General features: G+C 43.5%; 53 protein-coding genes (1 of these 53 running past the window's edge). 23 read left to right on the forward strand and 30 right to left on the reverse strand.

The window, feature by feature from the left end; translation table 11 throughout:
- Positions 1 to 306: 306 nt before the first annotated feature.
- Entirely contained in the window at positions 307 to 840 is a 534-nt protein-coding gene (mog, locus tag IEY42_RS10905; RefSeq protein WP_188925257.1) for a molybdopterin adenylyltransferase, read from the forward strand.
- A gap of 131 nt (positions 841 to 971) precedes the next feature.
- On the opposite strand, the gene IEY42_RS10910 is transcribed toward mog, so the two are convergent.
- From IEY42_RS10910 to IEY42_RS10925, 4 genes are all read right to left on the reverse strand, one after another.
- Positions 972 to 1196, reverse strand: coding sequence for a hypothetical protein (locus IEY42_RS10910; RefSeq protein WP_188925258.1), 225 nt, complete (start codon positions 1194 to 1196; stop codon positions 972 to 974).
- A 109-nt stretch (positions 1197 to 1305) separates the two neighbouring features.
- The gene (locus tag IEY42_RS10915) at positions 1306 to 2439 is read right to left on the reverse strand and encodes an ABC transporter permease (RefSeq protein ID WP_188925259.1); all 1134 of its coding nucleotides are present in this window, start codon (positions 2437 to 2439) and stop codon (positions 1306 to 1308) included.
- Positions 2439 to 3173 (reverse strand): ABC transporter ATP-binding protein, encoded by a 735-nt coding sequence (locus IEY42_RS10920; protein WP_188925260.1) that lies wholly within the window; start codon positions 3171 to 3173, stop codon positions 2439 to 2441. Before IEY42_RS10920 ends, IEY42_RS10915 begins: the two co-directional genes overlap by 1 nt.
- Positions 3174 to 3175: 2 nt before the next feature.
- Complete coding sequence (locus tag IEY42_RS10925) at positions 3176 to 4780, reverse strand: alpha/beta hydrolase (RefSeq protein ID WP_188925261.1); 1605 nt, start codon at positions 4778 to 4780, stop codon at positions 3176 to 3178.
- A 94-nt stretch (positions 4781 to 4874) separates the two neighbouring features.
- On the opposite strand from IEY42_RS10925, the gene IEY42_RS10930 reads away from it, so the two are divergent.
- The 6 genes from IEY42_RS10930 to IEY42_RS10955 all read left to right on the forward strand — a co-directional run bounded on the left by IEY42_RS10930 (position 4875) and on the right by IEY42_RS10955 (position 10760).
- On the forward strand, positions 4875 to 5252 hold the full coding sequence (locus IEY42_RS10930) for a GntR family transcriptional regulator (protein WP_188918450.1): 378 nt from the start codon (positions 4875 to 4877) through the stop codon (positions 5250 to 5252).
- A 37-nt stretch (positions 5253 to 5289) separates the two neighbouring features.
- The gene (locus tag IEY42_RS10935; protein WP_188925262.1) at positions 5290 to 6159 is read left to right on the forward strand and encodes an ABC transporter ATP-binding protein; all 870 of its coding nucleotides are present in this window, start codon (positions 5290 to 5292) and stop codon (positions 6157 to 6159) included.
- A complete protein-coding gene (locus tag IEY42_RS10940) occupies positions 6156 to 7448 on the forward strand; it encodes an ABC transporter permease (protein WP_188925263.1) in 1293 nt (430 codons plus the stop codon). The genes IEY42_RS10935 and IEY42_RS10940 overlap by 4 nt, the downstream gene beginning before the upstream one ends.
- 140 nt (positions 7449 to 7588) lie before the next feature.
- Positions 7589 to 9382 carry an AMP-dependent synthetase/ligase gene (locus IEY42_RS10945; protein ID WP_188925264.1) on the forward strand — a complete coding sequence of 598 codons (1794 nt, stop codon included), beginning with the start codon at positions 7589 to 7591 and terminating at the stop codon, positions 9380 to 9382.
- A 118-nt stretch (positions 9383 to 9500) separates the two neighbouring features.
- Complete coding sequence (locus IEY42_RS10950; RefSeq protein ID WP_188925265.1) at positions 9501 to 10289, forward strand: lipase family protein; 789 nt, start codon at positions 9501 to 9503, stop codon at positions 10287 to 10289.
- Positions 10290 to 10367: 78 nt separating this feature from the next.
- Positions 10368 to 10760 carry an acyl-CoA thioesterase gene (locus tag IEY42_RS10955; RefSeq protein WP_275974543.1) on the forward strand — a complete coding sequence of 131 codons (393 nt, stop codon included), beginning with the start codon at positions 10368 to 10370 and terminating at the stop codon, positions 10758 to 10760.
- On the opposite strand, the gene IEY42_RS10960 is transcribed toward IEY42_RS10955, so the two are convergent.
- Entirely contained in the window at positions 10761 to 11015 is a 255-nt protein-coding gene (locus IEY42_RS10960) for a GNAT family N-acetyltransferase (RefSeq protein ID WP_188925267.1), read from the reverse strand.
- A 41-nt stretch (positions 11016 to 11056) separates the two neighbouring features.
- Positions 11057 to 11479 carry an acyl-CoA thioesterase gene (locus tag IEY42_RS10965; protein ID WP_188925268.1) on the reverse strand — a complete coding sequence of 141 codons (423 nt, stop codon included), beginning with the start codon at positions 11477 to 11479 and terminating at the stop codon, positions 11057 to 11059.
- Between the two features lie 118 nt (positions 11480 to 11597).
- Here IEY42_RS10965 and IEY42_RS10970 point away from each other — a divergent pair, with 118 nt between their 5' ends.
- Positions 11598 to 12626, forward strand: a complete 1029-nt coding sequence (locus tag IEY42_RS10970) for a hypothetical protein (RefSeq protein ID WP_188925269.1) — start codon at positions 11598 to 11600, stop codon at positions 12624 to 12626.
- 84 nt (positions 12627 to 12710) lie between these two features.
- Here the strand turns inward: IEY42_RS10970 and mtnC are convergent, their stop codons facing one another.
- Positions 12711 to 13391 carry an acireductone synthase gene (gene mtnC, locus IEY42_RS10975; RefSeq protein ID WP_188925270.1) on the reverse strand — a complete coding sequence of 227 codons (681 nt, stop codon included), beginning with the start codon at positions 13389 to 13391 and terminating at the stop codon, positions 12711 to 12713.
- Between the two features lie 203 nt (positions 13392 to 13594).
- Here mtnC and IEY42_RS10980 point away from each other — a divergent pair, with 203 nt between their 5' ends.
- Both IEY42_RS10980 and IEY42_RS10985 read left to right on the forward strand, forming a co-directional pair.
- On the forward strand, positions 13595 to 14815 hold the full coding sequence (locus tag IEY42_RS10980; RefSeq protein WP_229780017.1) for an alpha/beta hydrolase-fold protein: 1221 nt from the start codon (positions 13595 to 13597) through the stop codon (positions 14813 to 14815).
- Positions 14816 to 15236: 421 nt separating this feature from the next.
- Positions 15237 to 15476 carry an HP1242/YdcH family protein gene (locus IEY42_RS10985; protein WP_188925271.1) on the forward strand — a complete coding sequence of 80 codons (240 nt, stop codon included), beginning with the start codon at positions 15237 to 15239 and terminating at the stop codon, positions 15474 to 15476.
- A gap of 502 nt (positions 15477 to 15978) precedes the next feature.
- On the opposite strand, the gene IEY42_RS10990 is transcribed toward IEY42_RS10985, so the two are convergent.
- Complete coding sequence (locus tag IEY42_RS10990) at positions 15979 to 17643, reverse strand: amidohydrolase (protein ID WP_308424986.1); 1665 nt, start codon at positions 17641 to 17643, stop codon at positions 15979 to 15981.
- Between the two features lie 350 nt (positions 17644 to 17993).
- Between IEY42_RS10990 and IEY42_RS10995 the strand changes: the two genes are divergently transcribed.
- The gene (locus tag IEY42_RS10995; RefSeq protein WP_188925272.1) at positions 17994 to 18482 is read left to right on the forward strand and encodes a DUF2846 domain-containing protein; all 489 of its coding nucleotides are present in this window, start codon (positions 17994 to 17996) and stop codon (positions 18480 to 18482) included.
- Between the two features lie 71 nt (positions 18483 to 18553).
- On the opposite strand, the gene IEY42_RS11000 is transcribed toward IEY42_RS10995, so the two are convergent.
- Together IEY42_RS11000 and hutI are read right to left on the reverse strand one after the other, a co-directional pair.
- Positions 18554 to 19330: a haloacid dehalogenase type II gene (locus tag IEY42_RS11000; protein WP_188925273.1), complete on the reverse strand. Its 777-nt coding sequence runs from the start codon at positions 19328 to 19330 to the stop codon at positions 18554 to 18556.
- Between the two features lie 204 nt (positions 19331 to 19534).
- Positions 19535 to 20767 carry an imidazolonepropionase gene (gene hutI / locus IEY42_RS11005; protein ID WP_188925274.1) on the reverse strand — a complete coding sequence of 411 codons (1233 nt, stop codon included), beginning with the start codon at positions 20765 to 20767 and terminating at the stop codon, positions 19535 to 19537.
- 139 nt (positions 20768 to 20906) lie between these two features.
- On the opposite strand from hutI, the gene hutC reads away from it, so the two are divergent.
- From hutC to IEY42_RS11030, 5 genes are all read left to right on the forward strand, one after another.
- On the forward strand, positions 20907 to 21611 hold the full coding sequence (hutC, locus tag IEY42_RS11010) for a histidine utilization transcriptional repressor HutC (protein WP_188925275.1): 705 nt from the start codon (positions 20907 to 20909) through the stop codon (positions 21609 to 21611).
- Positions 21612 to 21739: 128 nt separating this feature from the next.
- Positions 21740 to 23410 carry a urocanate hydratase gene (hutU, locus tag IEY42_RS11015; RefSeq protein ID WP_188925276.1) on the forward strand — a complete coding sequence of 557 codons (1671 nt, stop codon included), beginning with the start codon at positions 21740 to 21742 and terminating at the stop codon, positions 23408 to 23410.
- Between the two features lie 3 nt (positions 23411 to 23413).
- Positions 23414 to 24952, forward strand: a complete 1539-nt coding sequence (gene hutH / locus IEY42_RS11020) for a histidine ammonia-lyase (protein ID WP_188925277.1) — start codon at positions 23414 to 23416, stop codon at positions 24950 to 24952.
- A 279-nt stretch (positions 24953 to 25231) separates the two neighbouring features.
- A complete protein-coding gene (locus IEY42_RS11025) occupies positions 25232 to 26500 on the forward strand; it encodes a mechanosensitive ion channel family protein (RefSeq protein WP_188925278.1) in 1269 nt (422 codons plus the stop codon).
- Between the two features lie 22 nt (positions 26501 to 26522).
- Complete coding sequence (locus tag IEY42_RS11030; protein ID WP_188925279.1) at positions 26523 to 28022, forward strand: alpha/beta fold hydrolase; 1500 nt, start codon at positions 26523 to 26525, stop codon at positions 28020 to 28022.
- A gap of 5 nt (positions 28023 to 28027) precedes the next feature.
- On the opposite strand, the gene IEY42_RS11035 is transcribed toward IEY42_RS11030, so the two are convergent.
- The 5 genes from IEY42_RS11035 to IEY42_RS11055 all read right to left on the reverse strand — a co-directional run bounded on the left by IEY42_RS11035 (position 28028) and on the right by IEY42_RS11055 (position 32117).
- Positions 28028 to 28600: a lysophospholipid acyltransferase family protein gene (locus tag IEY42_RS11035; protein ID WP_188925280.1), complete on the reverse strand. Its 573-nt coding sequence runs from the start codon at positions 28598 to 28600 to the stop codon at positions 28028 to 28030.
- Between the two features lie 178 nt (positions 28601 to 28778).
- Positions 28779 to 29246, reverse strand: a complete 468-nt coding sequence (locus tag IEY42_RS11040; protein WP_188925281.1) for a DUF2489 domain-containing protein — start codon at positions 29244 to 29246, stop codon at positions 28779 to 28781.
- A gap of 112 nt (positions 29247 to 29358) precedes the next feature.
- Positions 29359 to 29907 carry a Der GTPase-activating protein YihI gene (gene yihI, locus IEY42_RS11045; protein WP_188925282.1) on the reverse strand — a complete coding sequence of 183 codons (549 nt, stop codon included), beginning with the start codon at positions 29905 to 29907 and terminating at the stop codon, positions 29359 to 29361.
- A 55-nt stretch (positions 29908 to 29962) separates the two neighbouring features.
- Positions 29963 to 30625 (reverse strand): class I SAM-dependent methyltransferase, encoded by a 663-nt coding sequence (locus tag IEY42_RS11050; RefSeq protein WP_188925283.1) that lies wholly within the window; start codon positions 30623 to 30625, stop codon positions 29963 to 29965.
- An 868-nt stretch (positions 30626 to 31493) separates the two neighbouring features.
- Positions 31494 to 32117 carry a c-type cytochrome gene (locus tag IEY42_RS11055; protein ID WP_188925284.1) on the reverse strand — a complete coding sequence of 208 codons (624 nt, stop codon included), beginning with the start codon at positions 32115 to 32117 and terminating at the stop codon, positions 31494 to 31496.
- Between the two features lie 265 nt (positions 32118 to 32382).
- Between IEY42_RS11055 and yihA the strand changes: the two genes are divergently transcribed.
- Positions 32383 to 33048, forward strand: a complete 666-nt coding sequence (yihA, locus tag IEY42_RS11060; RefSeq protein ID WP_188925285.1) for a ribosome biogenesis GTP-binding protein YihA/YsxC — start codon at positions 32383 to 32385, stop codon at positions 33046 to 33048.
- A gap of 634 nt (positions 33049 to 33682) precedes the next feature.
- On the opposite strand, the gene polA is transcribed toward yihA, so the two are convergent.
- Positions 33683 to 36439 carry a DNA polymerase I gene (polA, locus tag IEY42_RS11065; RefSeq protein WP_188925286.1) on the reverse strand — a complete coding sequence of 919 codons (2757 nt, stop codon included), beginning with the start codon at positions 36437 to 36439 and terminating at the stop codon, positions 33683 to 33685.
- 544 nt (positions 36440 to 36983) lie between these two features.
- Between polA and elbB the strand changes: the two genes are divergently transcribed.
- Positions 36984 to 37640, forward strand: a complete 657-nt coding sequence (gene elbB / locus IEY42_RS11070) for an isoprenoid biosynthesis glyoxalase ElbB (RefSeq protein WP_188925287.1) — start codon at positions 36984 to 36986, stop codon at positions 37638 to 37640.
- Between the two features lie 53 nt (positions 37641 to 37693).
- Here the strand turns inward: elbB and glpG are convergent, their stop codons facing one another.
- The 5 genes from glpG to IEY42_RS11095 form a co-directional block, all read right to left on the reverse strand.
- Positions 37694 to 38542 carry a rhomboid family intramembrane serine protease GlpG gene (gene glpG / locus IEY42_RS11075; protein WP_188925288.1) on the reverse strand — a complete coding sequence of 283 codons (849 nt, stop codon included), beginning with the start codon at positions 38540 to 38542 and terminating at the stop codon, positions 37694 to 37696.
- Positions 38539 to 38847: a thiosulfate sulfurtransferase GlpE gene (glpE, locus tag IEY42_RS11080; protein WP_188925289.1), complete on the reverse strand. Its 309-nt coding sequence runs from the start codon at positions 38845 to 38847 to the stop codon at positions 38539 to 38541. The genes glpG and glpE overlap by 4 nt, the downstream gene beginning before the upstream one ends.
- Before the next feature lie 109 nt (positions 38848 to 38956).
- Positions 38957 to 39982, reverse strand: coding sequence for an L-threonine 3-dehydrogenase (tdh, locus tag IEY42_RS11085; protein WP_188925290.1), 1026 nt, complete (start codon positions 39980 to 39982; stop codon positions 38957 to 38959).
- Positions 39983 to 40023: 41 nt separating this feature from the next.
- Positions 40024 to 41217: a glycine C-acetyltransferase gene (locus tag IEY42_RS11090; protein ID WP_188925291.1), complete on the reverse strand. Its 1194-nt coding sequence runs from the start codon at positions 41215 to 41217 to the stop codon at positions 40024 to 40026.
- 331 nt (positions 41218 to 41548) lie between these two features.
- Entirely contained in the window at positions 41549 to 42205 is a 657-nt protein-coding gene (locus IEY42_RS11095; protein WP_188925292.1) for a TetR/AcrR family transcriptional regulator, read from the reverse strand.
- A gap of 129 nt (positions 42206 to 42334) precedes the next feature.
- Here IEY42_RS11095 and waaA point away from each other — a divergent pair, with 129 nt between their 5' ends.
- Positions 42335 to 43597 (forward strand): lipid IV(A) 3-deoxy-D-manno-octulosonic acid transferase, encoded by a 1263-nt coding sequence (waaA, locus tag IEY42_RS11100; protein ID WP_188925293.1) that lies wholly within the window; start codon positions 42335 to 42337, stop codon positions 43595 to 43597.
- Between the two features lie 205 nt (positions 43598 to 43802).
- Here the strand turns inward: waaA and IEY42_RS11105 are convergent, their stop codons facing one another.
- The gene (locus IEY42_RS11105; RefSeq protein WP_188925294.1) at positions 43803 to 44522 is read right to left on the reverse strand and encodes a 3-deoxy-D-manno-octulosonic acid kinase; all 720 of its coding nucleotides are present in this window, start codon (positions 44520 to 44522) and stop codon (positions 43803 to 43805) included.
- Between the two features lie 109 nt (positions 44523 to 44631).
- Here IEY42_RS11105 and IEY42_RS11110 point away from each other — a divergent pair, with 109 nt between their 5' ends.
- Positions 44632 to 45681 carry a glycosyltransferase family 9 protein gene (locus IEY42_RS11110; protein WP_188925295.1) on the forward strand — a complete coding sequence of 350 codons (1050 nt, stop codon included), beginning with the start codon at positions 44632 to 44634 and terminating at the stop codon, positions 45679 to 45681.
- Positions 45682 to 45757: 76 nt separating this feature from the next.
- Here IEY42_RS11110 and IEY42_RS22370 read toward each other — a convergent pair whose 3' ends face one another.
- Positions 45758 to 46627 carry an adenylyltransferase/cytidyltransferase family protein gene (locus IEY42_RS22370; RefSeq protein WP_229780019.1) on the reverse strand — a complete coding sequence of 290 codons (870 nt, stop codon included), beginning with the start codon at positions 46625 to 46627 and terminating at the stop codon, positions 45758 to 45760.
- Positions 46628 to 46854: 227 nt separating this feature from the next.
- Between IEY42_RS22370 and IEY42_RS11120 the strand changes: the two genes are divergently transcribed.
- Complete coding sequence (locus IEY42_RS11120) at positions 46855 to 47928, forward strand: CDP-glycerol glycerophosphotransferase family protein (protein ID WP_188925296.1); 1074 nt, start codon at positions 46855 to 46857, stop codon at positions 47926 to 47928.
- Positions 47929 to 48018: 90 nt separating this feature from the next.
- Here IEY42_RS11120 and IEY42_RS11125 read toward each other — a convergent pair whose 3' ends face one another.
- From IEY42_RS11125 to IEY42_RS11140, 4 genes are all read right to left on the reverse strand, one after another.
- Complete coding sequence (locus IEY42_RS11125; protein ID WP_188925297.1) at positions 48019 to 50208, reverse strand: YjbH domain-containing protein; 2190 nt, start codon at positions 50206 to 50208, stop codon at positions 48019 to 48021.
- Positions 50209 to 50210: 2 nt separating this feature from the next.
- Entirely contained in the window at positions 50211 to 50987 is a 777-nt protein-coding gene (locus tag IEY42_RS11130; RefSeq protein WP_188925298.1) for a capsule biosynthesis GfcC family protein, read from the reverse strand.
- On the reverse strand, positions 50984 to 51697 hold the full coding sequence (locus IEY42_RS11135; RefSeq protein ID WP_188925299.1) for a YjbF family lipoprotein: 714 nt from the start codon (positions 51695 to 51697) through the stop codon (positions 50984 to 50986). The genes IEY42_RS11130 and IEY42_RS11135 overlap by 4 nt, the downstream gene beginning before the upstream one ends.
- 91 nt (positions 51698 to 51788) lie before the next feature.
- On the reverse strand, positions 51789 to 52091 hold the full coding sequence (locus IEY42_RS11140; protein WP_188925300.1) for a hypothetical protein: 303 nt from the start codon (positions 52089 to 52091) through the stop codon (positions 51789 to 51791).
- A gap of 245 nt (positions 52092 to 52336) precedes the next feature.
- On the opposite strand from IEY42_RS11140, the gene coaD reads away from it, so the two are divergent.
- Positions 52337 to 52831, forward strand: coding sequence for a pantetheine-phosphate adenylyltransferase (coaD, locus tag IEY42_RS11145; protein ID WP_188925301.1), 495 nt, complete (start codon positions 52337 to 52339; stop codon positions 52829 to 52831).
- A gap of 8 nt (positions 52832 to 52839) precedes the next feature.
- Positions 52840 to 54321 (forward strand): capsule assembly Wzi family protein, encoded by a 1482-nt coding sequence (locus tag IEY42_RS11150; protein ID WP_188925302.1) that lies wholly within the window; start codon positions 52840 to 52842, stop codon positions 54319 to 54321.
- 53 nt (positions 54322 to 54374) lie between these two features.
- Here IEY42_RS11150 and mutM read toward each other — a convergent pair whose 3' ends face one another.
- From mutM to IEY42_RS11165, 3 genes are all read right to left on the reverse strand, one after another.
- Positions 54375 to 55190, reverse strand: a complete 816-nt coding sequence (gene mutM / locus IEY42_RS11155; RefSeq protein ID WP_188925303.1) for a bifunctional DNA-formamidopyrimidine glycosylase/DNA-(apurinic or apyrimidinic site) lyase — start codon at positions 55188 to 55190, stop codon at positions 54375 to 54377.
- 9 nt (positions 55191 to 55199) lie between these two features.
- Positions 55200 to 55658: a hypothetical protein gene (locus tag IEY42_RS11160; RefSeq protein ID WP_188925304.1), complete on the reverse strand. Its 459-nt coding sequence runs from the start codon at positions 55656 to 55658 to the stop codon at positions 55200 to 55202.
- A 225-nt stretch (positions 55659 to 55883) separates the two neighbouring features.
- Positions 55884 to 57671 carry the 3' portion of a bifunctional molybdopterin-guanine dinucleotide biosynthesis adaptor protein MobB/molybdopterin molybdotransferase MoeA gene (locus IEY42_RS11165; protein ID WP_188925323.1) on the reverse strand. The gene runs 27 nt beyond the window's last position, so the window shows 1788 of its 1815 coding nt (coding positions 28-1815); its start codon lies off the right edge, out of view — the gene reads right to left on this strand; it ends in the stop codon at positions 55884 to 55886.

Raw genomic sequence — 57671 nt, forward strand, 5'->3', positions numbered from 1 at the left:
AGAGCAACGCAGGAGCAGTTGCCGAGAACAACTATGCCTACAATTCTATTACTTGCCTAGAAGACACAGAACTCCCGCTGAATGACCAGATAATTAGTGGAATTGGTATCAATCCAATATCTGCTCGCTGCAGTTAGTATAATTAATACTTTTGCCAGTGTCATTGTTTGAGTCAGTTTGCATTTATCGGTGAGTTATTTTGTGATGCCGATGTTTTTTGGTAGATTAGCAAGCTATAACAGCATTACTGATTTAACCTCAACGCGAACCGAGGTTAATCACCCCCACAATTAGGGAAAGATTACCATGATCAAAGCTAAAATCGGCATCGTGACAGTAAGCGATCGTGCCAGCGCTGGCGTATATGAAGACTTGTCTGGCAAAGCCATTATTGATGTATTAAATGAGTATTTAACCTCTGAGTGGGAGCCTGTGTATAAGGTGATCCCAGATGAGCAAGATGTGATTGAAGCCACCTTGATTGATTTAGCTGACAATCAAGATTGCTGTTTAATTGTCACCACGGGTGGTACTGGCCCGGCTAAACGCGATGTGACCCCAGAAGCAACTGAAGCCGTGTGCGATAGAATGATGCCTGGCTTTGGTGAGCTAATGCGCACCGAGTCGTTAAAGTTTGTGCCAACGGCTATTTTGTCGCGTCAAACAGCAGGGTTACGTGATGATTCGTTAATTGTTAATTTACCGGGCAAGCCTAAGTCTATCCGCGAATGTTTAGACGCGGTATTCCCTGCAATTCCGTATTGTATCGACTTAATGGATGGTCCATTTTTAGAGTGTGATGAAGCGGTCATTAAGCCGTTTAGACCTAAAGCAAAGTAGTGCTAGCAGATATTGGCGATACACTAATAACCACTGCTTTATATCAAAAAGAATGCCGTCAAATATGACGGCATTTTTATGTCTGGCTATGCTTGTTGGCAAAGGTTGGTATGAGCGACCGAGCTGCAACACTACAAGCTTTTAAACTGTTGCTTGAGTTCAAAGTCGTTGTCGGTTACCAATCTTTCCAGCACTTGTATGCGCTCAATCAATGCCTGGTTTTGTGCTTTTAAGTCGGCCAGACCATCGACCTCTGTTTTTTGCTTATGCTTTAAATACTGTTTAAACATTTCGGATGCCGTAGTACCGACAATTACGATAAATACCAGTGCGATAATCGCCATATCTTCGTTCATAATCACTCCTTAATTTATGTTGTTTTTGTCAATGTTATCGTCTTAAAGTCCTCGCCTTAATTCATATAATTAAGGCGAGTAGATCTATTAACTATTTTATAACTATGGCTTACAGCCCAAAGACCACTTTTTCACTTTTTAGTGACTTTTCTAATCCGGCCGCTAGAGCTACAGCAATGATTAAGGTGGTCACTGATGACACGATTAACTGCATCATTGGGATTTCGCGACCTTTAATAAAGTCCATTAATGCTTGTTGCTGGCCTGATACCGGTAACCACTGCAATATCTCTGGGGCAATGTTGTAGCTGGCTGCCATTGACAGTGCCAGCGGCACAAATAACACCATGGTTAAGTATGACTGCGCTTCTTTAAAGGTTTTGGCCATAAACGACACATACAATTGCAAGGTAGCTGCCATGAGTGCGACAGGGATGCCGACCAGGAACATAAGTCCCATAAAGTCCTGGCTAATGTTGACGGTAAAGCCAATTTCTTGCCAAGGCACAAAGGGGTAGGCCACTTTTGACACCAGCAAGATTAAAATGAGTCCTAGCAGTGCAAAGCAGGTCACGGCAATAATTTTGCCCAACACTAATTGGCGGGTGCTCATTGGATGGCTAAGTAGCAATGCCAGTGAGTTACGTTCACGTTCGCCGGCACTGGTGTCGATGGCCAGGTTCATGCCAGAAATAAACACCGAGTACATCATGGTGAAAATAGCGATACCCAAAATCATTCCGCCTTTTGAATCTGCGGTGGCTTTGTCTTCAACATTGATTTTGATTGGTTGGGTAATGCCAGGGTTAATCCCGCGGGCAATTAAGCGTAAGCTGCCCATTTCTGCACTGTAAGCCTGCAGCTGTCGCTCAAGACGGCGGATAGACTTTTGGATCTTTTCATCTGAGTTATCAGCAACCAATAACACTTCTGCAGGCTTAGCTTTCGCCATGTTGGCGGCGTAATCATCACTAATGGTTAAGGTGATTTTATTCGCCTGTTCATCGTCTGCATGGTTAATGCCGTTATTGCTGAGGTAGCGCACTAAATCAGGTGCGTTATTGGCATTTTTAATGTTGATGTTAAGATCTTCTGGGCTAGACAGTTGACCAATTAACACCATAAATAGGCCACACATGATCAGTGGCGTACCCATGGCATAATATAAACCTGCCATGACAGAGCGTTTGTCTCGTGCGGCATCAATAAGTTCTTTGCGCACCATTGCGAGTATCATTTTCATTATGCTGCAATCCCTTCGTCAGTACCGATAAGTTCGATAAATGCATCTTCTAGTGAGTCTTTGCCCGTTTGCTGACACAGTTCGTCAGGGCTACCAATGGCGACCACTTTGCCGTTTGCCATAACAATGACGCGGTCACATAAGGCGGCAACCTCTTGCATTACGTGGCTTGAAAACAACACACAATGTCCTTGTGCTTTTAGTTGCAATAAAATGTCGCGCAGTAAGCGGGTGCTCATCACATCAAGTCCGCGGGTCGGCTCATCTAAAATGATGTTGCTTGGCTGATGCACTATGGCTTGCGCCAATGCCGTTTTCATCCGTTGACCTTGCGAGAAACCTTTGCAACGACGGTCGCTAATGTCTTCTAGCTTTAATTGGGCAATGACATTGGCGGTGGCTTCTTTGGCTTGCTTACGCGTCATACCGCTTAGCTCGGCAAAGAAACTAATGTATTCACGCGGCGTAAGGCGTTCGTACAATCCAAATGGGTCGGGGAATAACCCTAATTGCTTTTTTGCGCCTATTGGGTCAACCGCGACGTCTATATTGTCTACTGTGGCGGTGCCTGAGTCTGGTTTAAGTAAACCAAACAAGGTGCGTAAACAGGTGGTTTTACCGGCGCCATTTGGGCCAAGCAAACCAGTGATTTGGCCATTTTCAGCACTAAAACTTAAATCGTCTAACGCCTGCACATCGCCAATTTTTTTGGTTAAGTTTGCAACAGTAATCATGACTATTCCTTATCTTCAGCTGTATTTGCTGGCGCTGTTGTGTCGGTTTTAATATCTGTGTCGGTGCTGGCAATCGGTAATGCTTCTACTGTGTTGGCATTAAGATAAAAGCTGCGGCGCACATCTTTTTGTAAGCATTGGCCATCAATCTCTTTTAGTGAGCCTTGATCAACTAATTGCGCAATTAAATCGTTACCGCAACTTTGATAGGCCACACCGTGAGTCGCGTAAGGCGCAATAAAATGCTTCGACTTGGTGAGTTTTTCTTGTGCCAGAGCGCCCCAGTTTGGTGGTGTTGCTGGGTCGAGTTCGCCAGACAATAATAAAGTAGGAATGTCGCTGTCGATTGGGTTACTAAAGCTGTCATCTTCTTGCTTTGTTGGCCATGCCTCACAGGTTTTTTCTAACCCATCTAACATGCTGCCACTGATGTAAGATTCTTTAGCGTCTTTACGCATTTGTTCGGTAATACGGTGAATATCCTCACCACATACCACTGATGCATGCATACCCATTGCTATCCCTGTACTGTTGGCCGTTAAGGAGTAAATACCTAAAATGGGCTGGTAGTTGCCTTGCGCGGCTTGGTTTACTGCATGAGGGATAAGCGCACGGAGATTAGGCATATACATCGCCATGCGGATAGCCCCTGTGAACTTACTACGCGTGAGTAAAAAGTCGCTAGGCTCGTCAGTTTGTGGGTCGCGCACTTTTTGGCTAATCGGTGCATCGGCGAGTTGTTGATCGACTTTATTATACTCGTCGACTAAATCAGGAAACTGCTGCTGACATTCAGGATTGCTTTTACAATCGCGCCATAGCACGTTTAAACCACGCTCAATTGAACTACCAATGGCCACTACGCTTTGTTGCATTGGCACTACACCGTCTAATGTTACTGTGGCTAATGCTTCAGGATAATGGCGCATATACAACTGAGCCATGCGTGAACCATAAGAAATACCGTATAAGTGCAGCTTGGTATAACCTAAAAACTCGCGTACTGCCTCAAAGTCTTTTAATGCGATATTGCTGCCGTATTGAGTCACGTCGGCATCGATCCCCGCTAAACATTCTTCGGTTATTGCCAGCATGTCGAGGTCGTCTTCATTGATGTTGAGTGCATTTAAGTCACCGTCGTCGCAACTCAAAATATTCGATTGGCCAGTGCCACGCTGGTCGATAAGTAAAATATCGCGTTGTTGACGTACTTTGGTCAACATACGGTCAAATCCAGCGGCATTTTCGATAGCCGATTGGCCAGGACCACCGGCAATGGCGAGTAATGCCTCATCTGGGTGGGTGTTTTTAATTGCAGGTAAAATCGCAAAGTGAATGTCGATTTGCTTACCGTCAGGTTGCTTTGGGTTTTCAGGTACGCTGATTTTGCCACACTGAAACTGCTCATCTAAGCCATCTAAATAGCATGTGGTTGTTTTAGCTGGCGCTGCAACGAGTGTGTCTGCGGTATCTGCAACGCTGTGGTTAGCGAGCAAAATAGCCACTGCAACAGCCACCCAGCGGCTAGCACGAGTTGCCGATTGGCATAAACCTAAAGCGCGTAATCGCGATATTGAGGTTGTGTTGACAAACTTCCTGTTGATCATCGGAACGTTTCCTTTTTGCATTTCATGACGATTATGATACCTTAACATCTAGTGTATGAGTGTATCAATGTATTAATACAGTTGTTAAAGGCTAATGTTAGAATTACTGAATGTCAACCCCAGCAGTGGCGAACCCATTTATCGACAATTGCATGATCAAATCGTGCGCTTAATTGTTGGCGGTCAATTGCAGCCTGAAGATGTACTTCCTTCAGTGCGCCAATTGGCTGAACATTTGGCCGTAAACCCAATGACAGTGTCGCGTGCGATGCAACAACTTGTCGACCAGGGCTGGGTCGAGCGTCGTCGTGGCCAGCCGTCACGGGTGGCTGCGAGAACATCAGCAAATAACGCCTCAGGCAGCAGTTTATTAGCGCCGCAGATAAGCGCATTAGTTGAGCAAGCACAACAATTAGGTGTGGAATACGACGAGTTGCAACAGTTATTGAAGCAATTTTGGCAAAAAGAATAGCCGTCATTTAAGCTAAATTTTGGTAGGAAAGTCGAACATGGAAGCCGAAGATAAGCCCGTTTTACAGTTTACCTTAGTCAATAAAACCTATGCCGAGACAACTAAGTCTGCAACCGGGCATAAGGTGTTAGCCGATTTATCGATAACACTTTATCCTGGGATGGTCGTGGGATTATTAGGTCAAAATGGCGCGGGTAAATCGACATTAATGCGCTGCGCGTTAGGAATTGTTGATATCGATAACGGCAACATCAATACCCTAGGCGAATCGCCAGAAAACCTTTCCATTGAAGCAAAACAACATATCGGCTATGTGCCACAACAGCCTTTTGGCTACGAAGGCTTTACCATAGATAAAGCCTTAGAATTGCACCGCAGTTTTTACCCGCAGTGGGACATCGCCCTAGAACAAGATTGGTTAAATCGCTTTGATTTAGATGTTACTCAAGCCGTGCAAAAACTGTCTGTCGGTCAGCGTCAATCGTTAGCCTTGATTATGGCGATGGCGTATCGGCCGACCTTGTTGTTACTCGACGAACCTGTTGCTAGCCTCGACCCTATCGCCCGTCGCCAATTTATGGGTGACCTGTTCGATCTTGCCCTCGAATCAGGTTCGGCGGTATTGTTTTCATCGCACATCACCTCAGACTTAGAACGTGTCGCCAGCCATGTTGCGTTAATCAAAAAAGGCGACTTAGTGCTGTTTAAAGAAATTGATGCCCTGCGTGAAGAGGTTAAATTACTCACTATTAACGACGACACCGAACTACCTGCAAGCTACAGAATATTGAGCCAAACCGGCCAAACTGTGCTGGTGGACACCCAGGGTAACTCGGATGTTATTACTGGTGTGCAAAATGAAAAATCATTAAATTTAGAACAGTTATTTATGGAGCTGCACCGATGAGTGCGCAGCAACCTCAAAGCCCACTAGCCGCATGGCGTAAACCCTATCAGGGTATGTTGCGTTTGTGGTTATATGACTTAGGTAGCGTCAGTTTTTTAGGCACGAGCCTGCTTGGACTCATGCTTGGACTTGCGCTGTTAATTAGCGGAAAAACCGATGTGGTGAGTTTGGTTTTTGCTATGTCGACAGTCTCAGCGGCTGCCAGTATTGCCTGGCAGTTAAATCGCTTAGTGGCGACTGAGACCAGTCAATTAATCCCAGGTTATCAAGCCAATGTATTGCAACAGGCGCTGAGCATAGCGCTGGCGGTTATTGGGTTTCAGGTGTTAGCCTGTGTGATTTTTTCGGCATATGAAGTCATAGCGCAATTGTGGTTAGCCGTTGCGGTTGGGCTTGGCTTTGTATGGCTCTGCTTGTGGCGCAGTCATTATTTTCATTTATCGTTTGCGCTGTTTATTGCGGTGCCATTTTTAGATGAGCTCGCCTCTCGTTTGTCGCTGTGGGCCAGCTTAATCATTGTTGCCATGCTGTTTTATCGTGTGGTTGGCTTATGTCGGCAACTGCGCTGGAACAGCGATGCGCGGGTGGTCTACCTCAATGCAGTGCAAATGGGCTGGATGTGGTTACCGAGCATTAAAGGTGTTGCGTGGGTGGGTAAATTCGAGCGCCTGTTTCATCCAATGAATTTCTTTATTGGCCCTGTGTTAACCATGATGATGCTAACCCTGCCTGTTATCGCCATAGTCTTAATGCTGATTTCGTGGCTGTTCGATTTTAATCTACCAACTGTGTTTTTAATTGCTCAATTTTCAGTGATCAGCTGTGCGATTATTCATTGGAGCCGTATTCAACGTTGGCGTGCCACCGAAACCTTATTTTTATTGCCTTGTTACAGCGGATTAAGCGGGATGAAAGAGGCTTTTTACCGCAGTCAAAATCGTTTTATTGCGGTGATGGTGTTGATAGTGACCGCAATAGGGTTACTAAAATCCTTGTTTGAACCGCAACTCAGCCTGATGTTTTTAATTCACTTAAGTTTAAGCACCTTTTGGGGCTGTGCCATTATGCTCGGTACTGGGGCTGCAAGCCGAAATAGTCATCAAGCCACAGCGGCGATGTTGGTGGTGCTTTTGCACTCTATAGTGGTGTCTATGAGTTTTGCTGCGCTAAGAGATGGCGACAGTATAACTCCGTGGCTATTGCTGGATATTCCGCTAACCGTCGTCGGTGTGCTGGCATTGATGTGGGGTAAGCGACAGCTTTGGAAGCACGGTATTACCGCGCCTTAAAGTAGTATTTGTTGTTTATCAGTTTTGCTTGTGAACGTGAGATTAATCGCACAAATAGAGCAAAAGCTCTTATGATTTTTTTTAGCTTCAGGTAGAATGCAAAAAGCGGAACACTTGTAAGCTAAAAAGGTCACTGTTAAATGTCATTAAATCAATACCACGTCGTACGACTTCTGCAACAGCAAAGTCAGTCTTTAGGCAGTAACATTGCCCTAGAAGGCTTTGAGATGCCAGCGCCTTGGCACACTGTGACTTGGAATAAATTCAATACCTTAACGGACTCAGTTGCCCAATTACTGATTGAGTTTGGCTTACAGGTGCAAGACAAAGTGGTGATATTGTCGCAAAACTGCCCGCAATGGACTTGTGCCGATATTGGTGCACTTAAAGCGCGTAATGTGGTGGTACCTGTTTACCCAACCAGTACACTTGAACAAGCGGTGTTTATTGTTAACGATGCCCAAGCTAAATTAATTTTTGCCGGTGATCAGCAACAATATGACATGGCGTGTGACATTGCCGCGCAAGCCGACTGCGTGCAGCAGATTGTCGTATTTGATGCCAATGTAACTTTAACAGCCGACAATCACCTGTATTTTGATTCGCTATTAACCGCACAATTTAATCCAAGCGTAACTCAGGAGTTAACCAGCCGATTAGCCAATACTGATCTGGATGACTTACTGACGCTAATTTACACCTCTGGCACCACAGGTAACCCAAAAGGGGTGATGATCGATTACCGCAATTTTGCCTCGATGATCAGACAGCATGACCAAAAACTGCCTTTTACCGCCGGCGATGTGTCATTAGCCTTTTTGCCGCTAAGCCATGTATTTGAACGTGGCTGGAGCATGTATGTATTGTGCCGCGGCGGTCATAATGTTTACTTAAATGACACCAATAAAATTAAACAAGCTCTTGTTGCCGTTAAGCCACACACCTTATGTGTAGTGCCACGATTTTTAGAAAAAATTTACAGCGCCGTGCATGACAAAGTTGGTAAAGCGCCTAAAGCACGCCAAGCATTATTTGCATGGGCGATGAAAGTGGGTAAGCGTCAATTTGAAGTCAATCAAGGCCGCGCTAAGCCGAGTTTATGGCTAAGTGCCCAGTGGAAACTGGCTAACAAGCTGGTTTACAGCAAATTACAACAAGTACTCGGCGGTAGGCTTAAGTTTATGCCAGTGGGCGGTGCAGCATTAGATGTTAATGTTGGCAGTTTTTTTCACAGTATTAGCGTGCCTGTATTGTGTGGGTACGGCATGACCGAAACTTGCGCGACCGTTACCTGTAATACCCTAGATAATCGTGTGCCAGGCTCAAACGGTAAGCCGTTAGAAGCCATGCAAATTAAGCTGGGCAAAGACGATGAGATTTTAGTACGCGGCGACACTGTAATGCGCGGTTATTACAATCGCCCCGATGACACCGCCGAAGCGTTTGAAGACGGTTGGTTAAAAACCGGTGATGCAGGGCGTATTGATGAGCAAGGCAATTTGTACATTACTGACCGCATCAAAGAGTTAATGAAAACCTCTAACGGTAAATACATTGCACCACAGCGTGTTGAAGGTAAGGTTGCATGTTGCCCGTTTATTGAACAAGTGGCTATTGTTGCCGATGCACGCAATTACGTGTCAGCGCTTATTGTGCCAGCATTTGAAGCGTTAAATACCTGGGCCACTGCGCAGGGCATACATGTTGAAAATCCTATTGAGCTACTACGTCACTCGCAAGTGGTCGCGCATTTTGAGCAGCGTTTAATCGAGCTGCAGCATGAGTTAGCCGGCTTTGAAAAAATTAAGAAGTTCACTTTATTGCACGAAGCATTCTCGATGGAATCTGGACTAATTACTCCGACGTTAAAACTGCGTCGTAAGATGATTTACAGTAAATATCACAGTGAAATTAATGCCATGTATGGTAACTAATCATTGCGAAAACCTTTAACAATAGGGCGCCGTCGGGCGTCCTTTTTGTTATGTATTCACTGAACTGTCATCTGCTTGTCTTATGCTCAAGCTTGTCTTTTCTGGCAGGCTACAGGATGTGAAAAAGCTTAAGCGCTATCAATATGAACGTTACGCAGTGCTTTGTAAGGTAACGTATCAAACCGACTTTGATCCACAAAGTTTGGGGTTCTCTCCTGATAATTATGCCGAAATTGCCAATCGCTGGGGGCATATTTGCGCGCGGGTTTTGTGGCGCGATGATCACCCTGAAGTGCTGGTGGTGTTTAGGGGCTCGCAAACCGTACACGAATGGCTTATTAACATGTATTGTTTGCCCAAAGTGAAACGCTTTGCTGGTTGTCGTTATCATGTGCATGCTGGTTATGATTATTTACTTGAACAGCGAAGTAACCCTTGTGCGCCTGATTATCAAAGTGGCATTAGTATTTACCAGCAGTTACATGCCATTGTTAGCCCGCTGATTTTGTTGGGTAAAAGAGTCACGCTTACAGGGCATTCATCGGGTGGTGCGATGGCGATATTGGCAGCTGACAGGTTAGAACGCCAATACAATAAATCAATAAAGCGTGTGGTGACCTTTGGTCAGCCTGCGCCGGGTTTTGGCAGTTTTCAGCGCCAATATTTACTCCATCGGCGTACATATCGAATTTGTTGTGGTGTTGATGTGGTGACATTTTTACCCCCCCTACCGGGGATGTTTCATCATGTTGGGCGTATGTTGTGGCTGCACAACGAGCGTATATACGACAATATCTCGCCGATTAAACGCTTTTTATTAAGTTTTGTCAGTTGGTTGTTTTCGCCTTTTGTCTCGCATTACATGCACAAATATATTCGCGATAAAGATTTTTTTGATGACCTGTAGCAACAAGTGTCGTTAGAATGGTTGCCCACTATACATAAGAATAAGAAAGGATTTTTTGTGGCAGACACTCAATTTAGCATGACCCTTAAACCGCGTTTTTGTGAAACCGACGCATTAGGGCACATTAATAACACAGTGATCCCAATATGGTTTGAAGCGGCGCGTGAGCCAATTTTTGATATTGTGAATCCGGGGCAAGATTTAACTAAATGGAACATGATTATTGCCGGTTTTACCATCGCCTTTACCGCGCCAACCTACTACGGCACTGAAGTGACAGTCAAAACCCACATTAGCCGTTTGGGTAACAGCAGTTTTGATATTTTACAAAGCTGCTGGCAAAACGGTAAAAAAACCGCCGAAGCCACCACTACCATGGTGCATTACAACTACCAAACCGAAAAAAGCGAACCATTAGCCGACAATGTGCGTCAGCAATTAGCGGCGTTAACGGGGCAGACTAACGGTTAATTAATGTAAAAATTTAACCACATAACTGCAGCTGGTATTGATATTAAAACCTTCCGATTTTGCCCATGCCAGCCCAGTGCGCACGAGCTTTTCTGCAATCCCTTGGCCGCGTAATATCGGTGGAACAAAGGTGCGATGAAAATCAATATCTTGGTCCGCCAAATGGTATTCAAGCACTGCCTCAACGCCCTGTGTGTTGACCACAAAACGATGTTGTTCGGCCTGGTGCACGACGACCAAATCCTGATTGCTCATGCTGTTATCCTTTTATGGTATTAATTGCGTAAGAGTAAAACTTACTGATGCTGCGACAAGGCGGCAAGTAATTCTGGCGTGAGTTTGGCTTTTTGACCGGTTTTAAAGTTAAACATGACGACTTTTGCCCAACCGTGCGTGGTGACAGATTGTTGCGATTGACTGAATACGGTGTAATGCATCACGAAGCGGTCTTGTGTGATGTCGCTAATTTTGATGCCAACGATGATAGAGTCTGGAAACGTGATCGGACGCTTAAAGCGAGCATTCGTTTCACTGAGCACTGGTCCAACACCTGTGGTTTTTAAGTCGGCAAGTAGGTTAATTTGATTAAAGAAATCGAGACGCGCCGTTTCAAAATACTTAAAGTAAACTGAGTTATTAACGTGTTGCAGCGCATCCATTTCACCCCATGCAACTTGGATTTTGGTGCTGATAGAGTGTTGAGCTAAAAAGTCTTCCATGGGATACCTTGTACAAGATGAAATTAAACGCTTGTTTGAATTGGTCGTTAATTTACCAGTCACAATGCAGAACAACAAGGGCTATGGCCACTGGTCGACAATTTATAAGGATTTTATTTTGCCAAAACAGGGTTTACTTACCATATCTAGCGGATGGTTATCGTCTGGTTGGACGGTGTTTTCAGCGCGGTTTACCAGGTTGCAAACTCAACTGAGCCTCCCTCAAAAACTCTATTTAGTGGCGATTGTATTGTTGTTTGCTACTGATTCCGTGGTGTGGGTGGCAATTATTAGTGTCATCGCGATGTCGATTGAATTTTGGCACTTGTTTGAACGTATGTGGCACAGTTTGGCAGGTAAAGCCGTTTTATTATTGTTTTATGCCATTGTGGCTAACTTTGCATTAGCCAGCTCAAGTTCGGTGGTAAACGATGTGGTTGGCGTTGCCTCGAGCAGTTTTAATTACACCCACAACTTTGCCATTTTGCTTTATATTCCCGCCTGGAGCGTGATTATGAGCAGCATTGTGTTATTACTTTTACAGCTTATTTTTCCGCTAATGTTTAGCGTGTCATTTTTACTGCGTCCTTTTGGCGTGACTAATTTTAGGTTAATTAATCATCAACACTTTCATCGCACCACATTTTGGGTGCGAGTCGTGTTGGCGGCAGTAGTGCTGTATCACTTAGCCATGTTAATGGATCTTTATGGTCAAATAGAAAAAGCCCTAGATGACCCACAAGTTGTGCAACTCGTTGAGGCTCAGCCGGAAGAAGCCATTGTTGTCGAGAATGATTTGGCGTTAGTGGAGAGTGGTCTTGCGAAAGAGGTTAACCCTAAACCTGAGCCAAAAGTGAAAACGGCGTCAGAAATAGAGCGCGAAAAAGAGTTAGAGGCTATCGATGAAATCGCCAAGCAACCGTATAACCATTTACGCAGCCAATATTTTACCAGTGTACGTAAAGCGATTGCGCTATTTGCATTTCAGCTTGAGGCGAATGCCAAGTCACGTTGTAAAAAGTCTGCTAAGTCGCACGTTGTTGAGCTTAATGATTATGAAATTTTAGAGATCACTCCAGATACCGATGGCGAATATGGTTACCATTTTGAAGTAAAAAAATGTATCTCTCCGGCCTTTCCTGGTTAAGCAGAGTTTATGAGTTAGCTATTAGCGAAAACAAAAAACGACCATCAAGGTCGTTTTTTATTGGATAGCATTTACCGTGACAGGTTAGTCGAATTGCAATTCGTTAAAACTTGTCACGATTTTGCATTTTGCTTTAACTTGCTCAGGCAAACGCAGCATTTGGCACGTTGTCATGCCTGCAGCCTCGGCTGCTTTGAGCTCTTCTGCCACATCTGACACAAATAAAATTTGTTTTGGCTTTAAGCTAATGGTGTTGCAAATGTTGCAGTAGGCTTGCTTGTCTAATTTGTTACCGGTACGGGTATCAAAATGGCCGCTAAATGAAGGCGTTAAATCGCCAGAATCTGAGTGGCTAAACAGTAACTTTTGCGCATCCACCGAGCCTGACGAAAAGCTGTAAATACGGATACCTTTTTGGGTAATACGTTCAATCGACTCAATAAAATCCGGGTAGATATGACCGGTAAACTCAGCATTATTGTAGCCTTGCTTCCAAATCAAACCTTGTAAGGTTTTCAATGGGGTTATTTTGCGGTCTTCGTCAATCCACTGTTGTAAAATTTCGGTCACGCGCGCTAAAGATGCATCGGGTTCTAACGCTATGTCTTTAATGTCGCTAATGCAATAATCGACCAATACGTTATGTTGATTTTTTTCAAGAAACTCTGGCATTACTGTGCGTGAGTATGGAAATAACACATCCTGAATAAAGTTAAGATCGGTAGTGGTACCGGCGGTATCAACGATGATAGCTCTAATACTCATAAGATTTGTGACTCCCTAACAATAAATTAACTTAATGATGATCCTATGCTTTATTGGCCGTTAAGGCTAGTGCTATTAATCAGATTGTACCGAGGTTTGGCGACATTTAGTACAAGATGTGAACTAGATTTAGTTAATGCTAAATTGCCTTGTGTAAGTGGGTCTGTTAGGTTCAACAAGGTGTATAAAACAAGGACGAAAATATGGCTACAGTTATGAACCACTACACCGCTAAGGGATTGAATTTATGGGGACGATGCCTGCTTAGTGGCTGTCTGCTACTGAGTGTTGTCGTTGTAAATGCCTATGCTGTTAATGTGCCGCAAATAGATGCCTTTCCGCAACCGCAAACCGAGATCCTCAGTGTTAACTCAAGCTCATTTAACACTACGGCTGATTTTGTTGTGACGTTACCTAATGGCTATACCGATCATCCCGACAAACATTATGTGGTGTTATTGGATCTCCATCCACGTAGTCATTTGTATTTAAGCGGTATGCACGATTGGATGAGCCATAATGGTGGTTGGCCGTGGTTAGACACCATTATTATTACTGCGCCAAATGGCCATAAAGGGTTGGGGGAGTTAAAGTCTGCCTCGATTGAGAAACGAGGCGATCAAGGACTACTCGACTTTTTTGAACAGCATTTGCTGCCCGCCATCGACAAGCAATACCGCACTAATGGCTTTCGGGTTTTTAACGGCTTTACTGGTAATGCAGGCCTAGTACTGCATAGTTTACTCAATCGCCCACAGTTATTTAATGCTTATATTGCTGCCAGCCCTGTGCTGTCTGATGATTTTGCCTTTGTGCTAAACGATGCGCCTAAGTTGCTTAACACTCTTAAGGGCAAGCAAAGATTGTTATTTATGAGCACCAGCGACAGCGATTTTGAGCAAAGACAACTCGACTCGTTTGCCATGCTGGAAGATATGCTTGCAACCCACGCAAATGCGCAACTGAGTTATAAAATAAAACGCTTTGATGGCAGTTATTATATGACACAACCCATTTTGGCGACGGCCATGGGTATCGAGATGATATTTAACGATGTGCATACCGTATTGGCTGCAGATTCCGCGGTATCACAACAAGGTACGAGTGCAATCTTAGCCTACTATAAACGCTTGTCTGATGACGTGTATGGCTTTGATATACCGGCAATTGATTCGTTATTGGCTCTTGGCGCCAGTTTTGTTAACGATAATCCTGCACAAGCCATTGCGGTATATCAAGATACGCTGAATGCTTATCCTAAGGCACATACTGCGTATCATGCTTTAGCCATGGTTTATGCGGGCTCAGGCGAGTTAACTAAAGCGATTACGGCTGAAAAACAAGCCTTAGCGAGTACCGACCATCCGTTTTATCTGAACAAATACACTCAACAATTAGCTAAGTTTCAACAGCAACAACAGTAATAAACCCCCGTCAATGTAGAGTGTCACTGGGCCAGTGTTGTCCTGAGAAAGGGTTTATTTTGGCGCGTTAATTCGCTTATTTTACGCTTTCGCGGGCGACTCTAAGGCTATTTTTCATGGATGACTCTGTCGGTCTGGTTGGCTAATTAAGCTAGATTACCAGCGGTTGCATTGGTAGTTTTGTATGGTTCAGTAATCGATAACCAGTGATGATATTGAACTAGGCTTTTTGTCTAGGGTTATTCAGCCCCAAAGTGTTTAATTTGACGATGGTATCAGTTTTTAGAGTGGGGCCATGATTTTACCGAGAGCAGAAATATAGTCTAACCTTAGGGCTGTTTGGTACCCTTATTTAATCCTCTCTATTGGTACTGATTCATATAACTTCTTATTAATACAGTTAAATATAAAGGAGCGAGATATGTTAGGTGAAAGCCATGCGTTATTAGTCGATTTTCCTGAGTACACTGTGACCATTTTAACGTTAATTGATGGCGACAGTAAGTTTGCAGAAAATGCGCGTCGTTATGATGATTTAGACACTGAAATCCGCAAATTAGAGTTAAGAAATTCCCCAACGAGTGATGAGTTTATGCATCAAGCTAAACATGAACGATCTGTGCTTAAAGATAAGCTTTATTTTCAATTTACTAAAGCATAGAGGTTTTCGGCAGCGAGGTGTCGATAGTATTTTTCGTCTTCCCGGCAGTGTTTTTAAGCCGGGATCCAGGTGTTAGTTTTTGCGTGTTGTACTCATGCCCTGCGGGCACTAACGTCTTGGCGTTTCGCCCACACCAGACCAAGAGGAAACCAACGGCTGTTTCCTCTTTCTTTTTTTACAAAAGAACTGGCCCAGCCGCCACATCAATTTATCCCATTTGATTTATACGATAATGTCGCGACGTGGTTAAATCCTGCTTTTTACTGCGCTTGTAGCCAGCTTCAGCCTATCTTGTCATAAAGAGTGAAATGCTAACGCTTCAGATGGGTGTCTGATATGAATTCCTTCACATCAGACAAGTGGTTGAGCTACAGAGGGGGACAGGTGCGTGTCGGAGAGTGAATGCCATGATGAACTTATGAAATAAGTGCACAGTGATACATTCTTGGCTCTAAGTTTTTCAAGCTAATTCAAACTCGATCTAATACACAATTTATATCATTTACTCCCTCACAAACACCTGACGGCCGTTTACCCAGGTGGCGATGATTTTGTTTTGCCATATTTGTTGTGGGTTGATAGCAAAGTAATCGTTCTCAACCAAGATAAAGTCAGCTTTTTTGCCGGATTCTAGCGTACCTATTAACTGCTCTTGGTGGCCGGCATAGGCAGCGTCGATGGTGAAGCTTTTAAACGCTTCAATACGCGACAATTTCTCACCCGCTAACCAACCGTCTAAAGGCTTGTTAAGATGATCTTGACGGGTGACCGATGCATGCAATCCAAAGAATGGGTTCGGTGATTCGATAGGGAAATCGGAACCATTGGCGATGACGGCGTTGGCATTTAACAATTTACGCCATGCATACGCGCCGGCGAGGCGGGCTTTACCTAAACGGTTTTCGGCCATGTTTTTGTCGCTGGTGGCGTGGGTGGCTTGCACTGACGCGATAACGCCAAGCTGGGCAAAGCGGGGTACGTCAGCAAGGTCGAGTATTTGGGCATGTTCAACGCGGTGGCGTAATGCTTTTGAGTCGGTTGCCGCAATGGCAGTTTGGTATTTATTGAGAACCACTTGATTGGCATTGTCGCCAATGGCGTGGGTGTTAACCTGAAATCCGGCTTTCATCGCCTGTAAAATGAGTTTGCCTAATTGCTCGTCTGAATACAGCATTAAGCCTTTGTGGCCGGGTTGGTCTGAGTACTCTTTAATTAACGCAGCGCCGCGGCTACCTAATGCGCCGTCGGCAGATATTTTTACACTGTCGACTTTAAACATGTCGTCGCTAGTGTTGATATGACCTTGCTTTAATACCGTATCAAGCCGTGGGTCTTCAACCGACAGCATGCCATTAACGCGCACGCTCATGACATTGTTTGCAGCTAATTGCTGGTAGGCTTTAATGTTGTTAATGCTGATGCCCGCATCGTGCACGCTGGTTAAACCGTATGAAGCTAAGCTGTCCATTGCTAGGATTAACGTAGACTCAAGCTGTTGCTGATTAAGATCGGGGATGATGTTAAACACTAAGTTCATCGCATTATCGATAAGCACACCAGTAGGATTACCTTGCTCGTCCTTAACTATCTCGCCACCTTCTGGCGAGACGGTGCTGGCTGAAATACCGGCCAATGCTAGTGCCTTACTGTTAACCCAAATCGCATGACCATCAACCCGTCCAAATGACACCGGATTAGCATTAAATGCTTTATCTAGACTTTCTTTGCTGGGAAATTGTTTGCTAAACCATAATTCTTGGTTCCAACCACGACCCATTAACCAACCGTCGGTTGGGTTTTTCTTAATGAATGCTTGTGCGCGTGACACCGCGTCTTGTTCGCTATTGGTATTGGTTAAATCGGCGGTTAATAAGCTTAAGCCGTAACTGAGCACATGACCGTGGGCGTCGATTAATCCTGGCAGTAAGGTTTTACCTTTACCATCAATGGTGGTGATATCGTTAGCGGTAGGTAACGTTTGCTCTTTGGTGAAGAGTCGGTCGATTTTATCGTCGGTGAACTGAATCGCATTAAAGGTCTGTAATTTACCGTTAACTAAGGTGTAGCCGTTAACATCATGCACCAATGTGGTTTGCGCTAGGGTGTTTGCACTCAAGCTGCAAATGCCCAATGTTATCAACAGTGCTAAATAACCTTTTTTCATCATTTCATCCCTTTGTGCGATTAATTTATCAACACTTATTAAATGTTAATTAATGGTTAATGGCAAGAGGAGGCGAGTGGCAGGTTTAAAATCAATTTTATTCGTTTTCTTCGCAATTCTATGTTGGTCACAAAGTTTGTTATCAACATATCTGCAACTATTGTATGACAGAGAGGTTTGATTTAGATTATCAGATTAAGACTGCTCTATTTATCTCAAGGACAGAGCGGCAGAAAGTCAGGATGACTTATTTTGTCTAATTTCCTACCTTTTACCGTCTAATTACTTGAGTAAACGGTCCGGCTAATCGGGCTAGAACACCATGCTATAACAATTCAAATGAGTAAATTACGATGAAAAAAATCTATTTAGCGTTATCACTGATTGCGGTGACATTGTTCTCTGGTTGCGCCTCAGTACCTATGGCTTCTTCGGAGCAAGATAATGCTTTAAAACAATTCCAAAAACCACAAAATGGCAATGCAGGTTTATACATCTATCGAAATAGCTTTGTTGGACAAGCACTTAAGAAAAATGTGTATGTTGACGGGAAGTTGGTTGGTGAAACAGCAAATAAGGTTTATTTTTACAAAGAGTTAGCTCCAGGTAGTTACGCTCTAGCTACTGAGTCTGAGTTCAGTGAAAATAACATTGAATTACCAGTAGAAGCAGGGCAACTCTATTTTGTTGAGCAGTATATTAAAATGGGTGTTTTTGTTGGCGGTGCAGCGTTGAAAAAAGTAGATAACGAAATCGGTATGAAAAACATTAAAGAATGTAAGTTAGCCAAAGAGACGGATTTGGATATTTATTTACCAAAACAGGCCGTCGCTCAACAATAGAAAGCGTTAAATTGCCAGCTCAAAAATCGCCCAGCCAATGCTGGGCGATTTTGTTTTCAGAATTTTGTTGTCTAATTAAACTTAACCAAAGTTTTAGCTAAATCATTCACATCCAACACGTTGTAGTCAGGCTGTGCTGCCAGCGGGAACAAGACTTTACCCTGGCGACGAATAAACGCAGTTTGTAAACCTGCTTTTTCAGCACCTGCGATGTCCCAGCCGTGGGCTGCAACCATTAAGGCTTCGTTAGCGTTAACGCCTAAATCTTTAATGGCCCATTGGTAAGTGCTTAAATGCGGCTTAAATACACCAACAGACTCGATGCTTAAGTTGGCATCAAAATATTGGCTTAAGTTTACATTTTTAAGCTGTAATTGAACGCCTTTTAATGATGAATTTGTTAAGGTGACTAGCTTATAACCTTGAGCTTTTAATGCCGCTAAACCCTCAGCAACATCAGGATGCGCGGGTAAAGAGCGTAATGGCGTAACAATAGCGGTTTTAGCCTGTTCGTGAGTAATTGCAATGCCGTTAATCTCGGCCACCATTTCGAGTGATGCCACTCCAATATTACCAAACGATTGATACTCGCCAGTGGCTGAAACCACTAAAGAATGATGCAACATAGTTGAGAACCATAATGGCAATAAATCGTCACGACCATTTAACGCAATGCCGACAGACTTACGCATGTTTTCTAGATCTAACAGGGTTTCATTCACATCAAAAATAATCACTTTAGGCTTGGTGAGTTGTGCTGCTGATTCTGTTGAGTCATTAGCAAAAGCGTTACTGCTGTTAAGCAACAAAAATGCACTAGCAAGTGATAGTAGTGTGCGGATTTTCATAATACCTCTGTCAATATAGGTTAGGTTAAGGGTAAATGATTTGAGCGATCGTTCATAATGTGGCTAGCCTAAATGAAATAGAGCTTAAAATCACCCTTTAATTGATATTGGCTGTTGAATGAAATAGTAATCGTGCGTTTGAAATGAACTTTAAATACGCTAAAACCGGCGGCAGTCATAGCATACCAACGCCGGGAATATAGCTTAGCGAGGCAGGGCAACCACCTGGCCATTTTTGACCACATTTTGACAAGGATTAACCCCATAGGCATAGGCCAGTTGTGCTGGAGTACTGATATCCCATAAGCAAAAATCTGCCTGTTTACCTATGGTAATACTGCCAACGCGATGCTCGAGCCCCAATGCCTTGGCGGCATTAAGGGTTACGCCTTGCAAGGCTTCTTCTGGGGTTAGCCTAAACAAGGTACAGGCCATGTTAAGCATTAATAAAGTTGAACAAATCGGTGATGAACCGGGGTTAAAGTCGCTGGCTATCACCATCGGCACCTTGTATTGACGCAGTAAATCGATGGGCGGTAATTGGGTTTCGCGTAAAAAGTAAAAAGCCCCGGGTAATAAGGTCGCGCAGGTACCACTTTCGCTTATCGCTTTAACTCCCGCCTCGTCTAAAAACTCAATATGGTCAACCGACTTAGCACCCAAACTTGCGGCTAAGGCGCTACCTCCCATATTAGATAACTGCTCAGCGTGTAGTTTTATCTGCAACCCGGCTTGTTTAGCCGCAGTTAATACTCGCTCGGTTTGCTCAAGATTAAAGGCGATATTTTCGCAAAATACATCAACAGCATCCGCTAAACCTTCTGCAATAACTGCGGGCAGCATGTCATTAATCACCAAATCGACATAGCCGTCTACATCGTTCTGGTATTCTGGCGGAATGGCATGGGCGCCTAAAAATGTGGTGCTAACATCGATATGATGATGCTCGCCAAGCTCACGGGCGACTCGCAATAGTTTGAATTCGGTTGTGGTGTTTAAACCGTAACCCGATTTAATCTCAACGGTGGTAACACCTTCTCTGGCGAGGGTATTTAAGCGTTGGCGGCCAAGTTCAAATAACTCTGCTTCGTCGGCATCACGGCAGGCATTAACCGTTGAAATAATACCGCCACCTGTGCGGGAAATATCTTGATAACTGGCGCCTTGGAGCAGTTGTTCAAACTCGTTGGCGCGATTGCCAGCAAACACCAAGTGAGTGTGCGCGTCGATAAGTCCTGGGGTTATCCACCCCCCTTTACCTCTGTAAACCGGCGTTGCCAAAACATCAAACTCGGGCAGTTCACTGCGTGGGCCGACCCAAGCTATTTTACCGTCTTTTACGGCAATCGCAGCTTGAGGTATCGCCCCGTAAGCACCAGTAACACTGGGGTCCATGGTGGCGATATTGATATCTATCCATACTTGATCCCACACCATGTTATTCCTCTTTTTAATCGCAAAAATTTTGTCTTCTATCTATTGTTAAACAATACTTGTTTAACCTTGTATATACAAGGTAGGCTAAAACCAGAGATAAATAAATTATGGCAATTTTGTCAGTATTGGAAGTGAAGATATGGCTCAAGCAAAGTTTGCTCAAATTAAACAATTTATTTTGTCACGGATTGAAACCCGTGAATGGCAAGAAAACGATCGCGTGCCGTCTGAAAACCAATTAACGGACTTGTTTGCGTGTAGCCGCATGACCGCAAGGCGGGCGTTAACTGAACTGGTGGACTCAGGCGTGTTAGAGCGTACTCAAGGCGTGGGCACTTTTGTGGCGGGGTTAAAATCACAATCGTCACTGTTGGCCATTCGTAATATTGCCGACGAAATTAAAGACCGCGGTCATGGCTATAGTGTTAAGCCGCTTGAGTTAAAGCTGATTGATGCCAGTGTCGCCGAGGCTAATGCATTGGGACTTGAGGTTGGCAGCCCGGTATTTTATTCGGTATTGGTGCATTGCGAACAAGGTTTTCCTCTGCAAGTGGAGGAGCGCTTTGTTAACCCCAAACTAGTGCCAAAGTACCTAGAGCAAGACTTTACAATACAGACGCCTCACGAATATCTCTCTGCCGTAGCGCCGTTAACTGAAGCGCGCCATACCGTTGAAGCCATTATGGCCCATGAGCAGTTACAACAAAGGTTGGCGATAGAGGCCACTGAACCCTGTTTACAAATTTTACGCCGCACCTGGTCACGCCAAGGTGTAGTGAGTTTTGCACGGCTAGTGCATCCCGGTAGCAAGTTTAAATTAACCTCTGCGTTGGTGAATAAATAATGCCAATCAATGAATTTATCGCACCCAGTTAATAGCCATAAGATTAATACCTAAAACCTAAGACCTAAAATTTATCACAACAAGACTAATAAAAAACCAAACCGAATTAATCGGTTGAAGAGGACATTATGGATAAACGACACGACCCAAGCCGTCGCATTATTGCGCCACACGGTACTCAATTACAGTGTAAAAGTTGGCTAGCTGAAGCGGCAATGCGGATGTTAATGAACAACCTTCACCCTGATGTGGCTGAACGCCCAGAAGATTTAGTGGTATACGGCGGTATTGGCCGCGCCGCGCGAGACTGGCAAAGTTACGACAAAATTATTGAGGTATTGAAGCGCCTTGAAGACGATGAAACCTTATTGGTGCAGTCGGGTAAACCTGTTGGGGTGTTTACTACACATGCCAATGCACCTCGAGTGATTATTGCTAACTCAAACCTGGTGCCACATTGGGCTAACTGGGAGCACTTTAACGAGCTCGATAAAAAAGGCCTGGCGATGTACGGCCAAATGACCGCCGGTTCGTGGATTTATATTGGTTCGCAAGGCATTGTGCAAGGTACTTACGAAACCTTTGTTGCCATGGCAAAACAACACTTTAATGGCTCGTCAGCAGGTAAGTGGATTTTAACCGGCGGCTTAGGCGGCATGGGCGGCGCACAGCCGTTAGCAGGCACAATGGCGGGTTATTCGGTGCTCACCTGTGAAGTGGATGAAACCCGTATCGATTTTCGCATGCGCACAGGTTACGTCGACCAAAAAGCCACTTCATTAGACCAAGCCTTAGCGATGATTTACCAAGCAAACCAAAGCGCCAAGCCTGTTTCAGTTGGCTTATTAGCCAATGCTGCCGATGTGTTTACCGAGTTAGTGACCCGCGGTGTTACCCCTGATGTGGTGACTGACCAAACCTCGGCGCACGACCCGTTAAATGGTTATTTACCGCAAGGCTGGAGTTTAGAATACGCAGCTCAAATGCGTAAAGCTGACGAAGCCGCTGTGGTTAAAGCCGCTAAACAGTCGATGGCAGTACAAGTTCGTGCCATGTTGGCATTGCAAGCTGCAGGCGCGGCAACGACCGATTACGGCAATAATATTCGTCAAATGGCTTTTGATGAAGGTGTAACAAATGCCTTTGATTTCCCAGGATTTGTGCCTGCGTATGTGCGGCCGTTATTTTGTGAAGGTATTGGACCATTTCGTTGGGTTGCGCTGTCTGGCGATCCTGAGGATATCTACAAAACCGACGCTAAAGTTAAAGAGCTTATTCCTGATAATCCCCATTTACACAATTGGCTCGATATGGCCCGTGAGCGCATTGCGTTTCAAGGTTTGCCTGCACGTATTTGCTGGGTCGGTTTAAAAGATCGTGCCCGTTTAGCGTTAGCGTTTAATGACATGGTCAAAAACGGCGAGTTGTCGGCCCCAGTGGTCATTGGTCGAGATCATTTAGATTCAGGCTCGGTTGCCAGCCCTAATCGTGAAACCGAAGCCATGCTTGATGGCTCTGATGCGGTGTCAGATTGGCCATTGATGAATGCGTTATTAAATACCGCCAGTGGCGCCACCTGGGTGTCGTTGCATCATGGTGGCGGTGTTGGTATGGGCTTTAGTCAGCATTCTGGGGTGGTGATTGTGGCCGATGGTACCGATGAGGCGGCTGTTAGGCTAGGGCGCGTATTGTGGAATGACCCTGCAACTGGCGTAATGCGTCATGCCGATGCGGGTTACGACCTTGCAAAAAAATGTGCCAAAGAGCAAGGCTTAGACCTGCCAATGTTAGGAGCGTAACCCATGTCGACTTACTCATTTGAATTGCTGCCAGGTACCTTAACACTGGCACAAACCCGCGCCATTAGCCGCAATAGCGTCAAGATAACGCTTGCCAAAGATGCGATTAAAGACATTAATCAAAGTGCTGAAATTGTCCAGCAAGTGCTGCGTGAAGGTCGTACTGTATATGGTATTAACACTGGGTTTGGCTTGTTGGCCAACACCAAAATAGCGCCGCAAGATTTACAAGTTTTGCAGCGTTCAATTGTGTTGTCTCATGCCGCAGGTATTGGTCAATATATGCAAGATGCCACGGTGCGTTTAATGATGGTGTTAAAAATTAACTCATTAAGCCGTGGGTTTTCTGGTATTCGTTTAGAGGTGATTGAATTTTTAATTCAGTTAGTGAATGCTGGTGTGTATCCGTGCGTACCCGAAAAAGGCTCTGTAGGTGCATCGGGCGACTTAGCACCATTAGCACACATGTGTTTGCCATTATTAGGCGAAGGCGAAATGAGCTATAAGGGGCAAATTATATCGGCAAGCGAAGGGCTAGAAATTGCTGGATTAGTACCGATTGAGCTGGCCGCTAAAGAAGGTTTGGCATTATTAAATGGCACCCAAGCATCGACCGCATTAGCGTTAGAAGGCTTATTTAATGCAGAAGATTTGTTTGCCGCCAGCTCAGTGATTGGTGCCATGAGTGTTGAAGCGGCAATGGGCAGTCGAAGCCCATTTGATGCACGTATTCATGCGGCGCGTGGTCAAAAAGGTCAAATTGATTCGGCGGCGATATTTCGTCATTTGTTAACAAGTGAATCAGAGATCAGCCAAAGTCACAGTAATTGTGAAAAAGTACAAGATCCATACTCACTGCGTTGTCAGCCACAGGTATTGGGCGCGTGTTTAACTCAAATTCGTCAAGCGGCAGAAGTACTAGGTGCAGAAGCCAATGGCGTCACTGACAATCCGTTAGTGTTTCAAGATACTGGCGACATTATTTCGGGCGGTAACTTTCACGCAGAACCAGTGGCAATGGCAGCGGATAACCTGGCGATTGCCATTGCCGAAATGGGCGCGATTGCTGAGCGTCGTATGGCGCTGCTGATTGACTCTAGCTTGTCAAAATTACCGCCATTTTTAGTCAATAATGGTGGGGTGAATTCAGGCTTTATGATTGCCCAGGTCACGGCGGCGGCACTGGCGTCTGAAAACAAAACTTATGCCCATCCGGCCTCGGTAGACAGTTTGCCTACGTCGGCTAACCAAGAAGACCATGTGTCGATGGCAACCTTTGCCGCGCGACGCTTGCGAGACATGAGCGAAAACACCCGTGGCGTGTTAGCGATTGAACTTCTCGCTGCGGCGCAAGGGTTGGATTTTAGAAGCCCATTACAGCCCAGTGCCGCCATTGCTAAGGCAAAAGCCGAGCTAAGGGCAATCGTGTCGTTTTATGATCAAGACCGCTACTTTGCCCCAGACATCGAAAATGCGGTCGATTTGCTGGCTAATGCCAGTTTTAATCGACTATTACCGCAAGGATTAATGCCAAGCTTTTAAATTAAACTTTTAAATCAAACTTTTAAATCAAGATTTTAGACCAAGCTGTTTGCTCAAGCTTTTAGGGTTAAGTAATAAAAGGACCGCGAGGTCCTTTTTGTTTGCTAAACTCCCCTTGATTATCGTCAGTGGTATGCTGAGTTAACTTTATTGAATGAATGTACTGAATTGAATGCTCAATTAAGTGCATAATGCTTGCAGTAAAACCTTCGGTTTTGTTTGCCTTCAGGGTGTTAAACGTTCCTTTGTGTAAAGGACTATGTGGCTAAGGATTTGTGAGTGAATACAGAATTTAGGGTAGAGGTTGCCTCTTGGTTAACCCAGCTAGGCATTGACAGTCAGCCAACGGATGGTGTGGCGACATCGGTATTAATTTTTGCCTGTTTGCTTATTGCAGGCATAGGTTATTACATTACTCATCGATTTGTGGTGCATGGACTTAATGCGGTTATTCGCCGTTCATCAGTCACCTGGGATGATATTTTTATGCGCTTTAATGTACTAGAACGCCTAGCGTTGTTAGTACCTGTTGTGCTGCTAGATGTGTTTATTCCAATTGTGCTGACATCACATGAGTTTGCCAGTGTCATTATTGACCGTTTACTCAGCTCATTGCTGGTGGTCTTTATAATACGGGCGATTTATAGCGCATTGAATGCCGGCGATGAAATTGCCGATGTTAATCATGTTAACCGTAGATTACCGGTTAAAAGCTTTGTTCAGCTAACCAAGTTATTCCTATTTTTTATAGGTTTAGTGGTCGTGTTTTCGATACTAGCCGACCAGTCGCCTATTTACTTTTTTAGCGGTTTAGGTGTCGCTACTGGTTTTATGATGTTGGTGTTTCGCGACACTATTTTGGGCTTTGTTGCCGGTATTCAGCTTGCGGCTAACCGCATGGTGAGCAAAGGCGACTGGATCCAAATGGATAAGTACGCCGCAGACGGTGCGGTAGAAGATGTAACATTAACGACCGTAAAAGTGCGCAATTGGGACAATACCATCACCATGATCCCTGCGTATGCTTTGGTGTCGGATGCTTTTAAAAACTGGCGGGGCATGTCTGAGTCAGGCGGGCGTCGTATTAAACGTTCAGTGAATATTGACGTTAACAGCATTAAATTTTTAACCGACGAAGAGCGTATTCGTTTAGGTAAAGTGAATTACCTAAAAGAGTATTTACCACAAATATTCAGTGAAATTAGTGCGGCCAATGCCAATATTAGCGATATTGATATGAAAGTTAACGGGCGCCATTTAACTAATATCGGTACTTTTAGGGCGTACTTACAAGAGTATTTGCGTCGTCATGACAAAATTCATAAAGACATGACCTTAATGGTGAGGCAACTCGCGCCAACCACCGAGGGTTTACCTATAGAGCTGTATATTTTTACTAATGATATCCGCTGGACGTATTACGAAGGGATTCAAGCTGATATTTTTGACCATGTTTTTGCAGTGTTGCCTGAGTTTGGTTTACGGGCATTTCAAACCCCAACCGGTAATGACATTCGCAGCATTAAACAATACTGCGAACAGCAATAGTCATTCGGTAAGGATGCGAGTTGTGGCTAAGTGTCGTAATAGACAAGGCGCTGTTTTACAGCGTCAGTTATTCCAACTGGGGCGCTTGTTAGTCTGTTGCGTGCTAGCCATTACCTGTGTCATCTTGCCTGTACAAGCCAATTGGCTCAGTGATATTCATCGTAGTATCAGTGGTGATGAAAAAGCGCCTAGCCTGAAGCCTCTTAGCCCTGCTGAGTTAGCTGACTACCCTGCAGATTATACCTATGAGCGCGTTATCGCGCCCAGCCATCAAGTGCCGGTATTTGTGTTGCAAGCCGGTCTTGAGCATCGCGACACTGTGGTGCTTATTCATGGCTTAGGTGACCTAGCATCTAAAGATTGGTTAACGGTAATTCCCACACTTGCTAAGCAATATCATGTGGTGGCTATCGATTTACCCGGATTTGGCTTATCTCAAGGGGCGGTATTTACTTACTCGCCGCAACAATACGCCAAAGTTATCGATTGGTTAATCGCTAAATATCGCCATGATGGCCAGGTTAATCTTGTGGGGCACTCTATGGGTGCTGCAGTCGGTGTGTTTTATGCCAGCCAATATCCTGGGCGTATCCAGCAATTGGTGTTGGTCGATGCGGCCGGTATTTTAGATCGTACCGCTTATATTAAGCGGATTTCGACCCGCGATAATGACCAGGCCGATTTACCTCAAAGAGTTAGACGAGTTTTGGCTCGAGTAGACAACCTTGCCGATAAGATATTGGAGAAATCCGGCACAGGTTTTGACCCAACACGGATTTTTAGTGGTGATTCGTCGCTACGTAATATGACCATTGGCGAGCAAACTAATGTTAATGCCGCACTAGCGTTGATGGAACAAAACTTCTCTGTGTTAAGTTATCAAGCGGTTCCGCCAACTCACATTATTTGGGGTGGTCAAGATAATGTCGCACCGCTGCGCACAGCTTATGCGTTGCAACATGTGTTGCCTTTGTCTCAATTGCATGTGATTAACGATGCTGGTCATGTGCCGATGAAATCTCATCCCCATGAATTTAATCAGTTGTTATTGGCTAGCCTTAACGCCACGATTGAACCTCGACAAGCTCGACCACAACACAACAGTGAACGAATGGGTCGCTGCTTCCAAGATGATCAGAGTCATTTTAGCGGTCAATATCAGCAGATAATATTGAACGATTGTAAGTTGGCGCGCTTTGATAATGTTGATGTGAAGCATCTATCCATAACGGACTCTATTGTCACCGTATCTGCAAGTCGTATTGGTACGGCCAATCACAGCATGCAAATCACTCGCAGTGTCATTAATGCTACAGACACTGAAATACTTGGCCAAATGCAAAGTGATCGTAGTCGTTTTGATTTTGCAGGGGTAACTTTTTACGGTGAGTCGCCAGTGTTTGTATCGCAAGCATCAACTCGACTTGTGCTATCACTCACAAGAATTATCACTCCAACCCAATCGACACGCCTGGGTGGAAGTTACGTATTAGCTGAGCAAAGCCTAGAAAGCGCGTTGTAAATCGTTTAGCGTCGTTCAGTGGGCGATTGTAATTGGTAAACGGGGATGTTTTTGGGGCGATAGCCAGTAATGGTGCGATAAAAATCCATCAATTGATTCATTTCTGCCTCAATATTGCCTGTTGGAGCTAGGGGCGGCGAGAGCACAATAGTTTTACGGCCAAAATCTAACCCTACTGGGACAATATCTACCTGTGCTTTAACTGCAATATGATAAAAACCGCTTTTCCAGCGAGTAACAGGGCTACGTGTGCCTTCTGGTGCCAGCGCTAACTTGTAGTTGGGATCTTGTTGAAACAACTGTGCAGCAGCATCGACGAGGTTATTATGTTTACGCCTATCAACAGGGCTGCCACCCATCGCACGAAATAGCCATCCCCAAGGTGCGATAAACAATTGGTGCTTGCCGAGGAAATGGATTTTTGTACCTAATGCGCTCCGGGCAATAATCCCAATAATAAAGTCCCAATTACTGGTATGAGGGCCAACTATCATTACGCACGGTTGAGCTTTATCGAACTGTCCTTCAAACGTCCACCCCAGCAGACGCAGTAATCTTACACACAAAGTGTTTAACATAGTGGAGTCCTAATCAGAGCGTTTACGCTTCTTGTTATTGTTTTTTAGATATGACGCACCAAATCGAGGCGTTTAGTGATTAAAGCATATAATTGGCCAATTGAGTATAAAGATGGTTGTAGCGGGCTGACTCAATAAGTTATGCCCGCAGCAATTTGCGATATAGGGGATGAGAGAGTTAGTGAGTGGTGGGCTTATCAAACTCTGCGATGCGCTTGGCTTCATCTAAAATGACTTGCTCTAATTCTGCTTCTGACTTCATTCGTTCAAAATCATATTTCATCCGTTGTTGTTTTGGCAAGGCTTTACGCGCGTCCATGATGGGATGATCTCGAATGATGTCATAGTGAACAAATAAGTTAGGAAAGTCACCAGCCACTTGTTCTGACATTGATAATGCATCAAACAGTTTACCAATACGCACAACGCCTTCAGAAAGTTCGCAGCGGTCTTCTAACATAGCCGCAGCAATATAACGGATGTCGGTAAGGATTTGCTGTCTACGCTCTTCAGCTTTGGCTTGACGCTCTGCTTGCGCTTTTTGGTTGGCCTCAGTGCGGCGCTTAAGGGTTAATAATAGGTGAGTGGCGTACGCAGCAAGGGCGATGATAATAAGTAATGCAATAATAATGGCGATTGTCGGCACAATTTATCCTTTTTTGAATACAAAACTGGCACTCACCTAGTCGATAGGGGATATACCCAATCGACTAGGTGTGCGCCAGTTTATTCCATTCAAATGAAAATCATTGAGTGGGTTAATCTTGTTTTTTGTAATCTTTAAGCAGATCTGCGCCTGACTCAAAACGGTTCAATAACTCATCATCTGTCAGTTGCTTTTTAGGGCTTGGCGCTGGTGCTTCACCGCCTTCAGTTAGTCCTAAACGTTGCATTAACTGCTCGATTTTGTCTAATTGAGCGTCTAACCACTTTTGATCGGCGTCAGACAGATCGCGACCTTCTTCTAGTTGGTCAAGCAACTGATTCAGTCTTGGATCTTCTTCTAGCTTCAGCAATTTTTGCTCGTCAGTTATTTTAGGCTGTTTAGGCTTAACCACTAACGGCTCAGTAATTGATGTTGGCAATGATAATGCAACAGGTTTTTTACTGCCATGACGTGCATCTTTTGTTACTGCTGCGCCACTGCCAGAAGCTTGTTTAAGTAACGCTTCGTTATGACGGCTGCCAGATTTACGGCCAGATTCTGATTTTTTACCATCGACCGCGTTGCGATCGGTTTTTTTTACTCTTGGGGCAAACTTAGGGCCGTTTTCGCCGCCTTTGCGAGTTTTTTTACTGCGAGCCATGATGTTCTCGTTAGGTTTTCTAAACACGTCCTTGCAGAGTAATTTCTCCAAGGCACTAAATAAGGATGCGCTTTATATCAGGTTTTGACGATTTTTGCATCAAAACCAGATCTTTTGCTGCAAATAATAGCTCAAAATCACTGTGAGAAGCTAAATATTCGAATGTTGTCTGCTGATAGAAGCTGACATGAGTGGGATTATTTTTATAATGCCACTTAGCAAACAGGGCTTTGTCTGTGAGTAAAGGAGTGCTAATGGCTAACCAGCCATTAGGCTTAATCAGTTGGCTTAATAATGTCCATTCGCGAATGGGATGCCTAAAGTGCTCAAACACTCGGTAACAACAAACAAAATCGTAGCTCTGACTTAACACAGACTGATCGGCTGCAAAGAATGGGTCGTATTGATTAACTTGATGACCGGCTTCGACAATACTCAGCTGACTTTTTTCATCTAATACTCTACCAAAGTTTAGGCCTTTTAAACTGCTTGTTTGTTGCTCGGCGATTTGCGCTAATAGGGGTAAAACAAATTGTGACAGTTGCTTTTGTTTAGAGGTTTTTTGTGCCCGAGCATAACGCTGACGTTCTAGGTTGGGCATAAGGTGTGAGTTTGGGCTAGCGAAGACTAAGTCGCATTGTGGACAAGCGTAAAAAGCTCTTTTTTTGTCTTGAACAAAAAAAATGGCTGAATGATGACACAGTGGGCATGGGCTCATTAACGACAGCAGCACCTTAGTAAACAGTATATATAGTGATAACAGTAAATTATGCCAATGTCCAAATTCTAATTTGGATTGGTATTATACCCGTCTCTCAGTGTTAGTGATCATGAATGAAATGGATATCGGACAAAAAATGCATAAAAAAAGGTGGCAGTAAACTGCCACCTCGTAAAACAGTGCTTATATGCACCTTATTCTGATTCCAAGTATCCGTACTTGCTATGTGACTATCCCGGTCAGATCTTAACTTTGGTTTTGCTGTCCGTGCTTTTTTAGTTGTTATTGGTCATCGCTGACGCTTTTTTATATTCTGTCGCCGTCCTGACTACAGCTTCCGTAGATGGTCTTCAATGACACATCATTATCCTCTTTGTCTTCTGTGACTATCAGTCAACCATCCTTGTTTTTGTGTACCTTCGAGCAAGCTTCTTAAGGATGCATCCTCAACAAAATGTTGGATTTGCGATTATTTGAATCATTCAAATAACACCAAAAGGGTTACTCTGTTGTGTAAGGCAGTGCTAAATAGCGAGTTGACCAGTCGGTCTGTTCCTTACAAATTTTACGACCTGGATTTCAAACTGAAATCGCGACTCATGTTATTAGTATTAGTGAGTGGCCTTAAATTATTATTGTTATGACTTTTCTTTATTCTTATATCTTAAATGTATCAGTCCGAAATCTGTTTGATGTTATTAAATTTATGGTCCAAACAGTTGGGTTTACCTCGGTACGGGGTGTATTTAACTCTAAAACCGTGAACTATGTCAAGTATTAATGCGATCAGTTGACGTAAACGTCAACCTAAGGGTAATAAAAATGAGCAATATATGCTCATTTTTATTATCTCGAACTCAATCTATTATTTCTTAATGCTTGAAATATATTTAGATAGTGCTTCGATATCTGCATCTGACAATTTTTTAGCAACATCTTGCATCATGCCATTTAAATCGTTGTTACGAGTACCGTCACGGAACTTAGTTAACTGGATCTTGATGTAGTTAGCATGTTGGCCGCCAATCATTGGGAAGCCTGCTGCAGCTGCACCACTACCATTTGGACCATGACATGCGATACAAGAGGTGATACCGCGGGCTGCATCGCCACCTTGGTATAGTTTCTCACCAGCCTCTGTGCCTTCAACCGCTGGATTAGTTGATTGAGTCTGGCTAGCGAAATATGCAGAAATATCCGCGATGTCAGTATCGCTTAATGCGATAGACATGCCGCCCATGATAGGGTCCATACGGCCTTCTTTGCCGCCAGTCTGCATGGCAGATCGGAATTCTGTTAATTGTTTTTCAAGGTATGCAGGGTGTTGGCCTGCAAGCTTTGGGTACATATCGATCATGCTGTTGCCGTCAACACCGTGACAGGCAGAACATACGATTACTTTAGTTTTGCCGGCTTCAGCATTACCTTCAGCCATAACAGGTGATGACATAGTGGCTACTACAGACAGCGCAAGAGCTAACTTTTTCATGGCGTTCCAACTTCTTGTTAATTTATTGTCCTGAGCTTACTAGGAAGACCCGCAAGCGTGGTAAAATGATTTCCCCAAGTGCTTTTGATGTAGTTTACGACGCTCGAGTACAACGAGATCAACTATGACTACTTCACAAATATCAGCATTGCTTGGGTATATAATGTGATCAGGGTAATATTTTACACGAAAACGTGCAAAAGTAAGCAATTGTTAAACATTTATGGTAATGCATTTACTGAAAGTAATTTAATTGGAGTGACTAGTGACCGAATCTCGTATCGATTTCCGTAAGGCAAAATTTTTAATCAGTGCGCCTGATATTGCGCATTTAGATCAGTATCTTCCTGGGGATATCGGGGTTGAGATTGCTTTTGCTGGACGCTCAAACGCAGGTAAATCAAGTGCATTGAATGCGCTTACAGAACAGAAAAGTTTAGCTCGTACCAGTAAAACCCCTGGTCGTACCCAGTTGATTAACGTTTTTGAGTTAGATGCTGATCGCCGTTTAGTGGATTTACCGGGTTATGGCTTTGCCCAAGTGCCATTAGCGCTTAAAAACAAATGGCAACAAGCCTTAGGCGAGTATTTACAAAAGCGTGCTTGTTTAAGTGGTGTGGTGGTATTGATGGATATTCGTCATCCGCTTAAAGATCTCGATAGGCAAATGATTGAGTGGGCAGTATTAAGTAATATTCCTGTATTAGCCTTGTTAACCAAGGCTGATAAATTGACTCAAAGCATTAAAATGAAAACAGTTAACGAAGTGCGTAAAGCATTAGCTGATTATGGTGACAAAGTACAAGTTGAACCGTTTTCGTCGTTAAAAGGCACTGGTAAGCCAAAGGTGTTAAGTATTTTGAATGACTGGTGTCATCCCGCATGGTTGCCTGAGCAGCAAGCATTGCGTGAACAAACAGAACAAGAATAGCTTTTGATATTAGGCTGGCATGTTTTGAATGAACCGACTTTATGTCGGTTTTTTTATGTAAAAATTATGATGAAGAAATTGAGGCAAAAAAAACCGACAACCAAATGGCTATCGGTACAAAAATTAGCTCTTTTGGGGAGAAGCTAAATTCAACAAGACTCAAGTGTCATCAACTCAATTTGACGACACTCAATGACCATAGAGTAACTGCTTTTTTTTCAAAGTTAAAGTATTTACTCTAAATATATTTTTAACCAAAAAAAAAACAAAAAAAAGCCCCAGCAACCTAAGTTGCTGGGGCGCCGAATTTGGCTAGTCACTATTTCTAGTGAAATAAAGGTTTGAAAGATTGAACATCTTAACCTCTGTACCCTACGACTGAAATAATAGCGCATTCGCCTTAAAATGAAAAACTGTTTTTCATAAAAAGATACAATAACTGTGAGTTCGGCCCCAAATAGTTGCTTGTTTGTTAATCAGATCGATAAGTTGTTATCTGTTTTATATTGATATGAATACAAGGTTAGTCATATTGATAGGTCATTTGACGCTTTAAATAATAATGCCGCATTGAGGTTATGCGGCATTATTATAGGTGAGTCAGCACTCGTAAGGAGATATGTAAATGTTAGCTTTAGTGGGCCTCGTCCCAGTTATCGCCTATTCCTGCCTCTGCAAGCAATGGCACATCAAGAGCTGCTGCCTGTGCCATTAGATCGCACACTTTGGTTTTAAGTGCGTCAGCTTTTGCTTCATCAACTTCAAATACCAATTCATCGTGTACCTGCATAATGAGGGTGATTTCACCTTGTGTGTCTTGATTAATCCACTGGTGAATCGCAATCATGGCTTTTTTGATGATATCAGCGGCGGTGCCTTGCATCGGCGCGTTAATGGCGGCGCGTTCTGCGGCTTGGCGACGCATTGCATTGCGGTCGTTAATTTCTGGTAGATATAAACGGCGACCAAAGAGTGTTGATACATAACCTTGCGCGGCGGCATCAGCACGTGTTTCTTCCATATACTTCAACACACCCGGATAGCGAGCAAAATAAGTGTCGATGTAGGTTTGTGCCTCGTTACGCGGAATATCTAATTGCTTAGCTAAACCAAACGCAGACATACCGTAAATTAAGCCAAAGTTAACGGCTTTAGCGCGGCGACGCTGTTCGGTGGTGACTTCTTCAAAGTGAACACCAAAGACTTCTGCAGCGGTGGCTCTATGGATATCTTTACCTGCAGCAAATGCGGTTAATAAGCCGTTGTCTTGAGATAAATGGGCCATAATACGTAATTCGATTTGCGAATAGTCGGCCGCTAAAATTTTACGACCAGCTGGAGCAATAAAGGCTTGGCGAATGCGGCGACCTTCTTCGGTACGAATAGGGATGTTTTGTAAGTTAGGCTCGCTTGACGACAAACGTCCGGTAGCGGCATTGGCTTGATGGTAGCTGGTATGAACGCGGCCGGTAGTGGCATTGACCATCAGTGGTAATTTATCTGTGTAGGTGCTTTTTAATTTAGCCAAGCTACGGTGCTCAAGAATAATTTTAGGCAGCGGATAGTCTAAGGCTAATTCAACTAACACTTCTTCTGAAGTTGAAGGGGCACCTTTTGGGGTTTTCTTTTTAACTGGGTAGTTAAGTTTTTCAAAGAAGAGCGTTTGCAGTTGCTTAGGCGATGCGAGGTTAAACTTCTCGCCGGCAATTTCGTAAGCTTTATTTTCAAGGTCGTCGAGTTTCTTGGCCAGTTCGCCACTTTGCTGACTCAGTAACATTGAGTCGATTAACACACCCTGGCGTTCAACGTCTGACAATACCTGAATTAACGGCAGTTCTAATTCGTTAAATACTGAGGCTAATGCTGATTCTTTTTCTAAACGAGGCCATAAGTGCTCATGTAAACGGAGCGTGATATCGGCATCTTCTGCGGCGTATGGCCCGGCAGTGTCTAGGTCTATTTGATTAAAGGTCAGCTGCTTGGCACCTTTACCTGCGACCTCCTCAAAGCTGATATTTTTATGGCCTAGATATTTGAGTGCCAAGCCATCCATGTCGTGGCGTGATGCAACCGAGTTAAACACGTAAGACTCAAGCATGGTGTCAAAGCGTACGCCACCAAGTTGAATGCCTGCATTGGCTAAAATACTCATGTCATATTTTAAGTTTTGACCGACTTTCTGTGGCGTTTTACCCTCTAAAATAGGACGCAGCTTTTCAAGCGTTGCGACTTTGTCGAGTTGTTGTGGGGCATTCGGGTAATCATGGGCTAATGGCAGATATGCAGCCTTGCCAGCCTGAATGGCAAAAGATAATCCCACAAGCTGGGCTTCCATGTAATTGAGACTGGTGGTTTCAGTATCAACGGCAATCAGTTCAGCTTTACTGAGTTCATCAATCCATTTGTCTAATGCTTCTTCGCTAAGAATGGTTTCATATTCTGTTTCGATAGCCGCAGAGACGGTAATTTCTTCGTCGGTATCTTGGCTGACGGTGCCTGTAGGTTGTTTGTTGTCTAGCACTTCTGCTAACCAACGCTTAAACTCCATTTCACCAAAACATTTGATTAATTCATCGCGATCTTGTGGCTTAACATTCAGCTCATGCCAGTCTTGCTCTAATTCGACATCAGTTTTGATGGTAGCAAGTTCATAAGATAGCTTAAGCATATCAGCGTTATCGATAATTTTAGCTGGCATGGTTTTGGCACCTCTAAAGCCCACTTCAACCACGCTTTGTGGATTAGCCAAAAGCTGTTCAACACTGCCTACGCCTGTCAGCATAGCTAATGCAGTTTTTTCACCGACACCAGGTAAGCCGGGAATATTATCGGCTTTGTCACCCATTAATGCTAAAAAATCAATAATGCGATCTGGGCCAACGCCAAATTTAGTTTTAACTTCTTCGGGGCCCATGATGGTATCTGTCATGGTGTTAATTAAGGTGACGTGTTCGTTGACTAACTGCGCCATGTCTTTATCGCCGGTGCTAATTAATGTGGCCCTGCCTTCTTTGCTCGCTTGCAAGGCTATGGTGCCAATCACATCGTCGGCCTCGACACCTGGAATACTGATCAGCGGCAAACCCATTGCATGGATAATGCGATATAACGGTTCGATTTGATGGCGCAGGTCATCTGGCATTGGTGGACGCTGTGCTTTGTATTCATCGTACATGTCATTACGAAAGGTTTTGCCTTTAGCGTCAAAAACAACAGCAATATGGCTCGGACTATAGCGGCTTAACAAACTACGCAGCATGTTTACAACGCCATAAACCGCACCCGTCGCTTCACCTTTTGAATTTGTTAAATGAGGCGGCGCATAATAGGCGCGATAAAGATAAGAAGAGCCATCTACGAGGACGAGCGGATTACTAGGAATTGTTGGCATAATGTGTTTTTCGTTTTATGTATTTTGCGAGACAGATAGGATGACATTATACCCACAGCACCTCAAGGTACTTGTGAGATTGTCACCAATTTATCTACTTGAGTGTGGATAAGCTCAAAGGTCCGACAAGCCGCGCGGTTGGTGAGTTTAGCTTATCTGATTAGGTGTAAGGATATTGAATTTTTGCCACGAAAAAAACCTCTCAGCCTGTGGATAAGTCTGTGAGTGGAATAATCAACGTTGCTGGATAGAATTTCTTACGACTTGAAGCGAAATTTGTATCTAGTTGAAATTTATATGTTATTTTTATTTTTGTGAGCTATTTATTAATTCCAATAAATATAACTAATTTGTGGACTTTTTTATTGATGTCAGTTAAGTCACAATGAATTTCAATGATGTTTTATGGCTAAAAAAAGCCCAACAGGAAAATTCGACGTTCTAAGTTAGCACGATTTTTAATCAGATCAACCGTTTTGTTGGAATTATGTTGTAATTTTTACATTGTTAATTAAAGCTCAATAAAAAGTGGAAGGTGGATAGCATGAAAAAGATAGCCGTGTTGCTCAGTGGCTGTGGTGTATTTGATGGTACTGAAGTCCATGAAGCCGTTTTAAGCTTGCTCGCGATAACGCGAGCGGGTGCTCAATATCAATGTTTTGCCCCAGATATAAATCAAATGCATGTGGTAAACCATTTAACGGGTGAGGTAAATACTGAAGAAACTCGCAACGTGCTGGTTGAATCAGCTCGTATTGCCCGTGGTGAAGTGCTCAATGCCAGCAATTTAGTGGTAAATGATTACGATGGGCTAGTTATCCCTGGAGGTTTTGGGGCGGCTAAAAACTTATCAAACTTTGCCACGACTGGTAGCAACTGCCATATAAACCCAATTGTGGAGAACTTTATTCGCGATTTTGCCAATGTCCGTAAGCCGGTTGGTTTTGTGTGTATTTCTCCGGTGATGATCCCACAGATTTACGGCCAAGGTGCGACAGGGACTATTGGTAACGACAACGACACTGCACAGGCGTTTAACGAAATGGGCGGTAAACATCAGTTCGCTAAGGTTGATGATATCGTGGTAGATGAAGAGCATAAAGTAGTGAGCACACCTGCATATATGTTGGCCACGTCGATATTAGAGGCTCATGTGGGAATAGAAAAACTGGTGAATAAAGTGATTGAGATGATGGATTAATCGTTGCCGATGTTGAAACAAAAACCACCGTTAAAGGTGGTTTTTGTTTAAGACTATTCGTTGTTGGACGACTGTTTACGACTATCAAAAAAAGCCTGAGCAAGGCCGACAAGTAAGCCTCCTATGTGAGCACCGTTGGCAATTGGCATACCGAGTATGTCTGTAAAGCCAAGCACCAACCACACCATCATAAAGCCCATATACGCTTGCGGTAAATGGATGCCACACTTGGGTTGTCTAACACCCATTAACCATGTGTACCCCACTACGGCATAAACCACGCCAGACAAGCCGCCAAAGTTTGGCCCAGTCATATAAAACTGCACTACACTGGGAATCGTGCCAGCAATCACTAATAAAAATAGCAGCGGCCTAACACCGAGACGGGTTTCAATTTTGCCACCTAAATACCACCACCACAGTAAATTAAAGATGATATGCATGGCAGAAAAGTGCATTAAGCTTGGGGTAAATAAACGCCATATTTGGTTGATATCACTTTGTGGGACGGCGCCAAAAAACGAGAGTTGAGTGTAAATCGCATCAGCAAAGCCTAGATTCATCCCTGCAAATACCGCGACGCAAGCAAAAAACGTAATGAGTGTAAGCGGGCCAGCACCAGTTAAAAATTGTTGCAGCAATCCTTTAGCGCCTGGGCCATAGTTAAATTGCGCCGTGGTGTCACCATTGTCCCATGAGGCTTGTAGATATTTACTGTCATAGGGATTGTTAGCAAATTGCTCGAGTTCAGCACGAGCTTGCAGTTCATCCGCTGGATTGCTAATGATTAGGCCAACACCTTGGGCATGTTGCACTGCATGGCATTGAATGTTTAACCCTTTAAGGTAATCAATAAATGCTTGTGCAGCACGAGCGTTAGGAAGTTGGCCTATTTCTATCATGAGTGGGCGAGGCTCCAGGCACTAAATCCACCATCAAGGCTGTATACATCATCAAAACCTTGTTCATTTAAATAGTTGGCAGCACTTTGACTACTCATGCCGTGATAGCACACAACTACAAGCGGCTTATCCATATCTGCAGCGGCAATATAGTGGGCTAAGTTTTCATTGGTCAAATTAACTGAGTGTTGAATATGGCCAGCAGCAAAGCTAGCTGCGTCACGAATATCAACAACCTGCACCTCGTTAGATGCCTCAGACATATGGATTAGCTCATTAACAGACAAGTGTTTAAAACCAGACATGGTATTACCTATAAAGTGTACGAATTGCGATTGTATGGAGGCCAGTTTGCAACAAGGGGTTGTATAAATACAACACCCTGAGAGTGCCGGTGATAATAATCTTGGGGGGTTAATCCCAGCTTAAAATCACTTTGCCAGATTGGCCTGAGCGCATTGCATCGAAGCCTTGCTGGAAATCATCCACATTAAAATGATGTGTAATGATTGGGGTTAAGTCTAAGCCTGATTGGATTAAGCTGGCCATTTTATACCAGGTTTCAAACATCTCACGGCCGTAAATGCCTTTGATGATTAAGCCTTTAAAAATGATTTTGCTCCAATCAATGGCCATCTCGCTACCAGGAATACCCAGCATGGCAATTTTGCCGCCATGGTTCATGGTGTCTAACATGGCGTGAAATGCTGACGGTACACCAGACATTTCTAAGCCCACATCAAAACCTTCGGTCATGCCGAGATCTTTCATCACATCTTTTAAGCTTTCTTTGGCTACGTTAACTGCGCGAGTTGCGCCCATTTTGCGGGCTAAATCTAAGCGATATTCGTTAACGTCAGTAATTACAACATGACGTGCACCTACATGTTTACACACGGCCGCTGCCATAATACCAATCGGGCCAGCACCGGTGATTAATACATCTTCGCCCACTAAATCAAATGACAACGCGGTATGGACGGCATTACCAAATGGGTCAAATATGGCGGCTAAGTCATCAGAGATATCTGCCGGAATTTTGAACGCATTAAAGGCTGGCAATACAAGGTATTCTGCAAAGGCACCATCACGGTTTACGCCTACGCCAGAGGTATTACGACATAAATGAGTACGACCACCACGGCAGTTTCGGCAATAACCACAAGTAATATGACCTTCGCCAGAGACACGGTCGCCAATGGCAAAGCCGCGCACTTCTTGGCCCATATCGACCACTTCGCCCACGTATTCATGGCCTGCAATCATAGGAACAGGAATGGTTTTTTGTGACCATTCGTCCCAGTTGTAGATATGCACGTCGGTGCCACAAATGGCGGTTTTTCTAATTTTGATCAATAGATCGTTATGACCCATTTCTGGTTTTGGTGCATCAACCATCCAGATGCCTTCTTCAGGCTTTAATTTGCTTAATGCTTTCATCTTAGTAACCTAGTATTCCCGAGCTTAATGATATGAGCGAGTTAGATAATACCCATTTCTTTACCAATGCGGGTAAAGGCGCCGATAGCATGATCGAGTTGCTCGCGAGTGTGTGCGGCAGACATTTGGGTGCGAATACGTGCTTGGCCTTTAGGTACCACAGGAAACGAGAAGCCAATGACGTAGATATGTTCAGCAAGCAATTTGTTTGAAAAGTCACTGGCCAGTTTAGCATCGCCAATCATGACTGGAATAATCGCATGGTCGGCGCCGCCTAAAGTAAAGCCCGCTGCAGACATTTGCTCACGGAAATAACGGCTGTTTTCCCATACTGCTTCACGTAAACCTTGGCCTGTTTTAAGCATTTCGAGTACGCGAATTGAGGCGCTAACGATTGATGGCGCTAATGAGTTTGAAAACAGGTAAGGGCGCGAGCGTTGGCGTAGCCATTCAACCACTTCTTTTTGGGCTGCGGTAAATCCACCTGACGCACCACCTAATGCTTTACCTAATGTACCGGTAATAATGTCTACACGGTCCATTACGTCGCAGTATTCATGGGTGCCTCGGCCGTTTTGACCAATAAAGCCAACGGCATGTGAGTCATCTACCATCACCAATGCGCCGTACTTATCGGCAAGATCGCACACACCCTTGAGGTTAGCGATAACGCCGTCCATTGAGAATACACCGTCGGTGGCAATCAAAATATTACGTGCGCCAGCGGCTTGAGCTGCAATTAATTGTGTTTCAAGATCAGCCATGTCGTTGTTGGCATAACGGAAACGTTTGGCTTTACATAAACGCACACCGTCAATGATTGAGGCGTGGTTTAACGCATCTGACACAATCGCGTCTTCGGCATCTAATAAGGTTTCGAATAAACCTGCGTTAGCGTCAAAACATGAAGAATAAAGAATGGTGTCTTCCATGCCTAAAAACTCACTCAAGCTCGCTTCTAATTGCTTGTGAGTGTCTTGAGTGCCGCAAATAAAACGCACAGATGCCATACCAAAACCGTGGCTGTCTAAGCCTGCTTTGGCTGCCTGAATAAGTTCTGGGTGATTGGCTAAACCTAAATAGTTGTTGGCGCAGAAGTTAATGACTTTTTCGTGGTTAACTTCAATGGCTGTCTGTTGGGCTGAAGCTATAATGCGTTCACTTTTATATAAACCATCAGCTTTAACGTCAGCTATTTGTTGATTAATACGGTCGTAGAAAGAGGTAGATGCCACCTGTGTTCTCCTAAATATGGTTATTATGCTTATCCAAATCACGCAGTAAAACACCGCTGTAATTGATAGGGTGTTTTGGAGTTGCTGGCATTCTAACCTTTATTTTTGCCGCTCTACAGCGTTTTTTTTAGTCGTCAGACCAACATGAATTAGATTAGGGGCTAGTCGTTATTCACATTAAAAAAACTAATATATAACATGTACGTTCAATGGATGTTGATTTGTGATACATAAAAATCCGCAAATACCTGAGCACAATTGTAGTCGGATATCTGCGGATTGAAAGACAGCGGTATACCTTTAAGTATGCCATTACCGCGTCAGCTTTTGATTACGCGGCTTGATGTCGCTCCTGACTGGCGATGTCGAGGTAATGTTGCTCTAATCGGCTAAAGGTTGCCGACGATGCCGGTGTTTCATAAGCCTGGAATATCATCAACACCCGTAACAGGCCATCATACAAAGTGGCTTTAGTGATGCTAGATGTGCTCGATTGGGTCAACTGATAACTAATCCAAAAGCTGACCATCATTTTTATGGTATCAGCCAGGGCGGTCACTTTGTTGTCATCAACATCAAGAAAGCCATCTTTTTTCAGCTTACGCAAAATATCACTTGAGCGAGTGAGCACTTGTTGTTGGGCGTGTAAGTAGCGTTTTTTAAGTGTTTCGTCACGACTTAAAATATCGGCTAAGTTGGCATACATAAAGCGGAACTGCCATAAGGTATAAAACATGGCATCAAAGTAACCCATTAATAATTCGATGGTAATGGGTTCATCATCATAAGGCTTAAAGCCTGACTCTAAGTGATTCTCGTATTGGGCAAAAATCGAATTGATAATGTCTTCTTTATTGCGAAAGTGATAATACAAGTTTCCCGGACTTATGCCGAGATGAGCGGCGATATGATTGGTGGTAATACTACGTTCACCGTGTTCGTTAAACAGTTCTAAACTGGCAAAAACGATCTTGTCGCGGGTTTTCATATGATTTCCATATTCATTTTTAGCTTAGGATATTGGCTTATACAGCGATAACATTTCATTAAGCCGACTCAATATGATTATGTTAACATTGTGTTTATCTGACAAGCAAAAATCGATGACTCTTCTTCCATGAACCGTACCCTATATTCTTTATTTTTGTATCTTTTATTGCCTCTGGTCGTAATATATTTGGTTTTTAGAGCGATAAAGAGCCCTGATTACCGTCGTCGTTGGTCTGAGCGTTTTGGTTTTGCAAAATTAAAGCCTACCGATGTATTGATCCACTGTGTATCGATGGGTGAAACTCTTGCCGCTGTGCCGTTGATAAAACAACTTATAGCTCAGCATCCACACTTTGCATTTACTGTCACCACGACCAGTCCAACCGGCTCCGCTGAGGTCATAAAAGCATTGGGCGATAAGGTGCAGCATTGTTATCTGCCTTTTGACTTTGCCTATGCGGTTAAACATTTTTTACGCCAAACACAGCCCAAGCATTTCATCATTATGGAAACGGAGTTGTGGCCAAACTTGCTGCATTTTGCCAATCAACAGGGGGCAACAATAGTGCTTGCCAATGCTCGCTTGTCGCAAAAGTCCGCTGACAAATATGCCAAAAAACGCCGTTTATCGACGCCGATGCTAAAACTACTCGCATTGGTATTAGTGCAAACTCAAGCCGAGGCTGAACGTTTTATTGCCTTAGGCGTTGACCCGCAAAATCTTAAAGTCTGTGGCAGCCTTAAATTTGATCTCACTATCGACCCCGATAAAAAACAACAGGCGTTGCAAATGCGCGGTCAATGGCAACGAAGCGGCACTCCCATTTGGGTTGCTGGCAGTGTTCACCCTGGCGAGTTTGCTACGATATTAGCGGCGCATAAGCAGCTGTTAGTGAGCTTTCCTAATGCATTATTGATTATGGCACCTCGTCATCCAGAACAATTTAACTTAGCGGCCATAACCGTGACTCAAGCTGGGCTGAATTTAGCCAGACGCAGTATGAATGATGAGGTCAACCTTGATACTCAGGTGTTGTTAGGTGACACCATGGGTGAGTTATTGATGCTCTATGGTGCTGCTGACCTTGCTTTTGTTGGCGGTACCTTGATTGAGGGTGGTGGCCACAACCCTTTAGAACCCGCAGCCATGGGATTACCGGTTTTTGTTGGCCCTAATCATTGGAACTTTGCTGAAATTACCGAGTTACTTGCCAATGCTGGTGGATTGCAGTGTGTTGCCGGTGCTGAGGAGCTTGCTGAGTTTTTAGCAGCTAAGTGGCGTAACCCTGCTGAGTATCAACAAGCATCAGATGCCGCATTAGCCGTGGTAAGCCAAAACCGTGGTGCGTTAACGAAGCAATTTTCGTTTATTGATTCGCTGATGGCGTAACCTACTTAACCTCAACTCTGGTTAAGAGATGAATAAATGACGTTGATTCTAGTAATAATTCCATAAGATACATTCAAACTTGTAATTTGCGCTGATAACTAGGCAAACTTACGCGTCAATAGCGAGTCTATTGCAAGTAAATTTAACAACGTTATCGGTGCAAAGAACTGTTTGAAATATATTTTTTATCCAGAGTTGAGATTACTTATATTGCGTTTACGCTTCGATAACCCTCAATTAACTGCTGCCAACATTGCTGTGAAAACGCAAGGCTTGGCAGTTTTGTTTGTTCTTTATTAAACGAACGTAATAACCTGTCTAGATTGGCTTGTTGCCAACCGTTATCTGGTTGACGTATCTCGCCGCGGTCAAAGTCGATTAAATAAAAACGCTCGTGGGCTAATAAAATATTTTTGGCATTAAGGTCGGCATGATACACGCCACGTAGGTGAAATTTAGCAATCGTTTGACCAAGTGCATACCATTGTTGCTCATCAATAGGTTGTTGGCTTAAATAAGCGACCAAATCTTTTGCGTCTGCGACATGTTCAATAATAATGTCGGCGTTGTAGCATAAACCTGAACGTGCAACATGGGCTGCAATGGGCCTAGGTACCGCAAAGCCCTCTTGGTAAAGGGTTTCTAATATCGCTAATTCCGCCATTGCACGGGTTTGCTTAAGGCCGGTGTATAGATAACTGTCGCGGTTAAATTTACCTACCAATCCGCCGCGCCAATAATGGCGTAACACCCAGGTTTGCGCTGAGTCTGTTTTAACAAACCAGGTGGTATAGCGACCTTTAGACTGGCCTACAACTGCGGCTTTGGTTTGCCATACATCCACAGAGAAATCTTGCGGTGTTAGAGTAGCTGCACTGGGTTCGCACCAGGCGATATGGCCTTGCTGGGTAGTTTTTATTTGCATCTAATTATCAAATAGCACGGGCTTGATTGTGGATCGAAATAACATTATACCTTAAGATCACTCACTTGCATTCCTTCCATCTTTTTCACTGACGCATATTGGATATTCAATGAAAGCTGACTTTAGTTCGATACGTTCATTATGTTTACTGCGTTTGTCCGCCATTGGCGATGTGTGTCACGCGGTGGCGATGGTTCAAGCTATTCAAAAGCATTATCCAGATTTAGCTATCACATGGGTGATCGGCAAAGTTGAGTATCAATTACTTAAGCATTTACCCGGCATTAAGTTTGTTATTTTCGATAAATCTAAAGGCTGGCGCAGTTATGCTCAGCTACGTAGTGATTTAAAAGGCCAACATTTTGATGTGTTGTTGCATATGCAAGTGGCATTGCGAGCGACAATAGCGTCATTGATGATTAAGGCGCGTATTAGAGTCGGATTTGATAAAGCGCGAGCCAAAGAAGGTCAATGGTTGGTGACCAATCATGCTGTTGAGCCTATCGCTGAGCCACATGTGTTAGATGGCTTTATGGGCTTCGCAAAAGCCATTGGTGTGACGGATTTAACCCCACATTGGCATATTCCTGTGCCACAAGTCGATACTGACTTTGCGACTCAGCTTATAGGTGACGATAAGGTGTTAGTGATTTGTGCTGCTGCCAGCAAAGCGGAGCGCAACTGGTTACCTGAGCGTTATGCTGTAGTAGCCGATTACGCAATATCGCAAGGCTATAAGGTGATGTTATGTGGTGGGCCTACCGCGCTTGAGAAAAATTTAGCTGATGTTATTCAATCTCATAGTCAGCACACCTTTGATAATCAAGTGGGTAAAACAACCTTAACCCAATTATTAGCTGTGTTAAAACAAGCAAGCTTGGTGCTAGCTCCTGATACCGGCCCATTACACATGGCGGTCACTCAAGGAACACCTGTAATTGGTTTATATGCTCATTCTAACCCTGGTCGCACAGGGCCTTATCACTCTCGCCAATACACTGTGAGTGTTTACCCACAAGTTATCGCCAAGCAGTTTTCTGCTGAGGTGAAATGGGGGACTCGCGCTAAAGGTGAACATTTAATGGCGATGATAGAAACAGAGGCTGTAATACGGAGCATGAAAAAGTTAATGGATTCGCAGGAACTAAAAGATAACTAATTTTGTGTTTGCTCAGACACTACTCGTTTACGCCTCATGAGTTGCAAACGAGTAATGCTTATTGTCTTAGGTTAATTTATTTTTCAACTAGCTTAGGTGTAATGTTGAGCTTTTGCTTTAGCACGGTTGAGCTTACATTAGGTGTGTAGTCAAAATAGACCATCTCACAGCTCACTTTAGGGTATTTTCCTTTCCAATCAGAACCCACCGAGATCGCATCGATTTGATATTCATCTACGACTTTTTGTTTGTCTTTGTCAATTTGAGGGATCACTTCGTCAACGTATCGATTCGCTTCTAAAATCGAAATACGCTCTTCAAATGGAATAATAGGTGGCCTTCCCTTAGATTGTATAATCACTTCATCAGTCGACACTCCTACAATCAGGTAATCGCATAATGCCTTAGTGTTTTTTAATATATTTAAATGCCCCTGATGAAAGATATCAAAACAACCTGATGTATACATGCGGCGATACATTTTGTTTGATGTGGGTTTATTTGAAGACTCTAGTGCTGCAAAGTCACTTTTTAGGGTTTTTAATAGTTCCGCTTTAAAGATAGCGTCGAGCTGTAACTCATCAACTAAGCTTGGTGCTTTTGGCCATTGATTGTCGCTAAATTCTTTACCGCAAAATTCAGTAGCAAATTCGTATCGCGGGATAATATGAAAATGCACCGCAGGATCAACCATCATCAACATAAGGTAGTTGACTTTGTGGCAGTCAAACCTGTGATTTAACACACTCTCTACATCGGAAATGATTTGTTTTTGTTCATTCGCCGCTTCGGTTGAAATGCCTGAGTATTGGTGGACATTTTCTTTACACACTAACACCATTGAACCAAGAGTAGGTTGGTCAGGTCTGAGTAACAAATACCAGTGTTGATATGACTTAATTAAGCTTTGTGGGTAATCAAATTTTCGTAAAGTAGATTGTGGCATGATAGGGCTTTATTGTTCAAAAATTTGCTTATATCTTAAGTTATCAGAATCTATGAGTCTATCTCAGCAAGGAGATCTAAGCGCTTTCGTGGGATTTTATCGTTTATGACGATTTTAAGATGGCGTCACCAGTGACTTTAACAGAGATAACAATTTGTTGTTATAATCAATTTTTTAGCTGTACCACCTCAGCTATTTTCCGATCTATCAAAGATTAAGAGAGTATTATGTTTATCGTTTTCGATACATTAAATGTGTACTACATTCCGCAGTACATGCCAGTTATTCAAGAGTTAACGCTTCGGGGACACACAGTAAAATTAGTGTGTTATAGCAGTAAAAATGACCAAGAAGCTCTGGCTAAAACATTTGATGATGTTGGAGTCGAGTGTCTTTGGGTCACTGATACTCAAGAAGCTGAACAAGTCTATTTAACGATAAAACCGGATTGGATATTTTTTGGTAATCAATTTCCTCATCTCGATTCCGTACATCAATATTCTAAAACGGCGCAATTAGGGCACGGTGTAGGGCCTAAGCCTTCGTACTATCATAAATCTATTACGCCAATGACAGTGAGGTTTATAGAAGGCTCGCTGCGGCTAGCAAAAATCAAACAATATTATCCAAATGATAATTTTGTAGAAGTGGGCTTTTGTAAGCTTGACCCGTTATTTAAACATCAAGATTTGGGCTTAGATTTAACCGCTTTAGGCTTAGATACCAGCAAAAAAACCATCTTATACGCGCCGACGTTTAATCCAAGCTCTTTAGAGTGTTTTCCTGATAATTGGCCCGATGATTTTAAAGAATATAACATCTTAATTAAGCCTCACTCATTAACTCAAGTGAGGAAGCAGTATGCAAATCAACGGGCTAAATTGGCTAAATGGTCAACATATCCAAACGTTTATGTCGCCAATGAAAACGACATATCTTTACTCCCTTTTATTCAACATGCAGACATTTTGTTGAGTGAGGCGTCGAGTACATTGTTTGAGTTTGCTGCAGTAGATAGACCTGTGATTGTGTGTAACTTTTTCAAATTGAAATGGTCTTATAGAGGTATCTTCAAGTATCGTTTTGAGCAGCGTTTTGGTAAAGATAATGTGCTGTATAGTGATATTGGCCTTCATGTGGACAAATATAAGTCCTTAATCAAAGCCATTCCAGAGCAGTTAGCTAATCCACAAGCGTACCAAGCCAATAGACAGCGATATACACAGGAGCATGTCGGGCCTACCGATGGCTTAGCATCGGTGAGAATCGTGGATTATATTGAGGCATACGATAAGGCTTAAGTGTTGCAAGTCATCGGGTGATTAACAAAAGATATAAAAAAGGCAGAACGTAAAAGTTCTGCCTTTTTTTATTGTGAGTGTAAACGTTGGTTATTTCACTGTGCTAGGTTTATTCAACCAAGGCGCTCGTGCATCTGTACCACCATAAAGCTCAAACTTGCGACCGAGTTTCTGACCGCCATCTCGTGTTAATGGTTGCCATGCTAGGCTGCCACGGTTTGATACTGGCGTGGGTAAAATTGCATCGAAAGGAATTGAAATATAGAACCCTTTGGTAAAGCTACCTTCACCAAACTCTTCTGCCGATAAATCGGTTTTCGATGCAAATGCCCCCACTATAACGCCGCTGTCAAACTGCTTAGAAAAGTCCACGGTAAAACCACGGTCTTCGGCTAAATACTGGCCATAACTGACTTTAAATAATACATCTTCAAACCAGTTTGGTTGGTAATAGACACTTGCATGACCAGTAAATGCGCCGGTTTGAGCACGATAGTAACTCCCTGAGTCGGCATCATAGTTAATTTCATTTTCGAAAAAACCGAGTATGTTGTCAGGATCGCGCTGTTTGACATAGTTTGCGTCAATACCAAAAGCCCACTCGCTGTCTAATGGGCGATAAAGTACCTCAGCCCCCACACCGCCAAACATCATTTCGAGATAACCGGCATATGCCTGAGCGTAAATATTCTCACTTAACTTATCTAGCCAAGTTAGTTGCAAGTTATCCACTCGTACAGGTGTGTCTGATACATATTGTCTGACTAAGGTTCTAACACGCTTAAGGTCCGTACCATCGGGCGGCGTTTCGTATTTAAACTCATCATAGTTATCGAATAAATTGATATAAATAGAGCTGCTGATTTCAATATTGTCGGTAAGCCAACGGCTTGCTGAACCATTGATGCCAAAATTAAACAGATAGAAGTTTTCTGATCCACCAAACGACTGAGCTAATTTCGGTGCAAAACCATAATTCCATTGTTCAGGTGTTTCCCAATCAGCCATTTCGGTAGGCATTACAGGTTCTACAATGGTGGTGCTGTCTTCAATATTAGCGCCAATATATTCATGTTGTACCGCACTTTTGAATTGCTTAGCATCAATATGAGTTTCGGTGGTCGGTAGATGACCCACTTGTTCAATGATCGTGAAGGTACTCGCTTGAGGAAATTGATTGGCTAAAATCCGCCCAGCGCGATCGTGCGCATATTTTCGGTCGCGGTACTTGGTTTGGGTCGCCACAACAGTGATTTCATCATTTTTGATGTAAATCTTTGCCCCTTTGTAGCCCGCATCAAAGGCTAATTGCTTATTGAGTTCAGGTAAATCAACTTTACGGTCAGCAAGGTCCGGCTTGTCTTCAATGGTTTGCTTTGGCTTTTCGCGCCAATCTGATTTTAACTCATTGAAGTTTGTTGATAAGCTAAACCCTAGTGTGACGGTATTGCCACGTTCGTAACTGAGTCTAAAATCGCCCCAATTACTGACTCGATACAATAAACCGAAATTAAAAGGACTGCTTTGTGTTAACTCATTACCAGTGCGCAGTGCGGCAAAATCAGATTGATAGTCGTTACCATCATATTCTACTTTTAAGCGTAATGGTGCCCAGGGTGTTTGGTATTCAATACCAGCAAAAATGGCACTACAGCCTTTAAACCAACGCTCAACATCAACATCGCCACCCGTACCTTTATAACCAGTTTCTCGATTACAATCTACTGATGCTGCTTTGTCTGAGTCACTAAAATTACCGCGATTACCTATGTAACCCCATGCAAATCCAACCGTGGCATCAAATGGGCCAAAACCTTTGGTCATGGCGATATATTCGCTATCAAATAAGCCTGTTCCGCCAATATCTCTTACGCCGATAGAGGTTTCTGGGATCCAATAGCTTTCTTCCAATAAGCGTAATTTAACGTCGATACCTTTATCTGTGTAATAGGTATCACCACTGAAGCTTGGGTCATTACTGTAGAGTACGTCAGGGACTTGAGTGTAGCGTATGGTGGTTTCTAGCCATGGGAATAATTGCAACGACATTGCAGCGTGGTAATAATCTTCATTGAAGGTTGCACTGACATTATATTCACCTTCAGGCGCCATTCGGCCCGTCGGCATTTGAATGAGACCCACACCACCAAAATCATATTGTGAAGGTGTCAGCTTTGGCGTTGATAGTTCATCGCTGTGCGCTGCAGCGCTGATAGCAATTCCGCTTACCATGAATGAAATGGCAAAAACAGAAAAGGCAGTTTGTTTTGCTTGATTCATGGTTAACGTATCCAATGTCTTAATAATTCGAGTATCTGTTGGTTTAATGCTTGTTCGTTTTCTCTAACCCCTTGAAACTCAAGATAGACAATTGCACCAGGTGCAATATCAATATGTTGTTTATTCCAGTAGGCAATGGGGTATTGATGCAATGTGCCATCGGGCTGAATTAACCAAGCGAAACTGTTATTCGAATCACTTAATGGGATTGCGTTATCTAGATATTCACTTGCGTGTTGCCTCAGTTTAAATGGCTGTGAACCATTTTGGATTACCGCACCTAGCACGGTAACATCTTGTGGTTTAGTGGGGAGAGTGAGTAAATATGAGCCTTTTAGAAGCGGATTTAAGGTCGCTTTTAATCGAATAGAATCAAAATCTAACGGAATGAATTCACGTTTTAGAAACTGTTGATTTTTAACCCAGGCTGACAAAGATTGTAAAGATTGAATATGGTCAGGCTTACCCATGTCGGTATATTGAGTTTTAAGTGCATTTAATACATTGCGTTGTTTTTGCTGAAATACACCTTCGCTGTCGTAATCGTATAGTGCCGCCCCCACCCAATAGATTGCTTCTGGCTGAGCTGTCATTGCAATACTGTTACTGTTTATAAGACTGTCTTGTATGACTTGAACTAAGCGTGGTGCCTGTTCATATTGCAATGTGATGGGTGATTTATCGTGAACTGTTTGGCTGACTGTAATTGATGTCGTGGCGTGACCATATTGCGAGCACAACATTAATAAAAATAGGCATATTTGAATTAACGGCTTCATTTAACGTCCTTAAATCCATAAGGCTTCAAAAGAGTAATTTCAATGAAAGGAAGGTTAGGGGCGATCTTCTGATAGCTTTTCATGACATTTCCATTTGCAGCATCAACCCAAAATTGATTGTCGTATTCAAGGTCGAGATCCGGGATGACAATATGCTCATTAAATTTTTTAAGGTTTAATGGTTTGTCATTAATGATTACCGTTTCATCAGCGACGAAGCTAAATGTTGACCGCTGTTCATAGTTAATATGATAACCAGGTTGCCAATCGATGGTACTTTGCCAATGCAGTGGCGTGCTGTTTAAGTGCAGACCTAATGCAAGCGGATCTGGTTGCTTACTGTTTATTTCTAGAAGATTGCCGTCGAATAAGTTTAGTGTTTTCAATAAGCGACCATTGCGAGTCACTAGCATACCAAAATCCGATGATACCCATTTTAGTTCCATGTTTTGGGGATTAAAGTTTGTTGCTGGTAATGTTTGAGGTGCTTCGGCAAAAGCTAATAGAACGTAAGATCTGTGAGCATTGTTGATTTTAACGTGGATACTGGCGTAGGGGCTCTTTTCAATATCAACAGCAGTTATATCATCATCAGGTAAACCAATGACGCTTTCCTTGAACATGCCACCAATCTGTACAAAAGTATTACTACAACCTGTCAAAGTACAAAATAAAATTAAGATGAGTAGCTTTTGGTAAATGGAAAACATATGAGCTCAATTCCTTAAGCTTGGGCGTAGCAGTAAAAATAAAATAAAAAAGCACATTAAGAAATGTGCTTTTTTTAAACAAAATTACAACTTAGTTGGTAACTGAAGTCGTAGTAGTACCAGTACCTGTACCAGTACTAGTTGTAGTGGTGCCAGTACCTGTACCAGAACCATCTTCAGAATTACTGTCGTTTGCAGCAGCGGCGGTAACACCAACCACTACAGCACCAGCAACAACTAAACCACCGACAGTAGCAGCACCTAATCCACCAGCTGCTGCACCAGCACTGCCAGCAGCACCGCCAGTACCAGAACCTGCTTCAGCACCATCAACTGCATGAGCTGAACCGATCATTAATAAAACTGTTGTTAACGCGATAACTGATTTTTTCATATTCAAAGTCTTCCCATAAATTGTCCAAACACACCTAAATGGAAGATTAGCATATAATCGACTCACTTCCATATATAATTCGATACTAATGCTTAATAAATATCCAGCGAGATCGAATCGACAATTTACACGATTTTGCTTTTTTTTACAAAAACAGTTTAATTAAATATCAATTACAATTGGGTTGAATGGTAATGAGCTGTTAAAATCGTCTAAATTTACCCTCATGTTGATGGCTTTGTATTATGCATAGAAGAGCAATTTACCCTGGCACGTTTGACCCTGTGACGAATGGCCATACTGATTTAATCGAACGCGCGGCGCGGTTATTCAAGCATGTCATTATTGGTATCGCTTCCAATCCGTCAAAGCAGCCAAGGTTTAGTCTTGAAGAGCGCGTAGCTCAAGTCAATCTGGTTACTGCGCATTTAGATAATGTTGAAGTTGTGGGGTTTACTGGTTTACTGGTCGATTTTGCTAAAGAGCAACATGCCAGTGTGTTAGTGCGTGGGTTGCGGGCGGTATCTGATTTTGAATACGAATTTCAGTTAGCCAATATGAATCGCCGTTTAAGCCCTGATCTCGAAAGTGTATTTTTAACACCATCAGAAGAAAACTCATTTATATCGTCAACTTTAGTGAAAGAAGTGGCGCTGCATGGTGGCGATGTCAGTCAATTTGTTCACCCAAAAATTGCAGCTGCATTGAAACAAAAAACAAATACGCTCAATAAAGGATAACTCGAACGATGTTAAAGGGATTTTACTTTAGTAAGTTAGCGACCTCATTAGGGCTCAGTTCGGTATTATTGTGCACGGTAACACAGGCTGCCCCTTGGGTTGATACAAGTGATATATACTTACGTGCAGATATACAAGCGCTAGCTGATGTTGGAGTTATAACTTCACCTATTAATACATTTCCATTGATGTGGTCTGGTATTGGTCGTGACTTAGCCATTGCAGAACCGTCATTGCTAAGTCAGGATCTTGTCGATGCCTACGCTCGGGTGAATTTTTATTACCAAAGTGCTGTTAATAATCGTGGGAATTCAAGAATAAAGGTTGCAGCAGCAACTGATGCAGCCCGTTTTCAGCATTTTGGCTCTGATTATCGCGAAAAAGGCCAATTACAAGGTTCACATGAGTATTTAGGCCAACATATCGCTTACAAACTCTCAGCGTCAGTAAATTACGATCCAAGTGATGATAAAGATTTTCGTTTTGACGATAATTATGTCGCGTTTATTTTTGGTAATTGGGTGACTACATTTGGATCTGTCGCGCAATGGTGGGGACCAGGGTTTGACTCGTCGTTACATTTGTCAACGAACGCAAGGCCCATGCAATCATTATCTGTCACAAGGCATAATCCTCAGGCATTTGAAACACCTTGGCTTTCTTGGTTAGGGGATTGGACACTGACCGCGGGAGTGAGCTTAGCTGAACAAGATCGCTATGCCTCGAATGCTGCGCTATGGTCTTTTCGAGGCTCAATAAAGCCATTAAAACAGCTTGAATTAGGCATTTCGTGGACAGCAATGTTTTGTGGAGAAGGTCAAGAGTGCAGTTTTGATAGTGCGATAGAGGCGATTACAGATCCTCAAGAATGTGGTGCTAATGATGATTGCATCAGTAATACAAATCAGATGACAGGTTTTGATATACGTTATGCCGATGAGTGGTTTGGTGTTCCTATCGGCTTATATATAGAACAAACTTGCGAAAATGCATCAAGTGCGACGAGTATGGCTGATTGTGGACAGATGTTGGGAGTAGACTCCCGATTTAGCTTCTCAAAGCAGCAATATAAAGTGTTTTTTGAATATTCTGACACCATGGTGAATTGTAATACGGAGTCTCAATATAACTGCTTTTACGAGCACTCCACGTACCAAAGTGGTTCACGTTATTATGGTCGAGCATATGGCAGCACCTATGATAGTGATGCACAAACCTATGTTCTTGGTTTAATTGGGCAGTTTGAAAACAGTCATGGTTTTACCTCTATATTGCGATATGCTCAGCTAAATAAAGATGGTGCTAATCGCGCGAGTGTATGGGCTCCACAGCCATTGAAAGAAGATTTATTGATGTTGGAGTTGTCTTATCGTATGCCAGTGTTTAATGGCATGTGGACCTTGGGTGGCAGTGTGGCTAACTCTGAGTTTGAAGTGCAAGACGATGATACGCAGGCTACGATGTTTTCTACTTTTGAATATCGATTCTAAACACTATCGTTAAATAAGGGAGCCTATATCGGCTCCCTTTTACTACATTAACCCTATCTCTGCTGGCATAAACCACAAAATACCGTGGTGCGTTGTCCTAATTTTATTTCACTTAATATATTACCGCATTGGGTGCAGGTTTCGTTGCCTCGGCCGTAAACATGTAGCTTTTGGGCAAAATAACCTGGTTTTCCGTCGGCATTGGTAAAGTCTTTTAAGGTGGTACCACCTTGTTTGATGGCGTGGGCTAAAATCTGTTTTACCTCGCTGACTAACACGGTTAATCGTTCGATATCAATTTTTCCGGCCTCTGCTTGTGGGTGAATACCTGCGGCGAATAGGGCTTCGTTGGCGTAAATATTACCGACACCGACCACAATGTGGTTATCCATTAGGCATAATTTGATGGCTTTTTTCTTTCCGGCGAGAGCGGCCTGTAACTGTTGTGGGGTAAACGCTGGGCTTAATGGTTCTGGGCCCAATTTCGACAATAATGGATGGGCGTCTTCGGGTAACTCATACCATAGCCAAGCACCAAAACGCCTTGGGTCATTAAATCGTAGCATCCGGCCGTTATCTAGGACTAAGTCTATATGGTCATGTTTTTCTACTGGCGTATTGCGCGGCAAAATGCGTAAACTTCCTGACATCCCTAAGTGAACAATAGCCATACCCGCATCGGTGTCGATGAGTAAATATTTGGCTCGGCGGCGTACATTGTTAATGCGTTGGCCGACAATGTTTTGTGCTACATCAGGTACGGGCCAGCGTAGTGATCCGTTACGCACAATGAGCTCACTTACCGTTTGTTCAATAAGGTAAGGGCTGATCCCTTGTCGGGTGACTTCAACTTCTGGTAATTCAGGCATAAATACTCGTTATTTTGATTGAGATGACACACTGAGAACAGGCTGTAAATCAGCGCGTAAGCTTGGTGGCACTTGATACCAATTTTGATTTGATGATTGCAATAGGCCATCATCGGGGAAATAACGCCATTGCTGTACTGTGTGTATATTACTAATTGCGATAGTGACAATTTGTTCGTTTGACCCGTGTTTAGGTTCAACGGTTAATGGCGACACACTAATATTTTGCCAAGCCTGAGCCCATTGTTGGCAGTTAAGGACTTGCTCGTGACACCACCACTTATCTTCTTTTTTACTCAGCCAGATGTCATCGAGATGTAATTGTACTAATGGAAGTTGAGGGTCAAATAAAGCGACGACATCATCGGGGACATTTGCGGTTTTGTCATCAATAAATGACAACACACTAATCATAAAGACACTGGCACCGATAATAATGTAGTTCCAATTTTTTCGAGAAAGCGCCATAACAGAGTCCTTTTTATTTGATGTAGCTGTATGTTTTTAGTGTATCACTCAGGCAATAAAAAACGAATCTAGCACAGCAAGACTCTAGCGGGTTACCAGGGGGTGACTACCGTTATACGATTGCCGTGGGGATTTTGATTAGCGAGAAAGAGAGTGGTTGAGAGGTAAAGTATAACGTTGCTCGACAATCAATGCGCATTGCAATGATTGTCGAGGCTTGAAGGCTTAAAGCAAATCAGCAAAAGGTTGAATAAACACACTTTCGCCAGCAGGAATCGTTGCGGTATCGTCAGCAATAACAATAAGACAATTGGCATTGACCATTGAATTCAGCATTCCCGAGCCTTGTGCTCCGGTGGTTTCAACTTGAATTTGGCCGTTATCAGCAATGCTATATACGCCGCGCAAAAACTCAGTTCTTCCGGTTTTGCTTCGCAGCGGTTGAGCCGCAATCGCAGGTATAAATTGTGGTTGCCATTGGGTTTCGCCAGCCAATTTACGAATAGCCGGTTGAACAAATTGCATAAATGACACCATCACAGCGACAGGATTGCCGGGTAAGCCAAAAAACAGACTCTGGTCAATTTTACCCACGGCTAAAGGGCGGCCTGGACGCATATTGATGCGCCAAAAATGAGTACTACCGACGTTGGCCAGTGCCATTTTGATGTAATCTGCATTACCTACAGAGACACCGCCTGAGCTGATAACGATATCCGCTTTTGTTGCGGCATCGCTTAATGTGCTCGTCAGTGTTTGTTCATTATCGTCGATAATACCGAGATCAATCACCTGACACCCTAGTTTTTTCGCCATCGACAAAATGGTGTAGCGGTTAGCATCGTAAATGCAGTTAGGTTTTAACTCTTCTCCTGGTTGGCTAACTTCATCACCCGTCGAAAATACTGCGACAATAGGGCGTTTAAAAATCGGCAGCCGATTAAAACCAAGTGATGCCATTAAACCAAGCTCTGCAGCTCCTAGTCGGCTACCGGCCGCTAATGCCACTTCACCTTGGGCAATGTCTTCTCCTGCAAGGCGTACATGTTGGCCTTGGGTGATTTGCTCAGGTTCAAGTAAGGTTAATAGGTTATCTTGCTCTTGAGTCAGCTCGCGCGCTTGAATGGTGTCAGCACCTTGTGGCACGGTAGCACCAGTCATAATGCGTACCGCTTCACCTGACTGTAAAACATTAGGGTAATGATGACCTGCCAATACTTCGGCAACCACTTTAAGTGGCGTTTTTGATAGGTTATCAAACGCAAAAGCATACCCATCCATTGCTGAGTTTGTTTGTTGCGGTACGTTAATTTCTGAAATGATATCGTGTGCCAGTACGCGATTATCAATATCAATTAAGTCGACGAGTTCGGTTTCGCGTGTTGGTGCCACCTGGCTAAGTACTGTGCTAATGCCCTGTGAGACACTGATGCCTTGCTCTGAACCCGTAGGTTGTGGAATGTCTGCATCGTTAAAACAAATCGGTAATTGCGCCTTTGGTGCTTGCCAATTGTTTTTGTAACGCTCTACAAAATCAGCGATTTGTGCCACGTTATTTAAATCTAATCGTGTCAATGAGTCAGGCACTTGCGTGTCTTCGCAGCAGGCAATTGCAACGATATTTTCATCGTGAACATGGATCAACGGCTTGTTGTGCGCAGCGCGGTGCAGTTCAATTTTGGGTAATGCCAGTTTTTTAAAACCTTCAACTAATACAATATCGACTTTATCTGCTTCAATTTGGCGAAGTAGGTGTTGTAGTTTTGGGTCATCCTCAACGGGATCTTCCGTCATCAACGCCCAGCGCACATGAGACGCAACAAGCACTTGTTTTGCACCTGCTTTACGCATTTCGAAACTGTCTTTACCAGGGATATCAACATCAAAATTATGATGCGCATGTTTAATAACCGCTAAGCGAATACCACGCTGGTTAAGTGCTGGAATAAGTTGTTTTAATAGCGTGGTTTTACCCGTGCCACTGTATGCACAAAACCCTAGAACGGGAATAGG

Origin of the sequence: Shewanella algicola (assembly GCF_014648035.1) — a bacterium.
GTDB classification, from domain to species: Bacteria; Pseudomonadota; Gammaproteobacteria; order Enterobacterales; family Shewanellaceae; genus Shewanella; species Shewanella algicola.

Excerpts from the sequence above, each read along its gene's own strand:
- IEY42_RS10910 (WP_188925258.1), bottom strand. The coding sequence starts at position 1,196 with ATGAACGAAGATATGGCGATTATCGCACTGGTATTTATCGTAATTGTC.
- hutC (WP_188925275.1), top strand. The coding sequence starts at position 20,907 with ATGGCTCAAGCAAAGTTTGCTCAAATTAAACAATTTATTTTGTCACGG.
- IEY42_RS10960 (WP_188925267.1), bottom strand. The coding sequence starts at position 11,015 with ATGAGCAATCAGGATTTGGTCGTCGTGCACCAGGCCGAACAACATCGT.
- IEY42_RS11160 (WP_188925304.1), bottom strand. The coding sequence starts at position 55,658 with ATGGCGCTTTCTCGAAAAAATTGGAACTACATTATTATCGGTGCCAGT.
- glpE (WP_188925289.1), bottom strand. The coding sequence starts at position 38,847 with ATGTCTGGTTTTAAACACTTGTCTGTTAATGAGCTAATCCATATGTCT.
- glpG (WP_188925288.1), bottom strand. The coding sequence starts at position 38,542 with ATGATAGAAATAGGCCAACTTCCTAACGCTCGTGCTGCACAAGCATTT.
- IEY42_RS10985 (WP_188925271.1), top strand. The coding sequence starts at position 15,237 with ATGTTAGGTGAAAGCCATGCGTTATTAGTCGATTTTCCTGAGTACACT.
- mutM (WP_188925303.1), bottom strand. The coding sequence starts at position 55,190 with ATGCCTGAATTACCAGAAGTTGAAGTCACCCGACAAGGGATCAGCCCT.
- elbB (WP_188925287.1), top strand. The coding sequence starts at position 36,984 with ATGAAAAAGATAGCCGTGTTGCTCAGTGGCTGTGGTGTATTTGATGGT.
- hutH (WP_188925277.1), top strand. The coding sequence starts at position 23,414 with ATGTCGACTTACTCATTTGAATTGCTGCCAGGTACCTTAACACTGGCA.
- IEY42_RS10920 (WP_188925260.1), bottom strand. The coding sequence starts at position 3,173 with ATGATTACTGTTGCAAACTTAACCAAAAAAATTGGCGATGTGCAGGCG.
- hutI (WP_188925274.1), bottom strand. The coding sequence starts at position 20,767 with ATGGTGTGGGATCAAGTATGGATAGATATCAATATCGCCACCATGGAC.
- IEY42_RS10945 (WP_188925264.1), top strand. The coding sequence starts at position 7,589 with ATGTCATTAAATCAATACCACGTCGTACGACTTCTGCAACAGCAAAGT.
- IEY42_RS11125 (WP_188925297.1), bottom strand. The coding sequence starts at position 50,208 with ATGAATCAAGCAAAACAAACTGCCTTTTCTGTTTTTGCCATTTCATTC.
- polA (WP_188925286.1), bottom strand. The coding sequence starts at position 36,439 with ATGCCAACAATTCCTAGTAATCCGCTCGTCCTCGTAGATGGCTCTTCT.
- IEY42_RS11135 (WP_188925299.1), bottom strand. The coding sequence starts at position 51,697 with ATGTTTTCCATTTACCAAAAGCTACTCATCTTAATTTTATTTTGTACT.
- IEY42_RS10995 (WP_188925272.1), top strand. The coding sequence starts at position 17,994 with ATGAAAAAAATCTATTTAGCGTTATCACTGATTGCGGTGACATTGTTC.
- coaD (WP_188925301.1), top strand. The coding sequence starts at position 52,337 with ATGCATAGAAGAGCAATTTACCCTGGCACGTTTGACCCTGTGACGAAT.
- yihI (WP_188925282.1), bottom strand. The coding sequence starts at position 29,907 with ATGGCTCGCAGTAAAAAAACTCGCAAAGGCGGCGAAAACGGCCCTAAG.
- IEY42_RS11095 (WP_188925292.1), bottom strand. The coding sequence starts at position 42,205 with ATGAAAACCCGCGACAAGATCGTTTTTGCCAGTTTAGAACTGTTTAAC.
- mtnC (WP_188925270.1), bottom strand. The coding sequence starts at position 13,391 with ATGAGTATTAGAGCTATCATCGTTGATACCGCCGGTACCACTACCGAT.
- IEY42_RS11120 (WP_188925296.1), top strand. The coding sequence starts at position 46,855 with ATGTTTATCGTTTTCGATACATTAAATGTGTACTACATTCCGCAGTAC.
- waaA (WP_188925293.1), top strand. The coding sequence starts at position 42,335 with ATGAACCGTACCCTATATTCTTTATTTTTGTATCTTTTATTGCCTCTG.
- IEY42_RS10955 (WP_275974543.1), top strand. The coding sequence starts at position 10,368 with ATGACCCTTAAACCGCGTTTTTGTGAAACCGACGCATTAGGGCACATT.
- IEY42_RS22370 (WP_229780019.1), bottom strand. The coding sequence starts at position 46,627 with ATGCCACAATCTACTTTACGAAAATTTGATTACCCACAAAGCTTAATT.
- IEY42_RS11130 (WP_188925298.1), bottom strand. The coding sequence starts at position 50,987 with ATGAAGCCGTTAATTCAAATATGCCTATTTTTATTAATGTTGTGCTCG.
- IEY42_RS11140 (WP_188925300.1), bottom strand. The coding sequence starts at position 52,091 with ATGAAAAAATCAGTTATCGCGTTAACAACAGTTTTATTAATGATCGGT.
- IEY42_RS10940 (WP_188925263.1), top strand. The coding sequence starts at position 6,156 with ATGAGTGCGCAGCAACCTCAAAGCCCACTAGCCGCATGGCGTAAACCC.
- hutU (WP_188925276.1), top strand. The coding sequence starts at position 21,740 with ATGGATAAACGACACGACCCAAGCCGTCGCATTATTGCGCCACACGGT.
- IEY42_RS11150 (WP_188925302.1), top strand. The coding sequence starts at position 52,840 with ATGTTAAAGGGATTTTACTTTAGTAAGTTAGCGACCTCATTAGGGCTC.
- IEY42_RS10980 (WP_229780017.1), top strand. The coding sequence starts at position 13,595 with ATGGCTACAGTTATGAACCACTACACCGCTAAGGGATTGAATTTATGG.
- IEY42_RS11105 (WP_188925294.1), bottom strand. The coding sequence starts at position 44,522 with ATGCAAATAAAAACTACCCAGCAAGGCCATATCGCCTGGTGCGAACCC.
- IEY42_RS10935 (WP_188925262.1), top strand. The coding sequence starts at position 5,290 with ATGGAAGCCGAAGATAAGCCCGTTTTACAGTTTACCTTAGTCAATAAA.
- IEY42_RS10965 (WP_188925268.1), bottom strand. The coding sequence starts at position 11,479 with ATGGAAGACTTTTTAGCTCAACACTCTATCAGCACCAAAATCCAAGTT.
- IEY42_RS11050 (WP_188925283.1), bottom strand. The coding sequence starts at position 30,625 with ATGAGCCCATGCCCACTGTGTCATCATTCAGCCATTTTTTTTGTTCAA.
- IEY42_RS11055 (WP_188925284.1), bottom strand. The coding sequence starts at position 32,117 with ATGAAAAAGTTAGCTCTTGCGCTGTCTGTAGTAGCCACTATGTCATCA.
- IEY42_RS10925 (WP_188925261.1), bottom strand. The coding sequence starts at position 4,780 with ATGATCAACAGGAAGTTTGTCAACACAACCTCAATATCGCGATTACGC.
- IEY42_RS10915 (WP_188925259.1), bottom strand. The coding sequence starts at position 2,439 with ATGAAAATGATACTCGCAATGGTGCGCAAAGAACTTATTGATGCCGCA.
- IEY42_RS10990 (WP_308424986.1), bottom strand. The coding sequence starts at position 17,643 with ATGATGAAAAAAGGTTATTTAGCACTGTTGATAACATTGGGCATTTGC.
- IEY42_RS11110 (WP_188925295.1), top strand. The coding sequence starts at position 44,632 with ATGAAAGCTGACTTTAGTTCGATACGTTCATTATGTTTACTGCGTTTG.
- IEY42_RS11000 (WP_188925273.1), bottom strand. The coding sequence starts at position 19,330 with ATGAAAATCCGCACACTACTATCACTTGCTAGTGCATTTTTGTTGCTT.
- IEY42_RS11035 (WP_188925280.1), bottom strand. The coding sequence starts at position 28,600 with ATGTTAAACACTTTGTGTGTAAGATTACTGCGTCTGCTGGGGTGGACG.
- mog (WP_188925257.1), top strand. The coding sequence starts at position 307 with ATGATCAAAGCTAAAATCGGCATCGTGACAGTAAGCGATCGTGCCAGC.
- tdh (WP_188925290.1), bottom strand. The coding sequence starts at position 39,982 with ATGAAAGCATTAAGCAAATTAAAGCCTGAAGAAGGCATCTGGATGGTT.
- IEY42_RS10930 (WP_188918450.1), top strand. The coding sequence starts at position 4,875 with ATGTTAGAATTACTGAATGTCAACCCCAGCAGTGGCGAACCCATTTAT.